At 66.7% G+C, this 56,893-nt stretch carries 47 protein-coding genes, 1 tRNA gene and 1 pseudogene; 17 read left to right on the top strand and 32 right to left on the bottom strand.

Annotation, left to right across the window (positions count from 1 at the left end; genetic code table 11):
• Positions 1–120 precede the first annotated feature (120 nt).
• The 4 genes from ACP7AB_RS14035 to hemC all read right to left on the bottom strand — a co-directional run bounded on the left by ACP7AB_RS14035 (position 121) and on the right by hemC (position 2,846).
• Entirely contained in the window at positions 121–630 is a 510-nt protein-coding gene (locus tag ACP7AB_RS14035; RefSeq protein ID WP_425992375.1) for a hypothetical protein, read from the bottom strand.
• 478 nt (positions 631–1,108) lie between these two features.
• Positions 1,109–1,184, bottom strand: a tRNA-Thr gene (locus tag ACP7AB_RS14030).
• Positions 1,185–1,224: 40 nt separating this feature from the next.
• Positions 1,225–1,908: a uroporphyrinogen-III synthase gene (locus tag ACP7AB_RS14025; protein ID WP_425992377.1), complete on the bottom strand. Its 684-nt coding sequence runs from the start codon at positions 1,906–1,908 to the stop codon at positions 1,225–1,227.
• Positions 1,905–2,846: a hydroxymethylbilane synthase gene (gene hemC / locus ACP7AB_RS14020; RefSeq protein WP_425992379.1), complete on the bottom strand. Its 942-nt coding sequence runs from the start codon at positions 2,844–2,846 to the stop codon at positions 1,905–1,907. Before hemC ends, ACP7AB_RS14025 begins: the two co-directional genes overlap by 4 nt.
• Positions 2,847–2,891: 45 nt before the next feature.
• Between hemC and tsaD the strand changes: the two genes are divergently transcribed.
• From tsaD to ACP7AB_RS14005, 3 genes are all read left to right on the top strand, one after another.
• Complete coding sequence (gene tsaD, locus ACP7AB_RS14015) at positions 2,892–4,025, top strand: tRNA (adenosine(37)-N6)-threonylcarbamoyltransferase complex transferase subunit TsaD (RefSeq protein ID WP_425992381.1); 1,134 nt, start codon at positions 2,892–2,894, stop codon at positions 4,023–4,025.
• 67 nt (positions 4,026–4,092) lie between these two features.
• A complete protein-coding gene (locus ACP7AB_RS14010; protein WP_425992383.1) occupies positions 4,093–5,091 on the top strand; it encodes an NAD(P)H-dependent glycerol-3-phosphate dehydrogenase in 999 nt (332 codons plus the stop codon).
• Positions 5,088–5,474: a Rieske (2Fe-2S) protein gene (locus ACP7AB_RS14005; RefSeq protein WP_425992385.1), complete on the top strand. Its 387-nt coding sequence runs from the start codon at positions 5,088–5,090 to the stop codon at positions 5,472–5,474. The genes ACP7AB_RS14010 and ACP7AB_RS14005 overlap by 4 nt, the downstream gene beginning before the upstream one ends.
• A 4-nt stretch (positions 5,475–5,478) precedes the next feature.
• On the opposite strand, the gene ACP7AB_RS14000 is transcribed toward ACP7AB_RS14005, so the two are convergent.
• The 6 genes from ACP7AB_RS14000 to ACP7AB_RS13975 form a co-directional block, all read right to left on the bottom strand.
• Positions 5,479–5,631 carry a hypothetical protein gene (locus ACP7AB_RS14000; protein WP_425992387.1) on the bottom strand — a complete coding sequence of 51 codons (153 nt, stop codon included), beginning with the start codon at positions 5,629–5,631 and terminating at the stop codon, positions 5,479–5,481.
• A gap of 124 nt (positions 5,632–5,755) precedes the next feature.
• Positions 5,756–6,259, bottom strand: coding sequence for a phasin family protein (locus ACP7AB_RS13995; protein WP_425992389.1), 504 nt, complete (start codon positions 6,257–6,259; stop codon positions 5,756–5,758).
• Between the two features lie 23 nt (positions 6,260–6,282).
• Positions 6,283–7,038, bottom strand: a complete 756-nt coding sequence (locus ACP7AB_RS13990; RefSeq protein WP_425992391.1) for a creatininase family protein — start codon at positions 7,036–7,038, stop codon at positions 6,283–6,285.
• A 101-nt stretch (positions 7,039–7,139) separates the two neighbouring features.
• Entirely contained in the window at positions 7,140–7,733 is a 594-nt protein-coding gene (locus ACP7AB_RS13985) for a TetR/AcrR family transcriptional regulator (RefSeq protein WP_425992393.1), read from the bottom strand.
• Complete coding sequence (locus ACP7AB_RS13980) at positions 7,733–9,322, bottom strand: DHA2 family efflux MFS transporter permease subunit (RefSeq protein ID WP_425992395.1); 1,590 nt, start codon at positions 9,320–9,322, stop codon at positions 7,733–7,735. The genes ACP7AB_RS13985 and ACP7AB_RS13980 overlap by 1 nt, the downstream gene beginning before the upstream one ends.
• Entirely contained in the window at positions 9,319–10,431 is a 1,113-nt protein-coding gene (locus ACP7AB_RS13975) for an HlyD family secretion protein (RefSeq protein WP_425992397.1), read from the bottom strand. Before ACP7AB_RS13975 ends, ACP7AB_RS13980 begins: the two co-directional genes overlap by 4 nt.
• Positions 10,432–10,530: 99 nt before the next feature.
• Here ACP7AB_RS13975 and ACP7AB_RS13970 point away from each other — a divergent pair, with 99 nt between their 5' ends.
• The 4 genes from ACP7AB_RS13970 to ACP7AB_RS13955 all read left to right on the top strand — a co-directional run bounded on the left by ACP7AB_RS13970 (position 10,531) and on the right by ACP7AB_RS13955 (position 15,269).
• Positions 10,531–11,850 carry a flavin monoamine oxidase family protein gene (locus ACP7AB_RS13970; protein WP_425992398.1) on the top strand — a complete coding sequence of 440 codons (1,320 nt, stop codon included), beginning with the start codon at positions 10,531–10,533 and terminating at the stop codon, positions 11,848–11,850.
• Positions 11,847–12,611 carry an endonuclease III gene (gene nth, locus ACP7AB_RS13965; protein ID WP_425992460.1) on the top strand — a complete coding sequence of 255 codons (765 nt, stop codon included), beginning with the start codon at positions 11,847–11,849 and terminating at the stop codon, positions 12,609–12,611. The genes ACP7AB_RS13970 and nth overlap by 4 nt, the downstream gene beginning before the upstream one ends.
• Positions 12,612–12,785: 174 nt before the next feature.
• Positions 12,786–13,448, top strand: a complete 663-nt coding sequence (gene rpe / locus ACP7AB_RS13960; RefSeq protein WP_425992400.1) for a ribulose-phosphate 3-epimerase — start codon at positions 12,786–12,788, stop codon at positions 13,446–13,448.
• A complete protein-coding gene (locus ACP7AB_RS13955; protein WP_425992402.1) occupies positions 13,449–15,269 on the top strand; it encodes a heparinase II/III family protein in 1,821 nt (606 codons plus the stop codon). It begins immediately after the preceding gene.
• A gap of 49 nt (positions 15,270–15,318) precedes the next feature.
• On the opposite strand, the gene ACP7AB_RS13950 is transcribed toward ACP7AB_RS13955, so the two are convergent.
• The 3 genes from ACP7AB_RS13950 to ftsY all read right to left on the bottom strand — a co-directional run bounded on the left by ACP7AB_RS13950 (position 15,319) and on the right by ftsY (position 17,686).
• Positions 15,319–15,927 carry a MarR family winged helix-turn-helix transcriptional regulator gene (locus tag ACP7AB_RS13950; protein WP_425992404.1) on the bottom strand — a complete coding sequence of 203 codons (609 nt, stop codon included), beginning with the start codon at positions 15,925–15,927 and terminating at the stop codon, positions 15,319–15,321.
• Positions 15,928–16,045: 118 nt separating this feature from the next.
• A complete protein-coding gene (locus ACP7AB_RS13945) occupies positions 16,046–16,729 on the bottom strand; it encodes an inner membrane-spanning protein YciB (protein ID WP_425992406.1) in 684 nt (227 codons plus the stop codon).
• Between the two features lie 3 nt (positions 16,730–16,732).
• On the bottom strand, positions 16,733–17,686 hold the full coding sequence (ftsY, locus tag ACP7AB_RS13940; RefSeq protein WP_425992408.1) for a signal recognition particle-docking protein FtsY: 954 nt from the start codon (positions 17,684–17,686) through the stop codon (positions 16,733–16,735).
• 182 nt (positions 17,687–17,868) lie between these two features.
• Here ftsY and ACP7AB_RS13935 point away from each other — a divergent pair, with 182 nt between their 5' ends.
• Positions 17,869–19,914: an NAD(+) synthase gene (locus tag ACP7AB_RS13935; RefSeq protein WP_425992410.1), complete on the top strand. Its 2,046-nt coding sequence runs from the start codon at positions 17,869–17,871 to the stop codon at positions 19,912–19,914.
• A 9-nt stretch (positions 19,915–19,923) separates the two neighbouring features.
• Complete coding sequence (locus ACP7AB_RS13930; RefSeq protein ID WP_425992412.1) at positions 19,924–20,148, top strand: alkylphosphonate utilization protein; 225 nt, start codon at positions 19,924–19,926, stop codon at positions 20,146–20,148.
• A gap of 156 nt (positions 20,149–20,304) precedes the next feature.
• On the opposite strand, the gene ACP7AB_RS13925 is transcribed toward ACP7AB_RS13930, so the two are convergent.
• Both ACP7AB_RS13925 and ACP7AB_RS13920 read right to left on the bottom strand, forming a co-directional pair.
• Positions 20,305–21,186, bottom strand: a complete 882-nt coding sequence (locus tag ACP7AB_RS13925; protein WP_425992413.1) for an alpha/beta fold hydrolase — start codon at positions 21,184–21,186, stop codon at positions 20,305–20,307.
• Between the two features lie 83 nt (positions 21,187–21,269).
• The gene (locus ACP7AB_RS13920) at positions 21,270–21,821 is read right to left on the bottom strand and encodes a D-glycero-alpha-D-manno-heptose-1,7-bisphosphate 7-phosphatase (protein ID WP_425992415.1); all 552 of its coding nucleotides are present in this window, start codon (positions 21,819–21,821) and stop codon (positions 21,270–21,272) included.
• A gap of 146 nt (positions 21,822–21,967) precedes the next feature.
• Between ACP7AB_RS13920 and ACP7AB_RS13915 the strand changes: the two genes are divergently transcribed.
• From ACP7AB_RS13915 to ACP7AB_RS13905, 3 genes are read left to right on the top strand one after another with little or no spacing between them, the layout of a single operon-like run.
• Entirely contained in the window at positions 21,968–23,128 is a 1,161-nt protein-coding gene (locus ACP7AB_RS13915; protein ID WP_425992417.1) for a DegT/DnrJ/EryC1/StrS family aminotransferase, read from the top strand.
• A 4-nt stretch (positions 23,129–23,132) separates the two neighbouring features.
• Positions 23,133–24,071, top strand: a complete 939-nt coding sequence (locus ACP7AB_RS13910; protein WP_425992419.1) for a Gfo/Idh/MocA family protein — start codon at positions 23,133–23,135, stop codon at positions 24,069–24,071.
• Complete coding sequence (locus tag ACP7AB_RS13905) at positions 24,068–24,673, top strand: GNAT family N-acetyltransferase (RefSeq protein WP_425992421.1); 606 nt, start codon at positions 24,068–24,070, stop codon at positions 24,671–24,673. Before ACP7AB_RS13910 ends, ACP7AB_RS13905 begins: the two co-directional genes overlap by 4 nt.
• On the opposite strand, the gene ACP7AB_RS13900 is transcribed toward ACP7AB_RS13905, so the two are convergent.
• From ACP7AB_RS13900 to ACP7AB_RS13890, 3 genes are all read right to left on the bottom strand, one after another.
• Positions 24,670–25,356, bottom strand: coding sequence for a DUF4145 domain-containing protein (locus ACP7AB_RS13900; RefSeq protein ID WP_426046166.1), 687 nt, complete (start codon positions 25,354–25,356; stop codon positions 24,670–24,672). The two genes, ACP7AB_RS13905 and ACP7AB_RS13900, sit on opposite strands and share 4 nt — an antisense overlap.
• A 94-nt stretch (positions 25,357–25,450) precedes the next feature.
• On the bottom strand, positions 25,451–25,903 hold the full coding sequence (locus tag ACP7AB_RS13895; protein WP_425992425.1) for a MaoC family dehydratase: 453 nt from the start codon (positions 25,901–25,903) through the stop codon (positions 25,451–25,453).
• Entirely contained in the window at positions 25,900–26,907 is a 1,008-nt protein-coding gene (locus ACP7AB_RS13890; protein WP_426046165.1) for a threonine ammonia-lyase, read from the bottom strand. Before ACP7AB_RS13890 ends, ACP7AB_RS13895 begins: the two co-directional genes overlap by 4 nt.
• A 67-nt stretch (positions 26,908–26,974) precedes the next feature.
• Here ACP7AB_RS13890 and glpK point away from each other — a divergent pair, with 67 nt between their 5' ends.
• Both glpK and ACP7AB_RS13880 read left to right on the top strand, forming a co-directional pair.
• Entirely contained in the window at positions 26,975–28,468 is a 1,494-nt protein-coding gene (gene glpK, locus ACP7AB_RS13885) for a glycerol kinase GlpK (protein ID WP_425992428.1), read from the top strand.
• Positions 28,465–29,541, top strand: a complete 1,077-nt coding sequence (locus tag ACP7AB_RS13880; protein ID WP_425992430.1) for a phosphotransferase family protein — start codon at positions 28,465–28,467, stop codon at positions 29,539–29,541. The genes glpK and ACP7AB_RS13880 overlap by 4 nt, the downstream gene beginning before the upstream one ends.
• Before the next feature lie 182 nt (positions 29,542–29,723).
• Here ACP7AB_RS13880 and ACP7AB_RS13875 read toward each other — a convergent pair whose 3' ends face one another.
• The 6 genes from ACP7AB_RS13875 to ACP7AB_RS13850 form a co-directional block, all read right to left on the bottom strand.
• A complete protein-coding gene (locus ACP7AB_RS13875; RefSeq protein WP_425992432.1) occupies positions 29,724–30,416 on the bottom strand; it encodes a hypothetical protein in 693 nt (230 codons plus the stop codon).
• A gap of 128 nt (positions 30,417–30,544) precedes the next feature.
• On the bottom strand, positions 30,545–31,291 hold the full coding sequence (locus ACP7AB_RS13870; RefSeq protein ID WP_425992433.1) for a DUF1223 domain-containing protein: 747 nt from the start codon (positions 31,289–31,291) through the stop codon (positions 30,545–30,547).
• A 217-nt stretch (positions 31,292–31,508) separates the two neighbouring features.
• Positions 31,509–33,689, bottom strand: coding sequence for a prolyl oligopeptidase family serine peptidase (locus ACP7AB_RS13865; RefSeq protein ID WP_425992435.1), 2,181 nt, complete (start codon positions 33,687–33,689; stop codon positions 31,509–31,511).
• 66 nt (positions 33,690–33,755) lie between these two features.
• Positions 33,756–35,933 carry a prolyl oligopeptidase family serine peptidase gene (locus tag ACP7AB_RS13860; RefSeq protein ID WP_425992437.1) on the bottom strand — a complete coding sequence of 726 codons (2,178 nt, stop codon included), beginning with the start codon at positions 35,931–35,933 and terminating at the stop codon, positions 33,756–33,758.
• Positions 35,934–36,036: 103 nt separating this feature from the next.
• Positions 36,037–36,837, bottom strand: a complete 801-nt coding sequence (locus tag ACP7AB_RS13855) for a potassium channel family protein (RefSeq protein ID WP_425992439.1) — start codon at positions 36,835–36,837, stop codon at positions 36,037–36,039.
• A 72-nt stretch (positions 36,838–36,909) separates the two neighbouring features.
• A complete protein-coding gene (locus ACP7AB_RS13850) occupies positions 36,910–37,308 on the bottom strand; it encodes a host attachment family protein (RefSeq protein ID WP_425992440.1) in 399 nt (132 codons plus the stop codon).
• 108 nt (positions 37,309–37,416) lie between these two features.
• Between ACP7AB_RS13850 and dapF the strand changes: the two genes are divergently transcribed.
• The gene (gene dapF / locus ACP7AB_RS13845) at positions 37,417–38,271 is read left to right on the top strand and encodes a diaminopimelate epimerase (protein WP_425992442.1); all 855 of its coding nucleotides are present in this window, start codon (positions 37,417–37,419) and stop codon (positions 38,269–38,271) included.
• 82 nt (positions 38,272–38,353) lie between these two features.
• Positions 38,354–40,717, top strand: coding sequence for an NADP-dependent malic enzyme (locus ACP7AB_RS13840; RefSeq protein ID WP_425992444.1), 2,364 nt, complete (start codon positions 38,354–38,356; stop codon positions 40,715–40,717).
• Here the strand turns inward: ACP7AB_RS13840 and ACP7AB_RS13835 are convergent, their stop codons facing one another.
• From ACP7AB_RS13835 to ACP7AB_RS13820, 4 genes and pseudogenes are all read right to left on the bottom strand, one after another.
• Positions 40,718–42,409, bottom strand: coding sequence for an AmpG family muropeptide MFS transporter (locus tag ACP7AB_RS13835; protein WP_425992446.1), 1,692 nt, complete (start codon positions 42,407–42,409; stop codon positions 40,718–40,720).
• A gap of 50 nt (positions 42,410–42,459) precedes the next feature.
• The gene (locus ACP7AB_RS13830) at positions 42,460–44,016 is read right to left on the bottom strand and encodes a response regulator (protein WP_425992447.1); all 1,557 of its coding nucleotides are present in this window, start codon (positions 44,014–44,016) and stop codon (positions 42,460–42,462) included.
• Between the two features lie 68 nt (positions 44,017–44,084).
• Positions 44,085–44,753, bottom strand: a pseudogene (locus tag ACP7AB_RS13825) (ATP-binding protein); the annotation flags it as partial.
• A 564-nt stretch (positions 44,754–45,317) separates the two neighbouring features.
• A complete protein-coding gene (locus tag ACP7AB_RS13820; RefSeq protein WP_426046164.1) occupies positions 45,318–47,048 on the bottom strand; it encodes an IS1595 family transposase in 1,731 nt (576 codons plus the stop codon).
• 201 nt (positions 47,049–47,249) lie between these two features.
• Between ACP7AB_RS13820 and ACP7AB_RS13815 the strand changes: the two genes are divergently transcribed.
• Entirely contained in the window at positions 47,250–47,522 is a 273-nt protein-coding gene (locus tag ACP7AB_RS13815) for a DUF6471 domain-containing protein (RefSeq protein ID WP_425992450.1), read from the top strand.
• A 408-nt stretch (positions 47,523–47,930) separates the two neighbouring features.
• Here the strand turns inward: ACP7AB_RS13815 and ACP7AB_RS13810 are convergent, their stop codons facing one another.
• The 4 genes from ACP7AB_RS13810 to ACP7AB_RS13795 all read right to left on the bottom strand — a co-directional run bounded on the left by ACP7AB_RS13810 (position 47,931) and on the right by ACP7AB_RS13795 (position 56,763).
• Positions 47,931–49,106: a DUF3644 domain-containing protein gene (locus ACP7AB_RS13810; RefSeq protein WP_425992452.1), complete on the bottom strand. Its 1,176-nt coding sequence runs from the start codon at positions 49,104–49,106 to the stop codon at positions 47,931–47,933.
• Positions 49,107–49,249: 143 nt separating this feature from the next.
• Complete coding sequence (locus tag ACP7AB_RS13805) at positions 49,250–53,230, bottom strand: Eco57I restriction-modification methylase domain-containing protein (RefSeq protein ID WP_425992454.1); 3,981 nt, start codon at positions 53,228–53,230, stop codon at positions 49,250–49,252.
• Positions 53,231–54,198: 968 nt separating this feature from the next.
• The gene (locus ACP7AB_RS13800; RefSeq protein WP_425992456.1) at positions 54,199–55,290 is read right to left on the bottom strand and encodes a CBASS cGAMP-activated phospholipase; all 1,092 of its coding nucleotides are present in this window, start codon (positions 55,288–55,290) and stop codon (positions 54,199–54,201) included.
• 429 nt (positions 55,291–55,719) lie between these two features.
• On the bottom strand, positions 55,720–56,763 hold the full coding sequence (locus ACP7AB_RS13795) for a nucleotidyltransferase domain-containing protein (RefSeq protein ID WP_425992458.1): 1,044 nt from the start codon (positions 56,761–56,763) through the stop codon (positions 55,720–55,722).
• Positions 56,764–56,893 lie beyond the last annotated feature (130 nt).

The following is a 56,893-nucleotide window of genomic DNA, read 5'->3' as shown; positions in this document are numbered from 1 at the left end:
GAGTGCCTTAAGGCGGCGGGCCTGAACGCAGCCTGACCTTTGCCTTACCGCTGGTCAGCGGCTGATCTGCCTGGCCTCGTTGGCCATGGGATCCAGGGGCAGCGGAGGTGTGCGAGTCGTCTAGTATCGGCCGCCGGTATAGGCGCGATGTTCTTCGCGCTCAGACGCCGTCGCCGGTCGAACGGAAGCGGCAAACGCCCGACACGCGCTGATGTCGCCGCCGTCGCAGGCGACCAGTACACGGTGAGGGAGTTCAGCGCGCGGACCGGGGTTGCCGCGCCGGGCCACGGGATTTTCCCAGTCGTCCATCGCGCTGATTCCGCCATCCACAAACGACCAGGCACCTCCGGTTGAAAGGCCTGCTTCGATGGTCCGGCACGCGGGCGCGTGGCCGCTGCTGCAGGCCGTCTGATTGGAGGGCATGGCTCTGCCGGCGACTGCCCCCCCGGTGATCGCGCTAACCTGCCCGGTACCCAACACGCTGGCCTGAGGTTGAGCCGGAGCCGCCTGGCCTTCGCGCGGACCGGAGCGCGCCGACTGTTGACCCGCGTTCGCGCTGCCGACAATCGCGATCAGCGCGGCCGAGCCCGCCACACTCGCCCACGCTCGCTTTGAAATAGATCTTTTCATGTCGTCCTCCCAAAAGCTCCCGGAAAAGGGAGCGCCCAAAAGGCCGGGTTGTCGAGGTTTCTGTTGAGCGTTGCTATTCCAGCATTTGCAGCCAGGGCCACACGGTCAGGGCGACCGTGACCGCGAAGGCCAGAATCACTAGGCCGATCCAGAACCTAGCTGGCCTCGGCTGACCTCGACAGCGAGGCCGCGCTCGATCGCCACGACATCGCGATCGAGGCGTGGGGCGAGGATGAGTCGAGGTCGGTCATAAGCCCGATGCCCGATAGCGGACTTTCGGCCGATGCGCCGTAACCGGACATCGTGCAGGTCTGTTTAGGGTCGACAAGCGTCATTGGCCCCCGGCCAACTTTCGGACCTTGGAGGAGTCGCAGTTCGAGCCAGTCCTTCCGGAAGGCCTTCCCACGTGGGACCCACCACCGCGCCCAGCCGGAAGGCACTTCCGCCTCAGGCCGGGTCCATGTCCTACGGGAAGAGGTGGTGCCGCTTAGGTGACTCGAACACCTGACCCCCGCATTACGAATGCGATGCTCTACCAGCTGAGCTAAAGCGGCCTGTCGGCTGAGGCTGAGCCTCGGCGACGGAAGCGGCTCTTTATACGCTGACCCCCGGCTTGCCAAGCGCTGCGAGCAGGGCGTCTTCGGTGGGCGCGGCGGCGACGCGGACCTCGGCGAAAGGCAGGCGCTCCAGCGGAGCGGCGGCGGCGGGCGAGATGGCGACGGCGACACGCCCCTCGGCCGCCTTCGGCGACAGGCTCCCAGCCAGGGCGCGGCCGGCGCGGGAGGAATGGATCAGGACGGCGTCCCAGGCCCCGGGCGCGGCCACGCCGGTTTCGCGCGCCTCATAGACAGGCAGGGTTCGGATTGCGGCGGCATCGCCGACGGCGGCGCGCAGGTCTCCGGCGGGCTCGGCAGCGCAGGCGTGCACGATCGTCAGGCCTCGCGCCTCGGCGCAGATCATGGCCGCGAGGTCGGCGAGGTCGCCGTCGGCGGAGCTGATGATCGCGAAACCGGCCTCTCTCGCCGCGCGGGCGGTGGCCTCGCCGACGGCCAGGACCGGCAGTGTCCGCGTTTCAGACAGGGCGGCGAAGGCGGCGACGCCGTTGACGCTGGTGAAGGCCAGGGCCTGAACGCTGCTCAGGTCAAGCGCCGCGGGCAAGGTGTGGATCTGGAGAAGCGGCGCGACCAGTGGCTCAAATCCCGCCGCGGACAGTCGCCTGGCGGTGCGATCGGCGCCAGGGCGCGCGCGGGTGACCCAGACGCGGGCGATCGCGCTCAAGCTTCGACCGGCAGGCTCTGATCGCCGGCGGCCCTATGGACCTGATGCCCCAGGTGTTCGCCCATGGCCTGGGCCGCGACGGTCAGGTCGCCCTCTGTCACAGCCATCCCGCCCGCCCGGCGCCAGCGGGCTGTGCCGTCGGGGGCCAGCATCTCGGTGGTCAGGGTCAGATGGCCGTCAGCGATGACCGCGTGGGCCCCGACGGCCGTGCGGCAGGAGCCCTCCAGCGCCACCATGGCTCCGCGCTCGGCGGCAATGCAGAGAGCGGTGGGCCGGTGGTTCAGGTCGGAGACCCAGGCGTGGTCCGTGTCGTGCTCGCGGGTTTGCAGGGCGAGGGCGCCCTGGCCGGGAGCGGGCAGGAAGGCGTCGACGGACAGATATCCGCGTACGGCGTCCGACCGGCCCAGCCGGTTCAGCCCGGCGGCGGCCAGAAGGATGGCGTCGAACTCGCCCTCGGCGGCGCGACGCAGGCGGGTGTCGATGTTTCCGCGCAGCATCTCGATCCGGAGGTCGGGGCGCAGGGCCAGGGCCTGGGCCTGACGCCGAAGGGAGGCGGTGCCGAGACGGGCTCCATGGGGCAGGGCGTCGAAACCGTCGAAGTCGCGGCTGATGAAGGCGTCGCGGGCGTCTTCGCGTTCGGGAATGGCGGCCAGGGCCAGGCCGGGCGGCTGTTCGGCGGGGACATCCTTCATCGAATGGACGGCGATGTCGACGCGGCCGTCGAGCAGGGCCTCCTCGATCTCCTTGGTGAACAGGGCCTTGCCCCCGACCTCCATCAGGCGCCGGTCCTGGATGCGATCGCCGGTGGTGACGATCTCGACCAGCACGACCTCGGTCAGCGGCAGGTCCATGGCGGCAGCGATGGCGCGCTGCACCATGCCGGACTGGGCCAGGGCCAGGGCGGAGCGACGGGTGCCGATGCGGATCAGGGGGGCCATTGAGTTGCGCGGGTCCGGCGGGGTCGCTACCTCGACCCGATGAGTATGGGCGCGGACTATAGCAGCGAGACCGGGGCGACAACCAATCCGGCGAAGGGCGGCGACCTGACGGTGCTGGGTATCGAGACCAGCTGCGACGAGACGGCGGCCTCGGTCGTGCGACTGACGCCGGACGGGACCGCGACAGTGCTCTCCTCGGTGGTCCACTCCCAGATCGACGATCATGCGGCCTTCGGCGGCGTGGTGCCCGAGATCGCGGCCCGCAGCCATGTGGAGATGATCGACGGCGTCGTGCGTCGCGCTATGGCCGATGCGGGTCTGGGTTATGGCGAGCTGGACGGGGTGGCGGCGACGGCGGGGCCGGGTCTGGTCGGCGGGGTCATGGTGGGGCTGGGGTTCGGCAAGGCCGTGGCGCTGGCGCGCGGCCTGCCGCTGGTGGCGGTCAATCACCTGGAGGGGCATGCGGTGTCGGCGAGGCTGGGGGCCAGGGTGGCCTATCCCTTCCTGCTGCTGCTGGTCTCAGGCGGTCATTGCCAGCTTCTGGAGGTGCGTGGCATCGGCGACATGAGCCGGCTGGGCACCACCATCGACGACGCGGCCGGCGAGGCCTTCGACAAGATCGCCAAGGCCATGGGGCTGGGTTACCCGGGCGGCCCGGCGCTCGAGAAGATGGCGGAGGGCGGCGACGGCGCGCGCTTCGACCTGCCCAGAGCGCTGCTGGGTCGCAAGGACTGTGATTTCTCCTTCTCGGGTCTGAAGACGGCCGCATCGAGACTGGCCCAGACCTGCGCGACGGATCAGGACCGGGCCGATCTGTCCGATGCCGTCCAGAACGCCATTGCGCGCCAGCTGTCGGAACGGTCCGATCGGGCGATGGCCGACTATGCCGACAAACACGATCACCGGCTGTTCGTCGTCGCGGGCGGGGTGGCGGCCAACCGGACGGTGCGACGGGTGCTGGAGGCGACAGCGGCGAAACGGGGTTTCGGCTTCCTCGCCCCGCCCATGGCCTATTGCACCGACAATGCCGCCATGATCGCCCTGGCCGGTGCGGAACGGCTGCAACTCGGTCTGGTCTCGGACATTGACGCGCCGGCCCGGCCGCGATGGCCGCTGGACGAAGCGCGCGCCCTGGCCGATCCTGTGCATCCGACCGGGCGCAAGGGCGCGAAGGCTTAGGCTGGTACGCCAGAACGGCCTCAAGTCGCCGAGCGCCGCGAGCGAGGCGTTAGGCCAAGGAGAATGTATGCAGTTTCGCACCGCAGGGGTTCTCGGCGCAGGGGCCTGGGGCACGGCCCTGGCCCTGGTCTGCGCCCGCGGCGGTCTGGACGTCATCCTGCAGGCGCGCGAGCCCGAGGTGGTCGAGAGCATCACCAACCGCCGGGTCAACGAGGCCTTCCTGCCGGGCGTGGTGCTGGACGACCGGATCTCGGTCACCTCGGAACTGGCAGCCCTGGGCGCCTGCGACCTGGTGCTGGCGGTGCCGCCCGCCCAATTCATGCGCTCGACGCTGGACGCCTATGCGCCCCACCACCGCGACCGCGCGCCCATCATTCTGTGCTCCAAGGGGATCGAGCGCGGGTCGCTGAAACTGATGACCGAGGTGCTGGCGGAGACGATCCCCGGTGCGCCCGCCGCCGTCCTGTCGGGACCGAGTTTTGCGGCCGATGTGTCGAAGGGGCTGCCGACTGCGGTGACCCTGGCCTGCGCGGACGTCGTGCTGGGTGAGGCGCTGATGGAGACCCTGTCGGGGCCCGCCTTCCGGCCCTATCTGGCGACCGACCTGATCGGGGCCGAGGTCGGCGGGGCGATCAAGAATGTCCTCGCCATCGCCTGCGGCTTGTCGGAAGGGCGTCGGCTCGGCAAGTCGGCGCACGCGGCCCTGATCACGCGCGGCTTCGCGGAGATGACGAGGCTGGGCGTGGCCCTGGGCGGAGAGCCGGAGACGGTGGCGGGCCTGTGCGGGCTCGGCGACCTTGTCCTGACCTGCTCCAGTCCGCAGTCGCGCAACATGAGCCTGGGTCTGGCGCTCGGCGAGGGCCAGACCCTCGTGCAGGCGCTGGCCGGCAAGCGATCGGTGGCCGAGGGCTACGAGAGCGCGCCAGCCGTGCGCGAACTGGCGCACAAGATGGGCGTGGAAATGCCGATCTGCGAGGCGACGGCGGCTCTGCTGGCCGGTGAGACCACGGTCGATGCAATGATCGAGGGACTGCTTTCACGACCGCTCAAGGCCGAGCGGGAATGACCGACACGGCTCCAGCCGAGCGCAAACGGGTCTGGACCACACCGCCGAACGTGGCCCTGTGTGCGCTCGAGGACATCAGGGAGCCCGGCTCGCGCGGCTTCGTGCTGCAGATCGGCGAGGCCTTCTTCCACGGTTTCGTGGTGAGGAAGGAGGGCGAGATCGCGGGCTGGGTCGATCGCTGCCCGCATCAGGGGTTTCCGATCGCCATCGAGATGGACCGCTATCTGACCCCGGACGGGTCGCTGATCCTGTGCGGCTGGCACGGGGCGGTGTTCGAGCCTCTGTCGGGCGCCTGCGTCGGCGGTCCATGCGCGGGCGGCAGGCTGACGCCGTGGCCGGTCAAGGCCGAGGGCGGGATCATACGGACCGCCGCCCCCGACTGAGAGTTCAGCCCTTTTCGTCGCCGCCGAAGGCTTGATCGACCTCGTCTTCCTTGATCCGTTTGGACGGATCGCCGGGCTGGTTGAGGTTCTGTTCCTCGGTGCCGTCGCCCAGCATGCCGGGGTGTTTTTCGTTTTCCTGGGTCTTGGGGTCGGCCATGGTGATGGCTCCTGTTTCAGACCCCCGACCAACGTGCGGCCGACGTCGTCGTTCCTAGAGCTCAAAGGAGAGCGGACCTGGAGGTCCGCTCTCCAAGGGCGCCGCAACCCACCCGTCGAACGTTCTAGCGCTTCAGCCGTTTCGCATTGGCCACGGCCACCGAATGGATCGGCTTCAGCGCATCGGCCTGGGCCTTCAGAAGTTCGGTGTTCAGGGTCAGCATCTGGCCCGCAGCCCGGCTCCACCAGGCGACCGCATAGTTGTAGTGGGCGGTCGCGGCGGCCTGGGGCGAACCGGCCCCGGCGATCGCGGAGGCGGCGCGTTGGGCGTGACCGACCTCGTCCATGGCGGACTTCGATACGCGGGCAGCGAGGTCGCCCAGATTGCCGGCGATGGCGGCGGCCGAGGCGCTCATGGCCTCGACCTTTTCCGAGCTCATCAGATGCATTTCGGCCATGTCGGCCTTCATCGGATTGGCCAGGCCTTCGGCCATGATGTTCAGCCGGGCGGCGATGACGTCGGACGCTGCCCGCATCATCTCCCCGCCGTCGGCGGCGGTGCTCGCGGCCGAATGGGCGTTCTTTACCGCGCGCTTGCCGTCGCGGATCGTCTTGTCGAGCATGGTCATGCGACGGGCTTGGGCCGGTTTCTTCAGCCGGGCAAGACTTCATCGGCGAAGGCGGCCACGTCGCGGATCAGGGCGGGCACGGCGGCGTCGATGATGCGCTGGCCTTTCTCCGGGCTGGCCTGGCCTGGATCGGAACCGATGCGGCCGTCGGGGAAGCGCGCGCGGTAGTCCAGGGCGTCGCGGATCGGGCCGTTCGGCGCGATCTTTGGCGAGTATTCCGCCGTCTTGATCCGGTCGGGATACGCCGCCTGGGTCACCGCGATCTCGGACGGTGTGGCGTGCATGCCGTGGCCGGTCGGGAAGATCTGGTTGCACAGGCTGTGGACGCCCGGCAGGTCCCACCAGTTCTTCAGCTTCAGGACATAGGGGCAGGGTTCCTCCAGGAACGACCATTCGGCGTAGAGTTCGGAGAAGGTCGCCTCAATGGTGGCGAGATTGCCGCCGTGGCCGTTGAGGAAATAGATCCGCTCGAACCCGTGGCGGCTCAGCGATGAGACCCAGTCGGTGATCGCGGCCATGAAGGTCGAGGGGCGCAGGCTGATCGTGCCCGGGAAGGCCAGATGGTGCTGGGCCATGCCGATGTTGAAGGTCGGGGCGATCACCAGGCCGTCGTCGGCCTTCTCCGCCGCGTGGGCGATGATCTCGGGACACATCCAGTCGGTGCCCAGAAGGCCGGTCGGGCCATGCTGTTCGTTCGAGCCGATGGGCACGATGACGGTGCGTGCGCCGCTCTTCAGGCGCGCGTCGATCTCGGGCCAGGAGGAACAGGCGATCAGCATGGCGGCACTCTCTGTTTTGGCGCTACGCTTGCGACACGGTCGGTCGCGACTTGAGCGCGGCAAGCGGAAGCGGGAACTGCCCCGTCCTTACGCCCGGTCGGTCAGGGCGCGAAAGCCCGGACGAAGCGCTCGGCGGTCTCGCGGGCGCGGCGGCTCTGGTCGATGTCGGGCTCGTCGACGCCGAGGATGCCGCGCAGATAGCCGTGGCCCATGGTCATGCCGGTGAACATCTCCGCCGCCGCCGTCGGATCGGGGACCCGGAGGGCGCCTTTGGCGTCCTGTTCGGCCAGCCACGTCGACAGCCGACGCAGGCTCTCGCCCGGCCCGGCGTGATAGACGGCCTGGGCCAGGTCCGGCGCCTGGGGCGAGATCAGGGCGACCCCTCGCATTGCCGAACGCCCTTCGGCCGTACACAGTTTGTCGAGCATGGCCTGGCCCAGGGCAGTCAGAACCTCGACCGGCTCCCCACCGGACCGGAGTGGGGCGGTGATCGCCTCGGAGCGGCGCTCGGCCATGGCCCGGCCGATCTCCACCTTGGAGGCGTAGCGGTTGTAGAGAGTCTGTTTCGACACCCCGGCCCGGCGCGCGATCTGCGCCATTGAGGCCGCGCCGCCCTTCTCGGCGAACAGGGCCATGGCGGCCTCCAGGATGGCCTCCGACTTCCTTTCGTCGATCTGGCCCATGACCCGGGGCATCAGTGCGCGTCCATGGGTGGCGGCGTTCCAGTGCCCTGTTTCACCGGCCGGGCCAGTAGTGTCAGGAAGGCGCAGGCCGCGCAGCCCAGGGCGAGCATGGCGAAGGCGTCGCCGAATGCGAGCGTGGTCGCCTGTCGCTGCAGCATCCCATAGACCGCCTTCATCGCCGCGCCTTCGGGATCGATGGAGCCTGACATCATTGTGGCCATGCCGGTCAGCATGTCCTGCATCTGGATCGAGGTCTGCGGAATGGCCTGGGTCAGTTCGCTCATGTGCAGGGCGGTGTTGGTGGTCAGGGAAGTGTTCAGGAAGGCGAGCCCGAAGGCGCCGCCGACATTGCGGAACAGGTTCACCAGGCCGGAGGCGTTCTTGACCATGTGCGGCGGCAAGGTCGACATCGTGACCTGCTGGGCCGCGATCATGGCCAGCATGACGCCGACGCCACGCAGGGCCTGGACTCCCGCGAACTCCCAGAAACCCCATTCGGTGGTCACCGCGTGGGCCTCCCACATGCCCCAGGCGCACAGCATGAAGCCGCCGAACATCAGGATCCGCAGGTCGAGAATCCGCACCAGCCGCCCTGCGAACGGACCCGTCAGGAACATGGCGAGGCCCGAGACGACCATCGTCGTGCCCACCTCGGCCGGCGAATAGTCGCGCACCCGCGCCAGGAACAGCGGCAACAGGAAGGTGCCGCCGAACAGGGCTGCGCCGACCGTGAAGGTCATGATCACCCCCACCAGGAAGTTGCGATTGTTGAAGGCTCGCAGTTCGACGACCGGATTCCAGTAGACCAGCGAGCGCCAGATGAAGGCGGGGCCGCACAGGCCGGCGATCACCGACAGCAGCAGGATCTGGTCATCGGCGAACCAGTCGTTCTTCGACCCTTCCTCCAGCACGAACTGCATGCTCATCAGGAAGGTGGCCATCAAGCCTAGCCCCAGCCAGTCGAAACCCTTGGACAGCGAGGGGTCGCCCTTGTCGAAATTGGCGTAGCGCCAGACCAGGAAGAAGGACAGCAGGCCGAACGGCACATTGATGAAGAACAGCCAGCGCCAGCTCAGCATCTCGGTCAGGTGACCGCCCAGCGTCGGACCGACGGTCGGGGCCAGAGTGACGATCAGGCCGATGAAGACCGAGGCGGTGACGCGTTTGGACGGTGGGAAGGCGGTGAAGGCCACGGCGAAGACGGTCGGGATCATGGCCCCGCCGACGAAGCCCTGGATGGCGCGGAAGAAGATCATCACCTCGACCGAGGAGGACAGGCCCACGGCGATGCTCATCAGGACGAAGCCGCCGCAGCTGAACAGGAAGACCTTCTGGGTGCCCCATAGCCGCGACAGATATCCCGACAGGGGGATCATCACGACCTCGGGGATAAGATAGGCGGTCTGGATCCAGCTGATCTCGTCGGCCGAGGCGCCGACGCCCGACTGGATCTGGGGCAGGGAGGCGGCGACGATCTGGATGTCCAGGATGGCCATGAACTGGCCGATGACCATCCCGGCGAAGCCGAGGATCAGGAAGGTCCAGTTGATCTTCGGCTCGGCGGCCGTCGGAGCCGCGCCGTCGATGACGGCCGCGGTCATTGCGCGCTCGTGGTTCCGGCGTCGGCGAGGCGCGTCTGGCCCGTAGCGGCTTCGGCGAAGGAGGCGCCGCCTTCGCTCTTCAGGTCGACCCTGACCTCGACCGAAAGCCCGGGCCGCAGGGCCGCGCCGCCTTCGGCACGATTGACCAGGATGCGCACGGGCACCCGCTGGGTGATCTTGGTGAAGTTGCCGGTGGCGTTCTCGATCGGGATCAGGGCGAACTCTGAGCCTGTCGCGGGGGCGAAACTGTCGATCCGGCCGGTCAGGTCCACACCGGGGAAGGCGTCGGCCTCGATGTGCACGGTCTGGCCCAGACGCAGGCGACCCAGTTGGGTCTCCTTGAAGTTGGCGACGATATAGGTGTCGCCCAGGGGCACGAGCGACAGCAACTGGCCCCCGGGGCGGACATACTGACCGGCCCGGACGCCGCGCGCACCGACGACGCCGGCGGCGGGGGCGCGGATCACGGTGCGGTCCAGGTTGATGCGGGCCTGCTCGACGGCCGAGCGGGCCTGATCGACGGCGGCCAGGCTCTGCTGGCGGGTCGAGCCGAGGACGCCGGCGGTACGCTGTTCGGCGACCAGGGCCGCCTGGGCCTGGGCGACGGAGGCGGCGGCGGTCTGGGCTCCGGCCGTTTCGGTTTCGATACGTTGCTCGGAGACCCAGCCCTGACGTTGAAGGGCGGTGTAGCGATTGACCTGGGCCTGGGCGAGATCGGCCTGGGCGCGGGCCTGGGCGACCCCGGCGGCGCGCGAGGCGATCATCGCCTGCTCCTGGGCCGCGCGGGCGTCGACATTGTCCACGGCGGCCAGCAGGGCCGCGAGATTCGCCTCGGCCGCCGCGAGCTCGGCCCTGGCGTCGGCGTCATCGAGACGGACCAGGACCTGTCCCGCCTGGACCCGCTGGTTGTCGGTCACCAGCACCTCGGCGACATAGCCCTCAATCTGGGGACTGACCAGGGTGACGTCGGCCTGGACGAAGGCGTTGTCGGTGGTTTCCCACCGCTGCTTGTTCTGCCACCAGACGGCGCCGCCGATGATCAGGCCGATGGCGACGACGCCTCCGACGATGAGCGGGAGGCGTTTCTTCAATGCGGGAGCGAGGGCCATACGGTCGAGTCTCTAAGGATGGAGCGTCAGGGAGGACGGCTGTAAAATGGACCCAATCGTCCATAAATCAATCCCCTTGCGACGCGACGGGAACACGTCATGTTTCGCCCTGTTCCCCATGCCCCTTTGAGCCTGCCGATTTCCCTCCCCTCCTCCATCGATGTCGCCGTGATCGGCGCCGGGTCCGCCGGACTTTCGGCCGCGCGTCGTCTTGCGAGGTCGGGTGTCGCTGTCGTGGTCCTGGAGGCCCGCGACCGGATCGGCGGGCGGGCGTTTACGGCGACCCACGAGGGGATGCCGGTCGACCTCGGCTGCGGCTGGCTGCACTCGGCCGACGTCAATGTGCTGGAAAAGATCGGGCGCGAGGTCGGGTTCACCATCGACGAGACCCCGCCGCCGTGGCGTCAGCAGGCCTTCAACCTGGGCCTGACGCCGGCCGAGCAGGCCGAGTTCGCCGAGGCCTTCAACGCCTTCGACGAGCGCGTGGCCAAGGCGGCCAAGGCGGGCGACGACCGCGCGGCCTCGACTCTGTTCGTTCCGGGCGAGCGCTGGAACGAGCGAATGGACGCCATATCCGGAGCCCTGAACGGGGCGAAATTCGCCGAGGTCTCGACCCTGGATTACGACGCCTATGAGGACACCGGCGTCAATTATCGGGTGGTCGAGGGCTACGGGTCCTTGATCGTTGCGCTGGGCGAAGACGTGCCGGTGGTGCTGAACTGCCCGGTCGAGCGGATCGACCGGTCGGGAGCCCGGCTGACGATCGAGACGGCGCGCGGGGTGATTGAGGCCAGGTCCGTGATCCTGACCCTGCCGACCTCGGTGCTGGCGTCAGAGGCCGTGCGGTTCGATCCGCCCCTGCCGGACCTGATCGAGGCGGCGGCCGGCGCGCCCCTGGGCCTGGCGTCCAAACTGCATCTGGCGGTCGATGGAGCGGAGGAGTTCCCCGAGGACAGCCAACTGTGGGGCCGCACCGACACGGCCCAGACCGGCGGCTATCATCTGCGTCCGTTCGGGCGGCCGCTCATCGAGGGCTATTTCGGCGGCGATCTCGCCTGGGGACTGGAGGCCGAAGGCGAGGGCGCCTTCTTCGATTTCGCCGAGAGCGAACTCTCGAACCTGCTGGGCTCAAGTTTCCGCAAACGCATCCGCCCTCTGTCGACCTCGATGTGGGGCGCCGAGCCCTGGTCGATGGGCGCCTATTCCCACGTCCTGCCGGGGCTGGGCGACCGCGAGACCGGCGCGCGGGCGCGTCTGGCGCGGCCGATCGAGGACCGTATCTTCATCGCCGGCGAGGCGACGTCGCACGGCTTCTACGGCACGGCCCACGGCGCCTGGATGGAGGGTGAGCGCGCGGCCATCGAGGCGATCACGGCCTTGGGGCTGGACCCGCGCCTGTCCGATCCCGAGGCGCGCTGAGATTGGCGAAGCGGACAAAGGTCACCGGCAAGCCGACCGGTCTCGCCCGCAAGCCCGGCAGCGTCATGACCGGCGCGCCGATCCCGATCTTCGCCTTTCCACCCGACGGGGACCGCGTCGAGGACATCTTCACCCGCCTGGCTCGCGTCATGCCGGAGCCGAAGACCGAGCTGAACTTCACCGACCCCTTCACCCTGGTCGTCGCGGTCGCCCTGTCGGCCCAGGCGACCGACGTCGCGGTCAACAAGGCCACCGATAAACTGTTCGCCTTCGCCGACTCCCCGGGGAAGATGCTGGAACTGGGCGAGGCGGGGCTGGTCTCCTTCATCGCCTCCATCGGCCTGTACCGGAACAAGGCGAAGAACGTCATCGCCCTGAGCCGCATCGTGCTGGAGCAGCATGGCGGCGAGGTGCCGCTGAACCGCACCGACCTCCAGGCCCTGCCGGGGGTCGGGCGAAAGACCGCCAGCGTCGTGCTGAACGAACTCGGGATCGAACCGGCCATCGCCGTCGACACCCATGTCTTCCGCGTCTCGCACCGGCTGGGCCTCGCCAATGCCGCGACGCCGGACAAGGTCGAGGACCAGCTCCACCGCATCGTCCCCGAGGCCTTCCTGTCCAAGGCCCACCACTGGCTGATCCTGCACGGCCGCTACACCTGTACGGCGCGAAAGCCCAGGTGCGAGGCGTGTGTAGTCAGCGACCTGTGTCCCTCGCGCGGGCTGATGGCGGGGCTCCAGGTTCTGTTGACCGTTACCTGAGCCATCTGATGCCGACGAGAGGTTGGTCGCCGTGGTCTATCTGCTGGCGCGCCATAGCAGACGTCGTGAGGCACCAACCACAATGGCGACCTCCAGGAGAATGTCGGGGTCGTGGGAAGGGCCTTTTGGCCCGCGCGCCTTGCCCGTGACGTCATCCCGCCTTATCCCCGGATCATGCCCAAGACGCCCCTGATCTGCCCGTCCATCCTGGCCTCGGACTTCGCCAAATTGGGCGAGGAAGTCAGAGCGCTGGAGGCCGCCGGCGCCGACTGGATCCATGTCGACGTGATGGACGGCCATTTCGTGCCCAACATCACCCTCGGCCCGGATGTGGTGAAGGCGTTGAGGCCCCACACCGCCCTGCCGTTCGACGTGCACCTGATGGTCGCCCCGGTCGATCCGTGGCTGGAGGCCTACCGCGAGGCGGGCGCCGACATCCTGACCGTCCATCCCGAGAGCGGGCCCCACCTGCACCGGACCCTGGGGCGGATCCGGCAGCTGGGCGCCAGGGCCGGCGTGGTGCTGAACCCCGGCACGCCGTTGTCGGTGCTGGAGGATGTGATCGATCTGGTCGATCTGGTGCTGCTGATGTCGGTCAATCCGGGCTTCGGCGGACAGTCCTTCATTCCGTCGACGCTGAAGAAGATCAAACGGACCCGGGCCATGCTCGATGCGGCGGGCTCGAAAGCCCACCTGCAGATCGACGGAGGGGTGACGGCCGCCAACGCGGGGGCCTGCATCGCCGCCGGGGCGGATGCCCTCGTGGCCGGGACTGCCGTGTTCAAGGGCGGGCCGGACGCCTATGCGGCCAATATCGCCGCCCTCAAGGCAGCCTAGGTGAACCTGATCGGGCCCTTCGCCGACCGTAGTCCGTCCACGCCGAACGTCGGCGAGGGCGCCATTCCGGGCCTGCGCGGGGCGCCGGTCAGGACGCCGGTACGGTCCAGCGGGGTGACCACCGGCCCGGCCCTGTGGCCCGCCGTCGCCGGACGGGTGCTGACCCGCCAGATGTGGATCGAGCTGTATGGCCTGCCCGGCTATACGATGACTCTGTCGGCGGGCAAGGCCACGGCCTTCGCCGCCACGGCGCGCGATTTCCGACCCGCCGACATCAACCTGGGCAAGGCCGTGATGGGCGGGCGTTTCCCCCTGGCCGGATCGAATCTTGAGGCCGAGGCGCCCGCCGATCCGTGGAACCGGCCGAGCCCGTCGAAGGCCTTCGCCATCGACCTGCACGCCTTCGCCTGGATGCCCGGGCTGATGCTGCAGGGCGAACGCGGCGCGCGCGAGGCGCTGCGGCTGACCCTGGCCTGGGCCGACACCTTTTCGCGCTGGTCGCCCTTCGCCTGGGAGCCGCGGATCCTGGCGCGCCGGGTCTACAACCTGGCCTGCGCCGCCCGGAAGATGGGCGCCGTGGCGTCCGAGGCCGACAGGCTGAGGCTGGCCGATACCCTGGGGCGTCAGGCGCGGCAGTTGCTGCGGCCGCCGGGCGGACTGGCGGGCAAGGCCGAACGGCTGGTCGCGGCGGCCGTGGCCGGATGCGTGCTGGCGGGGCAGGCGGGATCGCGGTTGAGGAAGGCGGCGCTGGGACGCCTGCCCGGGGCGCTGAGGGTCACGGTTGCGGGAGACGGCGGCCACGCCTCACGTTCGCCCGAGGCCGGAATGGAGCTGTTGCTCGATCTTCTGACCCTGGACGACGCCCTGTCGCAGCTGTCGGAAGCGGCGCCGGAGGCCATGGGCGGTGCGATCATCCGCCTGACCACGGCGATGCGGCTGCAGGTGCTGCCGGACGGCCGGCTGGCGGGCTTCCAGGGCGGCGGGCCGTCGATCCCGGCCCGGGTCGCGGCCGCGCGAGCCCATGACGAACATGCCGAGGCGACCGCGTCCGCTGTGGGCTCGGTCGGCGGGTTGACACGGATTCGCTCGCCGCTGCTGACCATCGTCACCGACGCCGGTTCGCCGGGCAAAGGCGCCTGGTCCGAGGCGGCCTGCGCTCAGCCGCTGGCGCTGGAGATCGTCTGCGGCAAGGACCGGATCGTCACCGGGTGCGGCTGGACCCCTCGTGCGGCCGACCGCCCGGGCCTGAGGCTGACGCCCGGTCATTCGACGCTGACCCTGGGCGAACAGTCGTTCGCCGAACCGCTGGGCGGCTGGAAGGGCGAGCTGCTGGGACCGCGCCTGTATGGGCGGCCCCATCACACGACGTCGGAACGCCGGGACGGCGACGGGGCGGTGTGGCTGGAGGTCGAGCACGACGCCTGGGCCCAGCCGTTCGGCCTGATGCACCAGCGCCGGCTGTATCTGGACCAGAGGCTGGACGAATTGCGGGCCGAGGAGCGGCTGCACCCCGCGGCCGGAAATCGCGACGTGGTCCGGATCATCGCCGCCCCCTATGCCGTGCGCTTCCATCTGGAGCCGGGGGTGCAGGCGTCGCTGGCGCGCGATCGCCGGTCGATCCTGCTGCGCGGACATTCCGGGCGGGGCTGGTGGTTCCGCACAGACGGACCGGATGTCGCCATCGAACCGTCCGTGCACGTGGAGGAGGGGCTGACGCGACGCTCGTTGCAGGTCGTGGTTCGGGGCTCGGCGCGCACGGATGCTGAGACCAAGATCCGCTGGAAACTGAGCCCGGCGGGCGCGGCAGGCGACCCGAGCTAGAGCCTGGTCGTTTGAGACTGACGCGTGAATCCTGCTCCAGGTCCGCCCGTCAGGCGACCGGTGCGGCGGCCTTGGGCTTCTTCAGTTTCGGCGTCTTGGGGGCTTTCTTAGGTTTGGCCGCCTTCTCCGCCGCCTTCTCGGCCTTGCGGGCCTCCTTGGTGGCCTTCTTCAGGGCCTTGGCCTCGGCCTTCTCTGCATCGGGCGCGGCGTCGGCGGCGGCGGCGATCTCGGCCAGCATGTCGAGGAAACCGTCGCGCTTGGCCTTGGGCAAGAGGCCCATGATCCGCTTGTCTGCGGCCTCGACGCGAGGCCGGGCCTGATTCAGCAGGGCCTGACCTTCTTCCGACAGGCGTACGGCCTTGGCGCGGGCGTCGATCGCCGAGCGCTCTCGCGACAGCAGCCCCCTGGTGGTCATGCGGGCGACGAGGTCGGCCAGGGTCGAGCGGTCTATGCCGGTGGCGCGGACCAGGTCGGTCTGGGTCAGGCCTTCCTTGACGGAGACGGCCTCCATGACGGCGAATTGACGCTGGGTCGGGCCGCCATCGCCGGCTTCTTCGGAATAGATATCGAGCGCGAGCTGGAGCGCTCGATGCATCAGATGACTCGGGGAATCGGCGAGCGTTCCGGACCGCCGCGCCTGTTTGCCGGATTTCACCATGGCCGTATCCCTCTGCCGTATGCGGAGGGTTATCAGCGAGCCTTTACGATTTAACGACAGTGATGCGTCAACGGGCCGGCATGCCCGACCTCTCACCGTGCACCCCGGCGAAAAAAGTTCAGGGCGCCGTGTCGGGCCGTGCGGGCGCGGACGTATCGACGGGGTCGTCCGAGACCAGGTTCTTCATGATCAGCGGCACCTGGCTGAGACCGAAGACGGATGAGGCGATCCACAGGACGCCGCGGAAACTGACCCAGACGTCGGCCGGGTCGATGGTCATGTGACCGAGGCGGGCCGCGGCCCAGGCGACCAGGGCCTCGGACCGGACCCCTTCGTTGACGATGGCGACGGCCGCGAAATACAGGCCGTAGCGGAACGTCAGGGTGCGCCAGGCCGCGTCGTTGACCGGGATGACCGAGCCGAGGAGGGTCTTCAGCGGTTGTTTGCCGAGGTAGAGGCCGCCCAGCAGCGCGACGGCCAGCGAGGCGTTGAGCACCGTCACCTTCAGCTTCACGAACAGGTCGTCGTTGAAGACCAGGGTGAGGACGCCGAAGACCAGGGCGAACCCGCCGACCAGAAGCGGCATGAGGGCCAGACGTTTCTCGACCAGCAGGCCGACGGCCACGGCGACGCCCGAACCGGCCACCAGGCCCCAGGTGGCGTGGACAAGGGCCTCGTCGCCCGGCAGGCCGCGCACGCGGAAGAAGATGAAGGTCGCGGCGAAGGCGGCGAGGGCGCCGAAATCGACGACCTGACGGATCCAGGTCGGCGGACCCCGCTTGGGCTCGGGCAGGTCAGTCATGGTCTAGTCCTCGAGGCCGACGAGCGAGCGGGAGAAGGCGCGGGCGTCGAAGGGTTGCAGGTCGTCGATCCCCTCGCCCACGCCGATCAGCTTGATGGGGGCGTCGGAGGCCTGGGCGACGGGGACCAGAACGCCGCCGCGCGCCGTGCCGTCCAGCTTCGTCATGACGAGGCCGGAGACGAAGGCGGTGCGGCCGAAGATCTGTTCCTGGGCCAGGGCGTTCCTGCCCACGGTGGCGTCCAGCACCAGCAGGGTCTCGTGCGGGGCGTCCGGATCGATCTTCTTCAGAACGCGCACGATCTTGAGCAGTTCGTCCATCAGGGCGGACTTGTTCTGCAGCCGGCCGGCGGTGTCGATCAGGACGACGTCGTAGTCCTCTGCCCGGGCCCGGGTATAGGCGTCGAAGGCGAGACCGGCGGGGTCGGCGCCGTCGCGGCGGCTCTCGAAATGGGCCCCTGCGCGCTCGGCCCAGACCTTCAGCTGTTCGCGGGCGGCGGCGCGGAAGGTGTCACCGGCGACGATCATCACCTTTGCGCCCTTGCTCGTAAGGTCGGCGGCGATCTTGCCGAGGGTGGTGGTCTTGCCTGATCCGTTCACGCCGACGAACAGGACGACGAACGGCTTGATCCCGCCGGCCACGCCGTCGAGGCCGAGCGGATCGAAGGTCGCCTGACGCGGCAGGAGTTCGGCGGCGACGGCCTCGGCCAGGGCCTCCTTGACCTCGCGCTCGGAAGAGGCTCCGCCGAAGCGCAGGTCGCGGAACCGGGCGACGATCCGGTCGGTGGCGGCGGGGCCGAGGTCGCTTTCCAGCAGATGTTCCTCGAGGCCTTCGAGAGCGGCCTCCGACAGGGGCTCCTTCACGAAGGCGGAGACGACCTGTTCGGTCATCTGCTGGCTGGAGCGGGCCAGTCCCTGGCTGAGGCGCTGGAACCACCCCTTCTTGGGCGTGTCGGTCATGTCGCCCGATTAGCCGACCCTTCACGCCACGTCACGCCCACATAAATCCGTGCATCCCCGCGAAGGCGGGGACCCAGACCTTTGGGTGATGGATTCGACGGCGAGGTAAAATGGCAATCCCAGGCGCCGTACCTTACAAAAGCACTGGGTCCCCGCCTTCGCGGGGATGCACGGAATAGATGATGGCCAAGACTCACCCCTTCCATTCGCCCCGCACGCACGGCTTCGTCCGTGTCGCGGCGGCGACGCCGGTGGTCCACATCGCCGACCCTAAAGCGAATGCGGAGGAGCACCTGGCCCTGATCCGGCAGGCGGGCGAGCAGGGCGTGGACCTGATCGTCTTCCCCGAACTGTCGCTGAGCGGATACGCCATCGACGACCTGCACATGCAGGCGGCGCTGCTGGATGAGGTGGAGCGGCAGGTCGACGTCATCGCAGAAGCCGCCGATGAGGCCGGGCTGGTCGCCGTGGTCGGGGCGCCGATCCGCAACGGGGACGCCCTGTTCAACTGCGCGGTGGTGCTGGGCGGCGGGGCGGTGCTGGGGGTCGTGCCCAAGACCTATCTGCCGAACTACCGCGAATATTACGAGAAGCGCTGGTTCGCGCCGGCGGCGTCGCGGAGCGAGGATGCGGTCATCCTGGGCGGCGAGAGCGTGGATTTCGCGCCGGGCCTGATCTTCGAGGCGACCAACCGGCCGGGCTTCGTGTTCGCGGTCGAGATCTGCGAGGACTTCTGGGCGCCCTTGCCGCCGTCGACGCGGGCGGCGCTGGCGGGCGCACGGATCCTGCTGAACCTGTCGGCCTCCAACATCGTCATCGGCAAGGCCGACGAGCGGGCCCTGTTGTGCGCCAGCCAGTCGACCCGGACGCTGTCGGCCTATGCGTTCGCGGCCTCGGGATGGGGCGAAAGCACCACCGACCTGGCCTGGGACGGACAGGCGACGATCCACGAACTGGGCGCGAAATTGGCCGAAGGGCAGCGGTTCGTGATGACGGCTCACCTGACCGTGGCGGATGTCGACGTCGACCGGATCGGCATGGACCGGCTGCGGAACGGGACCTTCGCCGACTGTGCGCGGATCGAGGGCGAGGCGGCGACGGTGATTCCGTTCGAGGCGGCGGAGGAGCGGGAGACGGGCAGGCTGATACGCCCCCTCGACCGCTTCCCTTTCGTGCCGGACGATCCCCGGCGGCTCGACCAGGACTGCTACGAGGCCTTCAACATCCAGGTGCAGGGGCTGATGCGGCGGATGACGGCGACCGGCGCCGAGCGGCTGTGCATCGGCGTGTCGGGCGGGCTCGATTCGACCCAGGCCCTGCTGGTCGCCTGTGGCGCGTTCGACCGGCTGAAGCTGCCGAGGACCAACATCCTGGGCTTCACCATGCCCGGGTTCGCGACCTCGGACGGGACCAGGTCCAACGCCTGGGCGCTGATGACGGCCCTGGGGGTCACGGGCGAGGAGATCGACATCCGCCCGGCGGCAGAGCGGATGCTGGCCGATATCAAGCATCCGTATGCGGACGGCCAGCCGGTGCATGATATCACCTTCGAGAACGTGCAGGCAGGCTTGCGGACCGACTACCTGTTCCGGCTGGCGAACCAGAATCGGGCCTTCGTCCTGGGCACCGGCGACCTGTCGGAACTGGCCCTGGGCTGGGCGACCTATGGCGTCGGCGACCATATGAGCCACTACAACGTCAACGGCGGGGTGGCGAAGACCCTGATCCGGCACCTGATCCGCTGGGTCGCGGGGCGGGACGACATTGCCGCGGCGGCAGCCGTGCTGAACGCCATTCTGGACACGGAGATTTCGCCAGAGCTGGTGCCGGCGGGGACGGACGGGAAGCTCCAGTCGACGGAGGGGACGGTCGGTCCCTATGCGCTGAACGACTTCTTCCTGTTCCACATCACCCGCTTCGGCATGAGCCCGTCGAAAGTCGCCTACCTGTGCCATCAGGCCTGGGGCGACGTCTCGCGCGGCGAGTGGCCGGCGCATCATCCGCAGGCGGATCGGGTCGAATACGATCTGGCGACGATCAAGGTCTGGCTGCGGAAATTCCTTGTGCGCTTCTTCCAGACCAGCCAGTTCAAGCGATCGGCCCTGCCAAACGGGCCCAAGGTGGTGACGGGCGGGTCGCTGTCGCCGCGCGGCGACTGGCGGGCGCCGTCGGACGGGAATGCGCGGGTCTGGCTGGATGAGTTGGACGCGAACGTCCCGGACGCCTAGAGGACCGGGATGACCGAAGCCCCCACCAAAGATTCCAACGGCAACATCCTGTCGGACGGCGACAGCGTGACCCTGATCAAGGATCTGAAGGTCAAGGGATCGGGCGGGGTGACGCTGAAGCGCGGCGCCCTTGTCAAGAACATCCGCCTGACCGACGACACGGACGAGATCGAGGCCAATGTCGACAAGGTGCGCGGCCTGGTGCTGCGGACAGAGTTCGTGCGGAAGGCCTGATCTGTCTCCTCCCCGTCGCGTAGCGATGGGGAGGTGGCTCGGAGCGAAGCGAAGAGACGGAGGGGTTCTTCCAGCCGTTCAGAACCCCTCCGTCAACTCGCCAAGGGCTCGCCGCCACCTCCCCATTCGCAAAGAGGCGAACAGAGAGGAGACGTTCTACTGAACGTCCCGCAGGAATTCGAAGATCGCGGCCTTTGACTGCGGCTCGTCGAGCATGGGGGCGTGGCCGATGTCGGGAATCTCGGCGTAGCGCATCTCGGGGGCGGCCTTCTGCATCTTCGCGGCGATATCGGCGCCCAGCAGGTCCGAGGTCCCGCCCCGGATCAGCAGGGTCGGGCGCTTCTTCGCCAGCCGACGGAAGAAGGGCCACAGGTTGGGGACGAGGGCCTTGGCCCCGGCCGCGCGGATCGGGACGGCGATGTCCGGGTCGTAGTCGAGGACGGGCGAACCCTCCGTGCCGTCGCGGAAGGTGCGCCGTGCAAAGGCATCCCAGTCGGCGTCTGTGTAGTGCGGCAGGGCGATCTCATTGATGCGTTTCACATAGGCGGCGGCGGCGGCCCAGCTCGGGGTGTCGACCGGCTGGCCGGAATAGGCGGCGATGCGGGTCAGGCCCTCGGGCGACACCTGGGGGCCGATATCGTTGAGGATGGCGGCGGCGACGACGCGGCTCTTCAGAGCCGTGATCGCCATGGTGATCAGCCCGCCCATTGAGGTGCCGAGGAAGACGGCCCGCTCGATGCCGGCGGCCTCGAGCAGACCCAGAACGTCCTTGGCATAGACCGGCGGCTGGTAGGTCATCGGGTCGGTGGCGCGATCGGACTGGCCGCGCCCGCGCACGTCGAGCGCCAGGACCCGGCGGCCGCCACGCGCGATCAAGGGGGCGATGGCGTCAAAGTCGGCGGAGTTGCGCGTCAAGCCGTGAATGGCGATGACCGGCAGTTTCGCCGGACCGTCCGCCCCCGGATAGTCGCGGGCGAACAGGCTGAGCCCGTCGGACGAGGTCCAGCGACGCTCGGAATACAGGGTCGATTCGGCCATTGCGGCGCACTCCCAAGCCAGGACGCCCCCCGCGTCGACCGGAGCTTATTTCATCCCCCGGTGAACAGGCCAGTGAATTGCGATCACCCGCCGAGCAGGTCGCGGACGAAATGATCGAGATTGCCGCCCTCGAAGAGGAAGCCGGGCAGGCCGGCGCGGCGGGCGGCGTCCAGATCGCTCTGACGGTCGCCGATCAGGAAGGAGCGGGCCGGGTCGATGTCATGGTCGGCCATGGCGCGCAGGATCATGCCGGGGTTGGGCTTGCGGTCCGGATGGTCGGGGTGGAGCCACCTGGGATCCTCCGCCTCATTATGGAACGGGCAGGCATAGACGGCGCCGATGCGGGCGCCCTTGCCGGCCAGGCGACGGACGAGCAGGGCATTGAACCCCTCCATCTGTTCGAAGCTGAACAGGCCCCGCGCCACGCCGGACTGGTTGGTGACGATGACGACCAGATAGCCGAGGGCGTTCAGGCGGCGGACAGCGTCGGCCGCGCCGGGGATCAGGACCAGATGCTCTTCGAGGTGCGGATAGCCGCTGTCGGTGATCAGGACACCGTCGCGGTCGAGGAAGACGGCGGGATGGGTCGTGGGGGCAGTGTTCAAGGCGGCGGGCTCCGGATTCGGACGGTGCATGGAATAGGCAGGACCGTTGCAAGGCGCAACGCGAAGTGACCCCCTTGTGTTTGGCGTTGCGGCGCCCGGCGGGTTAGACGGCCCCACCTTCGAAGGTCGACCCCTGATCCGGGTTCAGCGCCGCCCCGTTTCGAGAGAGGTTCCCCATGAGCATCGCCTTCATCGACCTGCAGGCCCAGCGCCGCCGTCTGGGCGGCAAGATCGAGGCCGCCATGATGGCTGTTGTCGAGAGCGGGGCCTATGTCATGGGTCCGCCGGTGCGCGAGTTCGAGACGGCCCTGGCCGCGTTCGGCGGCGCGAAACATGCGCTGGGCTGCGCCAACGGGACCGAGGCCCTGGCCCTGCCGCTGATGGCCTGGGGCCTTCGGCCGGGAGACGCGGTCTTCGTGCCCAGCTTCACCTTCTGCGCCACGGCCGAGGTCGTGCCGTGGCTGGGCGCGACGCCCGTCTTTATCGACATCGACCCCCGCACCTACAACATCGACCCCGGCCACCTGGAGGCGGCCATCGAGGCGACGATCGCCGAGGGCAGGCTGAGGCCCCGCGTGGTGATCGCCGTCGACCTGTTCGGCCAGCCCGCCGACTATCCGGCCATAAAGGCGATCTGCGACCGGTACGGGCTGAAGCTGATCGCGGATTCGGCCCAGGGGTTCGGCTGCACCATCGACGGCGACCATCCCCTGAAATGGGCCGACGTGACGACGACCAGCTTCTTCCCGGCCAAGCCGCTGGGTTGTTACGGCGACGGCGGGGCGGTTCTGACCGACGACGATGATCTGGCCCAGGAGATCGACAGCTACCGCGTGCACGGCAAGGCGGTGGCCAAGGATCTGGTCGGCCGGACCTTTGAGCACGACACCAAATATCTGAACATGCGGGTCGGGATGAACTCGCGTCTGGACACGGTGCAGGCCGCCGTCCTGATCGAGAAGCTGAAGGTCTTCCCCCAGGAGATCGAATGGCGCACGCGGATCGCCGCTCGCTACAACGAACTGCTGGCGCCGCACGTCGCGGCCGTGCCGTATCTACCCGCCGGCAATGTCTCCAACTGGGCCCAGTACACGATCGAGCATCCGGACCGTGACGGTCTGGCGGCCCACCTGCGCGACCAGGGCGTGCCGTCGGCGGTCTACTATCCGATCCCGCTGCATCTGCAGCCGGCCTATGACATGCACCCGCGCGGCCCTCAGGGATTGCCGGTGACCGAGGCCTTGATGAAGGTAGTCATCAGCCTGCCGATGCACGCGGATCTGGACGAGGCGACCCAGGACCGGATCGTCGCCGCTGTCGCCAGCTACAAGGGCTAAGCACATGAACCCGACCCATCTGCACGCGCCGATCCGCACCGGCGTCGCCGGCGCCGGTGTCATGGGGCGCAACCACGCCCGCGTCCTGTCCGAGATGCGCGAGATCGACCTGGCCCTCGTCTTCGATCCCGACGCCGTGGTCGCCGAGGGCGTCGCCTCGGCCTATGGCGCGCATGCCGTCACCACCGCGGCAGAGTTCGTCGCGGGCGGGCTGGAAGCCGCCGTCATCGCCACGCCGAACCGCCATCATGCCGACCTCGGCGTCGCCCTGCTGGAAGCCGGGGTCCATGTGCTGGTCGAAAAGCCGATCGCCGCGACCGTGGCCGACGCCCAGCGGATGATCGACGCCGCCAAGGCCAATGACCGTGTGCTGATGGTCGGTCAGGTCGAGCGCTTCAACCCGGCGGTGGAGGCGGTCAAGCGCGCCATCGAGGGCGAGGACGTCATCTCCATCCAGATCACCCGCGTCGGCCCCTTCCCTCCCCGGATGGGCGAGGTCGGGGTGGTCATCGACCTCGCCGTGCACGACATCGACATCATCCGCCATCTGACCGGCTCGGAAATCGCCGAGGTCCAGCCACAGCTGTCCCGCACCCGCGCCGACCGCGAGGATACGGCCCTGCTTCAGTTCCGGCTGGAGAATGGCGTGATCGCCCACATCACCACCAACTGGGTCACCCCCTACAAGACCCGGACCCTGCAGGTCGCGACGCAGAGCAAGTTCGTCGTGGCCGACCTGATGACGCGTCAGGTCACCGAATATTTCGGCCAGCAGCCGGACGGCAGTTACTCCACGCGCGGCGTGATGAGCTGGCCCAACGAGCCGCTGAAGAAGGAGCTGGAAGCCTTCGCCCACGCGATCCGTACCGGCGAGACGCCCGCGGTCACGGGCGAGGACGGGATGCGGAACCTCGAGGTCGCCCTGAGGTGTCTGGGGGAATGAAGCTTCAGGCGGCCGTTCTCGAAAACGACTTCATCCGGCTGGAGCCGTTCGAGGACCGGCACAAGGAACCGCTGAGGCTGGCGTGCGACGCCGATCCGGAGCTGTGGCCCAATTTCTACTACACCTCGCTGGGCGGCGACCAATTCGACAGCGGTTGGCAGGCGATGCGGGTGCAGCAGGAGAAGGAGAGGCGGGTTCCGTTCGCCGTGATTCGCGAGGGCGAGGTCGTCGGCCTGTCGACCTTCATCAACATCGATCCGGCCAATCGCACGGTCGAGATCGGCACGACCTACTACCAGCCGTCGTCGCGTGGCGGTGTGGTGAACCCGGCGGCGAAGCGGCTGTTGCTGGAGCACGCCTTCGCCTGCGGGGCGGCTCGCGTCTCCTTCCAGGTCGATGCGATCAACCTGCGCAGCCAGGCGGCAATGGCGAAACTGGGCGCCGTGCGCGAAGGCGTCATGCGCAACGACAAGATCACCTGGACCGGCCGGGTAAGAAGCTCGGTGATCTTCTCCATCCTGGCGGAGGAATGGCCGGCGGTGCGCACAGCCCTGGACGCGCGGCTGGCGTCTTTTGGGAAAGCGGCTGACAGTCTAAATTAAGCTGCAGTCTCTGATCTTCGAGCCTGACGCCGAGCCTTGTTTACCTCAACCTGCCCCGGCAACGTGAAGACCGACTCCAAGAGCACGACAGTGAAATCTTCGAGGTCCCGAGCTTCGGCCTCTGACAGGCCGATGCTGGCATGGGCAGCATCATTTCCATCCTCACGAACGCAATCTGCAAGTTCCAGCAGGTTTTTCGGCAGCTTGTCGTTTTCGAACAGCCACTCAAGCCTCAACGCCAAGTCCTTCCGGCGCTTCCACGCTACAAAATTAGGGTGATCTTTGCTCTCATCCGCTGGTTGAGGAGGCAGCAATGACCGCGTCGCAGCATCCAAAACCTTCCTGAACATAGCGCCACTCGCATCGAAGCAGCCCATAGCCATACAGGTTGTCGCCTCCCTGAATATCGCTGCAATTTCTACAGGAGTATATTCTGGGACTGGGGCAGCATCTGGGATTGCGATGACCACGGATCTCTTTGTAAACACACTCTGAATATAAAGCCCGACCATCGTCATAGGCGACGTATCGGAGCGCGTATTGTAGAGCGCAAAAATACTAGTCAGGCAGCAGTTCCGGCACCTTACAAATGTTTCGAAAACGTCGCCGGGCAGCTTGTTCGCCGCGAGGATGTCTAGGGTCACATTTCTATTTGAGCAGCGAGGGCAGTCGCTGATCATCATGGGTCGTTCTGGTTGGGCCATGCGCTATTCCGATCTGCCCTCGAGGATCACGCAGCGCATCGATTCTTACAACACGCCTCTCTTGGTTGCGTTGTCAGCCGACCATCTGCATGCTGAGCCATTCGGCGATCAGGGCGGGCTTTTCCGCGCCTTCGATCTCGACGGTAAGTTCGTGCTTCAACAGCCAACGGCCGCCGCCCTTGTCCTCGGCGGACAGCAGTTTGAACCGGCCGCGGACGTTGGAGCCGGCGGGGACCGGGGCGAGGAAGCGCAGTTTGTCGAAGCCGTAGTTGACGCCCATCACCACGCCTTCCAGCTTTTCCACAGCGTCATAGGACATGGCCGAGGCGAGGCTGAGGGTCAGGAAACCGTGGGCGATGGTGCCGCCGAACGGGGTCTGTTTGGCCGCCACCGGATCGATGTGGATGAACTGGCGGTCCTCGGTGATCTCGGCGAAGGCGTCGATCCGGGCCTGATCGACCAGTATCCATTTCGAGATGCCGATCTCGGTCCCGATGAGCGACTGGAGGTCTGAGGTGCTGGTCATGCGGCGGCTCCTGTTTGGGTCGCCGGGACGAACCGGCCTTCGATGATGGCGGCGAACAGGCCGGGGTCGATATTGCCCCCGGACAGGATGACGGCGGTGGTGCGCCCCTTCGTCTCGATCTTGCCGGCAAGGACGGCGGCCAAGGCCGCGGCCCCGCCGGGCTCGACCACCAGTTTCAGGGTGCGGAAGGCGTAGGCGACGGCCTCGGCCGCCTCCAGATCACTGATCGCGAGAGCGCCCGAGAGGACGCGCTGGTTGATCGGGAAGGTCAGGACGCCGGGGATCGGGGTCTGGAGCGAGTCGCAGATCGAGGGCGGGCCCTGCGGGTGGCTCATCCGTTCGCCGGCAGCCAGAGAGCGGGCGGTGTCGTCATAGGCCTCCGGCTCGACGGCCCAGGTCTTCGTCTGCGGACTGCGGGCCTCCATGACCAGATTGATGCCGGCCATCAGGCCGCCGCCGGAGCAGCAGCACAGCAGCTGGTCGATCGGGCCGTCGGCCTGATCCAGAAGCTCCAGAGCCGTCGTGCCCTGACCTTCGATCACATAGGGATCATCGAACGGAGGGACGAGGACGGAGCCGCGCTCCTTCGCCACCTGGGCGCCGATCTCCTCGCGGCTTTCCTTCCAGCGGTCATAGAGGCGGACCTCACCGCCGAACGCCTTCACACCGGCGATCTTGATGGCCGGGCTATCGGCCGGCATCACGATGACCGCTCGGGTCCCCATGAGCCTGGCCGCCGCCGCCACGCCCTGGGCATGGTTGCCGGACGAGAAGGCGACGACGCCGGCGGCCAGTTCATCGGCGGTGAAGCGGCTGATCCGGTTATAGGCACCCCGGAACTTGAAGGCGCCGGCGACCTGCATCGTCTCGGCCTTCAGGAGGACGCGGCCGCCCATCTGTTCGTTGAGGGCCGGGCTCTCGATCAGGGGGGTGCGGACCGCCTCCCGGGCGATCTGGCGGGCGGCGTCGAGGACGCCTTCGTAGGAAGCGGTGCGGTCGGACATGAGAGGCACTTAACCCGATCCGGTTCGTCCGCGTAAGGTGGCGAAAACGAGGGAAACGCTTCGAGCCATGACGACCTGCATCCTCGCCATCGACCAGGGCACGACCTCGACCCGCGCCATCGCCTTCGAACTGCGCGAGGACAAGGGGCTGCATCCGGTTGCCGTCAGCCAGATCGAGCTGGAACAGCATTTCCCCCGTTCGGGCTGGGTCGAGCATGACGCGGCCGAGGTCTGGGCCGCGACGCTGCAGACCTGTCGCGAGGTGATCAGGAAGGCCGGCGGCGTCGGCCGGTTCGCGGCCATCGGCATCACCAACCAGAGGGAGACCTCGGTGCTGTGGGACGCCGCAACCGGCGAGCCGCTGCACAGGGCCATCGTCTGGCAGGACCGACGGACGGCGGACGTCTCGGCGCGCATGGCGGCGGAGGGGCATGAGGCCATGGTCCAGGCGGCGACCGGCCTGATCCTCGATCCCTATTTCTCGGCGACCAAGTTCGCCTGGCTGCTGGACGCCGTGCCGGGGGCGCGGGAGCGGGCCGCGCAGGGCGAGGTCAAGCTGGGGACGATCGACAGCTGGCTGGTCTGGAAGCTGACCAACGGGGCGAGCCACGTCACCGATGCGACCAACGCCAGCCGTACCTCCCTGATGGACCTCAGGACGCGCGAGTGGCGCGACGACCTGTGCGAACTGTTCAAGGTTCCGAAAGTCGCCCTGCCCCGGATCGTCGGCTGCGCGGACCGGGTAGGAGAGAGTGATGCGGCGCTGTTCGGGCACGCCCTGCCGATCACGGGCTCGGCGGGCGATCAGCAGGCGGCCCTCGTCGGGCACGGGGCGCTGAAGCCCGGCGACGCCAAGATCACCTATGGTACCGGGGCCTTCCTGGTGGCCAATGTCGGGGCCGAACCGGTGGCGTCGTCGAGCCGGTTGCTGGGCACGCTTGGCTATCAGGTCGGGGAGACGGTCGCCTGGGCGCTTGAGGGGTCGATCTTCTCGGCCGGGTCGGCGATCCAGTGGCTCAGGGACGGGGTCGGGATGATCTCCGACAGCCGCCAGTCCGAGGCGGTGGCGCAGGGACTGAAGGACAATGGCGGGGTCTATCTGGTTCCCGGATTCACCGGCCTGGGGGCGCCGTGGTGGGAGCCGGATGCGCGTGGCGCGGTGATCGGCCTGACGCGCGATGCGAAGCCGGCGCATTTCGTCCGGGCGGCGCTGGAGGCCCTGGCCTATCAGACGCGCGACCTGCTGGACGCACTGGCGAAGGACGGTGCGCCGAGATTCAGCGTGCTGAAGGTCGACGGCGGCGTTACGGCCAACGCCTTCGCCATGCAGTTCGTGGCCGACATCTGCGAAGTCACCGTCGAGCGCCCGGCGTTTCAGGAGATGACGGCGTTGGGAGCTGCAAGACTGGCGGCGCTGGGCGTCGGGCTGATCGACGACCTGGAGCCCCGCAACGAGGAGGCGGCGGCCGTGTGGAAACCGCGGATGTCCGCAGAACAGCGTGAAGCGCTGCTGGGGGGCTGGCATCGCGCGGTCAAGGCCGCCATTGTCGCAGCACAATGACCGACAGCTCCACTGATCCGCAGGCCGCCTTTTCCGGAACACGGGAGGTCGACCCTCGCTACCGACTCGACGAGGCCGCGCTGGACTCCTGGATGGTCGCCAACGTCGAGGGCTATGGCGGGCCGCTGACCCTCCGCCAGTTCAAGGGCGGACAGTCGAACCCCACTTATGAAGTGTCCACGCCGGGCGCGGCCTATGTGCTGCGCCGGAAACCGCCGGGCGTGCTGCTGCCCTCGGCCCATGCCGTGGACCGGGAATTCGCGGTGACCTCGGCTCTGTACAAACAAGGCTATCCGGTCGCTCGGCCCTATGCTCTGTGCACGGATGATGCCGTGATCGGATCGATGTTCTACGTCATGGGCAAGGTCGAGGGCCGGGTCCTGTGGGACCTTAAACTGCCCGGGATGGAGCCGGCCGAACGTCGCGCCATCTTCGAGGCCCAGACCGACGCCCTGGCCGACCTGCACAAATTCGATCCCGCCGCGATCGGGCTGGCCGACTACGGCAAGCCGGGAAACTATTTCGCGCGTCAGGTCGGGCGCTGGACCAAACAGTATCGCGCCTCCGAGATCGATCCGATCCCGGAGATGGACCGGCTGATCGACTGGTTGCCGCTCGGTCTGCCGCCCGAGGGACCGGCGCGGATCGTCCACGGCGACTTCCGCCTCGACAATCTGATGATGGCGTCCGACGCCGCCGAAGTTCGGGCGGTGCTGGACTGGGAACTGTCGACGCTCGGCGATCCGATGGCGGATCTCTCCTATTTGCTGATCGGTTGGGTTTTGCCGCCGACGGTGCGGAACGGTCTGGGCGGACTGGACCTGCCTTCGCTCGGCATTCCGACGATCCAGGAGACGGTCGAACGCTATGTGGCGCGGAGCGGTCTGGGCGCGCCGGAGAACCTCGACTGGCTGATGGCCTACAACCTGTTCCGTCTGGCGGCGATCTGTCAGGGCATCGCCGGACGGGTGCGCGACGGCACGGCGGCCTCGGCCCATGCCATCGAGACGGCGAAACAGGTGGTCCCGCTGGCCAGGGCGGCGTGGGGCTTTGCGGTGAAGGCGGGGGCCTGATCTCTCCTCCCCGTCCGCAGGATGGGGAGGTGGCGCGGCGCTTCTTCAGCGCCGTGACGGAGGGGGCGAGGTCATGTTTCAGGTGAGGGCCAACCGGTAGGACCGTGTCGCCCCCTCCGTCAGCTCGCGAAGAGCTCGCTGCCACCTCCCCGTCGCTGCGCGACAGGGAGGAGAACGCTTCCTCAGTTCGTCAAAATCTGCACCCGCGACCAGACCTCGCCGCGGTTGACGATCTCGATGCGGATCGGGCCAGCCTGGGGGCGGGCGACGGTGCAGACCGGGTAGTGGTCGAGCGAGCCGTCGGAGCAGACGACGGCGCCGTTCTGGTCCCGCAGCGCGAGGTCGATATTGGTGTCGCCGTCGCCGATGGCGGCCACGCGCAGCACTTCGTTGCGACGCGCCTCAATGGTGAAACTATAGGTCTCGCGCGCGCGCAGGCGGCGCACCACCACGATCGGACCGGCGCCGAAAGGCGAGGCGCGCACACCCTTGTCCGGCGACCGTTCGCGCGAAATCTGGTTCAGCAGGACGCGGTCGCCCCCGGCGAAGGTCTCGGCTTCGTCCAGCAGGGCAGCATGGGTCAGGAAGGGTTCGTCGCCGTTCTCGCGTCGGGTCGGGATGTCGCCCAGCATGCGGGCCGCAACGATCATGGCCGGGGCGTCGCGACGTTCACGGGCCCAGTCGGCGACCTCGGCGGCAGTGACCATCCGAGTGATGGCGCGGGCCTCGAGATCGTGGTTGGGAGCTGGCGCCGGACGGCTTTGCGACCCGGCCGGCGCCGCCGTCAGGGCCAGGGCCGCAACGGCTGTGACGATGGCGAGCGTGGCGGCGATAGGGGTGCGTCCCCCGACGACCCGACCCGCGCGCTCAATCATCTTCGCTCCCCCAGAGCGCCGCCATCGGATGGCGACGGATCGTCAATAGCGACGATCGTTTCACGGCGGACAGTGACCGAAACTGATAGGGGCGCCAAGGGTTTGACTGTCGCGGACAACGGAAGGCGTCAACGCGCGGCGGCGCCGAGAATCCGCCGATCGGCGCGCGACTGGACCATCACGACAACCTTGTCCTGGGGATCGGCGACCTCGGGCAGGTCGAGCAGGATCGGACGACCGGTCCAGTCGCCGAGCCGGGTCAGGCTCTGGACGACATTGATGTGGCGGACATCGCGGCCCCGGTTGTCGCCCCCGGCCACGGTCACGGTCTGAAGTCCCGGACGATAGACAACGGCCCAGACGTCGGCGCCGCCGGAGGGCGCGCGGCCCGAGCCGACCCCGACTGCGTCGCCGCTCTCGCGGAACTGGACCTGCGGCGGGAAGTTGCGCCGGGCGGCCTCTTCGTTGACGGCGACCTGGATCGCCCCCCCTTGCGCGCCCGAGACCTGTCGACGCCCGTCGATCACGATCTGGGGTGTATAGACGTTCCGCAGACGCATGGCGGCCTGATAGGCGCGCTGGCGCCGGGCGAACTCGGGCTTGGCGAAGGTGTCAGGCCAGCCGAGGTAGTCCCAGTAGTCGACGGCGTAGGTCAGGGCGATGACACCCGGCTCCTCGGCCAGACCCTCGACCACCTGGTTGGCGGCGGGACAGCCGGAACAGCCCTGGGCGGTGAACAGCTCCACCACCACCGGCTCGGCGGTCGTCTCCGACAGGCGAACGGGGCGCGCGCCCGCCGACTGGGCGGTCGAACCAACCGCGCCGAGCAGACCCAGGGCGGCGACGCCCGCGACGATGATGCCCCTCGCATTCATGGGCTGGAGTCCTAGCCGGAGCGGTGCGCGCGCGCGCCTCATATTCGCGTGAAGGGAGGTCTCCTCCCTGTGCGCGCTTGCGCATGGGGAGGTGGATGCGAGCTCTTCGCGAGCAGACGGAGGGGTTCCTGGTGCGCGCGGAAAGAACCCCTCCGTCTCTTCGCTTCGCTACGAGCCACCTCCCCGCGCCTTTGGCGCAGGGAGGAGACAGCGTGTGTCAGTCCATCAGCTGCTGACTCAGATAGACATAGTGGCGCGCCCACCGCCTCGCGTTGGCGACCGGGTCGGCGTCGTTGGAGTGACCGCCCGAGGTCTCCTCGTAATAGAGGTGGTCGTGGCCCTGGTCGCCCAGGCGGGCGGCGAATTTGCGCGCATGGCCGGGGTGGACGCGGTCGTCGCGGGTGTTGGTGGTGATGTAGAGGCGCGGATACTCCGCCTCCGGACGCAGCTGCTGATAGGCCGAGTACCGGCTGATGAAGGCGGCGTCGCCGGGAATGCGCGGGTCGCCGTATTCGCCGATCCACGAGGCGCCGGCCGGCAGGTCCTGATAGCGCAGCATGTCGATCAGGGGGCTCTCGATCACGGCGGCGTTGTAGAGTTCCGGGTGCTGGGTGATCGAGACCGAGGTCAGGACCCCGCCGTTCGAGCGGCCGTAGATGCCCAGGCGGCGGGCGGAGGCGACACCTCGCGTCGCGAGATCCCGGGCCACGGCGGCGAAGTCGTCGAAGGCGCGCTGGCGGTTCTCGCGCAGGGCCGCCTGATGCCAGGCCGGACCGAACTCGCCGCCGCCGCGGATATTGGCCACCACATAGGCGCCGCCGTTCTCAAGCCACAGCTTGCCCAGCTCCGGCTTGTAGGCGGGCGGGAAGGAGACCTGGAAGCCGCCGTAGCCGAACAGGATGGTCGGGGTGGAGCCGTCCATCGGCGCGTTTGTTGGCCGGACGAGGAAGTAGGGGATCTTCGTCCCGTCCGTAGATGTCGCCTCGAACTGCTCGACCTCATGCGTGGAGGCGTCGAACATGGCCGGGCCGGACTTGAGCGTCGTCAGTTTGTCGGCATTCGCCGCCAGCAGGCTGAGGGTCGGCGGCGTCAGGAAACCCTGGGTCGAGACGAACATCCGGCCCGAACCGCGCGACACGTCGCCGATCCCGACGGCGCTGTTTGCGGGGGCCTCGACCGGGGTCAAGCTCCAGGCCGCGCGGCCGCCCTGACCGAAGGCGAACCGGCTCAGCGTGCCCACGACGTTGTCGGAGACGCCAACCACCAGACCGTCGTCCAGCACGGCGACATCCTGCACCGACTGGCGGGCGGTCGGCTTGAAGATGGTCTCGGGATCGCTGTCGGGCGACGGCGGCGGCATGGTCGGTTGGGCCAGGTCGTCGAGCGACAAGGACAGCAACGTTCCCTCGGCGACGGGGAAGCCGTCGCGATCCCATGCCTCGTCGAGTCCGACGATCAGTCGGCCGTTCTGGACCCCGTGAATGGCGACGCGTTCCGGCAAATTCAGGCGGATGGCGACGCCGCCGTTCAGCCGCCAGGTCTCTGCGCGATAGGTGTCGAGCGGGCGGGAGATGATGGTGGCCAGAACCTCGCCCGCGCCGTTCCGGTAGACCGAGGGACTGACGCCATAGCCGCCGTCGGATATATCGCCGCGATAGATCTCGATGCCCTCAGCCAGGGTCTGGCCGCGCTTCAGGCGCTTGACGATGAAGGGATAGCCGCTCTCGGTCAGGGTGGGCTGGCCGTTCTGGGGGCCGAAGTCGGTGGCGACTAGAAGGGTATCGATATCGAACCATTCGAGCCGGTGTTTGCCCTCCGGCAGGATGAAGCCGTCCTCGATGGAGGCCTTGGTCATGGTGTCGAACTCGCGGACGACGACGGCGTCCTTGCCGCCTTCGGACAGGGAGACCAGGCAACGGGTCTCGTCCGGGGCCAGGCAGCGAGCGCCCTTCCACACCCAGTCCCTGCCCTCGGCGCGGGACAGGGCATCGACGTCGATCAGGGTCTCCCACTCAGGCGCGTCCGTGCGGTAGCTGTCCAGCGTCGTGCGCCGCCACAGGCCCTTGGGATTGGTCGCGTCCTGCCAGAAATTGCCGATGCCGTCGCCGAGGAAGCTCGGCCCCGGGATGCGGGCGGTCGAGGACAGGATGTCGAAGGCCTCGGCGCGGAAGGTCTCGTAGCGCCGGTCACCGGTCAGGGCGGCCAGGGACCGCTCGTTCTCGGCCCGGACGAAGGCCATGGCCTCGGTCCCCTCGACCTCCTCCAGCGCCAGATGATCGTCGGCGGCGCGCACGCCGGCCGGCGACAGGTCGGCGGGGAAGTGCGGCGGTGGCGTCTGGGCCAGGGCGGGGGCCGAGATGGCGATGGCGGCGACGCCGAACAGGAGAGAACGCAACATGGGAACGACCTTAATTCGCGAAAGGACGGGGTCCCCGCTTTCGCGGGGATGAGCGGATACCGAAACCTATTCCTGCGTCGGCGCGTCCATCAGGCGGCGCGACAGGTAGGTGTATTCCAGCGCGATGCGGCGGGCCGTTTCGCGCAGGTTGGCGCCGGCCGCATGCCCGCCGTCGGTGTTCTCGTAGAACAGGACCGGATAGCCCAGTTCCTCCAGACGCGCCGCCGCCTTGCGGGCGTGGCCCGGGTGGACGCGGTCGTCCTTGGTCGAGGTGTGGATGAAGACTTCCGGGTAAGGCTGGTCGGCCCGAAGGTTTTGGTAGGGCGAGTATTCGCCGATCCAGGCGCGTTGTTCCGGGATGTCCGGATCGCCGTATTCCGCCCGCCACGAGGCGCCCGCGAGCAGGCGGTGGAAGCGGAACATGTCGAACAGGGGCACCTGGATGACCGCCGCGTTGATCAGGTCCGGACGCTGGGTCAGCATAGCCCCCATGAACAGCCCGCCCTGCGATCCGCCCATGATGCCGAGGCGGGGCTGGGAGGTGATGTTGCGGGCCTCGAGGTCCAGGGCCACGGCCTGGAAGTCCTCGTGGGCGCGCTGGCGGTTCTGCTGCAGGGCCGCCGCGTGCCAGTTGGGGCCGAACTCGCCGCCGCCGCGGACATTGGCGACGACATAGACGCCGCCCCGCTCCAGCCACAGCTTGCCGACCGTCGGCGAATAGCCGGGCAGTTGCGACACCTGGAAGCCGCCGTAGCCATACAGCAGCGTCGGGTTGGAGCCGTCGAGCGGCATGTCGGTCTTATGCACCACGAAATAGGGGATCATCGTGCCGTCGGCCGAGCGCGCCTCGAACTGTTCCACAGTCATGCCCGAGGCGTCGAACTTGGCCGGGATCGACTTGACCTGGGCCATCTCGCCGGTGGCCGCGTCGACCAGCGACAGGGTCGAGGGGCTCAGATAGCCGGCGACGCTGACGAAGATGCGATCGTCCTGTTCCGAGGCCGAGCCCAGACCGACGGTCGAGTTGGCGGGCAGATCGAGACGGGTGCGCGACCATTCGCCGGACGGGTTCGGCGTATAGACATAGGCGGCGCCGCGCACGTTTTCGTACAGGGCGACGACCAGTTTGTTGCGGGTGGCGGTGACGGATTCGACCGACTCGCGCGCGCCCGGGCGGATGATCAGCTGGGCCGGCGCGGCCTGATCGGCCAGCCAGGCGTCGAGGTTCCAGGCGATGACGTCGCCGGTCCTGAACGCTTGCCCGGACGGCGCGGTCCAGTCTTCCTTGATGGCCACGACCAGCTGGCCCTGGACCAGGGCGTCGATGTCGGACTTGGCCGGCAGTTGCAGCCGGGTCGTCGTCCCGTCCGCGTTCAGCAGATGGGTTTCGCTCTCGTAGAAGCTGACGCCGCGGTTGATGATCACCGCCTGGATCACACCATCCGCGTCGCGCAGCGTGCCTGCGCCGACCGAAACATCCGAGGGCTGGCCGGTGAAGAGGGTTTCCGCCTGATCGATGGTCTGGCCGCGCTTCAGCCGTTTGACGATCATCGGATAGCCTGATGAGGTCATCGTGCCCGGGCCGAAGTCGCGGGCAATCAACAGGGTGTCGGCGTCGACCCAGGTCACGCCGCCCTTGGATTCCGGCAGTTCGAAGCCGCCGTCGACGAAGGTGCGGCTCTCGGAGTCGAACTCGCGCACCACGACCGCGTCCTTGCCGCCGTCGGACAGGGAAATCAGGCACAGACGCTCTTGCGGCGGCAGGCAGGACGAGCCCTTGTAGACCCAGTTCTTGCCCTCGGCCGCCGACAGGGCGTCAAGGTCGAGAATCGTCTCCCACTGCGGTGCGTCGGTGCGATAGCTGGCGATCGTCGTGCGCCGCCAGATGCCGCGCACATGCGTCGCGTCCTGCCAGAAATTGTCGATGTGGCCGTCATGGGTGAAACCCGGTGACGGGATGCGGTCGCGGGCCTGGACCAGGGCCAGGGCCTGTTCGTGCAGGCCTTCGTAACGTGGATCGCCCTGGAGCACGCCGAGCGAGCGGGTGTTGTGCTCCTCGACCCAGGCCATGGCGCGGGCGCCGTCGACCTCTTCCAGCCAGAGATAGGGATCGGTCGCATCGGTGGTGGCGAAGCCCCCCTCGACCAGCGGCGGGTTGGGCAGGGTGTGGGTCTGGGCCAGGGCGGGAGTTCCAAGAATGGAGGAGGCGAGGAGGGCGGCCGTGAGGCTCAGCGAACGACGCATGCAGGGGCGCTCCGAAATAAGGATGGCGCACCTTAGTCGCGAGGGGGCGGGCGGCAAGGCGGCGAACCTTACCGTTTTGTCACGTGGGGCCGGCCCTGGCGAATCAGACGGCGCCCTCGTCGGGTATGCACAGAAGATTGCCGCAGGCCTTGCAGTGGACGGCGTCGGGATCATGGACCTGAAGACCGCACTTCTCGCACGGATAGCGGACCTTGTGCGGCCGGAGCAGGGTCTGGCCCAGTCGCACGAACAGGGTGACGCCGACAAGCATGATGACGATCGACACGAGCCGCCCCCAGATGCCCGGCAGCAGGATATCGCCGTAGCCCGTGGTCGTCAGGCTGGTGACCGTGAAATACAGGGCGTCGACCCAGCCGCTGATGCCTTCATAGCGGCCCATGAAGCCGGTGTAGACGAAGCCCGTGGCGACGAAGACGAAGGTGACCAGGGCGACGACAGCCTTGGTGGTGTCCTCGACCCGGGTGTCATCGTATTTGCGGCCGACGGTGCGCCAGAAGAAGTCGGAGCTGACCAGGGTCCACAGCCGGATGACCCGCAGGAAGCCCAGGTTGAACAGCCACGCCGGGAACAGCAGGGTCGCGAGGATAAACAGATCCACCCAGACGATTGGTCGCTTGAGCCAGTCCCTGATGTTGGAATAGGCCAGCGCCCGCGCGGCGAGGTCAGCGGCCAGAAGCGCCGCCACCAGGTAGTCCACGATGTAGAAGGCCAGGCCGACATGCTTGAGCAACGGCGCGGCGATGAAGAAGGCGACGATGATCAGGTCGATCGCAAGGACGGCCAGTCTGAATCGGACCGCTGTCTGGGAGGCTCCGTGGTAGAGGGCGCGGAGGCGTGCCCGGATGCGGAGGCCGCCACGCGGGAGCCGGTCGGTGGCTGTCATGACCACTCCTCTAGCCACGCTGTCGTCCGAACGCCACGGTCCAGCCTGCAGGCCGGACCGTGGCGCAGGAGATCAGGCGCTCTCGATCGCAGCCGCGATCTGGTCGGTGGAGTGTCCGGTCAGATCCTTGGCGATCTCGCCGACGAGGCGCGAAGAGAGTTCCTTGTGCCAATGCTTGCGCAGCTCGCCCAGGGTCTTGGGCGCCGCGATCACCAGAAGCTTTTCGAACTTGCCGCCCAGGGCCCATTTGTTGAGCACCTCGGCCACGCCCATGGCGAAACCGTCCTCGGCCTGGGTGTCGTTGTCCGGATTGGCCTCGCTGGAGCCGCGACCGGCCGAGCCCGAGGCCCGCTCCTCGATCTCCGGGTTCGACAGGGCGGTCAGGGCGACGTTGTTGTGACCGGTGTTCTTGAACAGGACCAGCTTTTCGCCGTCCACCACGGCCACCATCGCGCCATTGGGAAGATTCATTGGTAAGGCCTCGTCGTCCGTTTCAGAGGACAGGCTAACGAGTCGCGGCCGGGGGCGTTGCGTGACTGCGACCTTGGGGCCTTCGTCCGACGTGTCTATATGGCGTCCATGAGCGGCGCGCCCTCCAGACCCTTCGTCAAGATGAACGGCGCCGGCAACGACTTCGTCGTCGTCAATGCACTGGACCGGCCCTTCACGCCGGGCCCCGACGCCGTGCGCGCGCTGGGCGATCGCAAGACCGGCGAGGGGTTCGACCAACTGATCGCGATCGAGCCCTCGGACACCGCCGACGCCTTCATGCGGGTGTGGAACGCCGACGGCGCCACGGTCGAGACCTGCGGCAACGCCCTGCGCTGCGTCGGCTGGATGCTGATGCAGGCCAACGGCTTGGATGAGGTCACCATCGACACCCTGGGCGGGAAGACCGTGGCGAAGCGCGCAGGCAAGGGCGCGGATGGAGACCGGATCACCGTCGACATGGGTCCGCCCCGGCTGGACTGGCGCGACATCCCCCTGGCCGAGGAAATGGACACCCGCGGCATCGAGCTGCAGGTCGGGCCTATCGACGATCCGGTTGTGCATACGCCCGGCGCCGTCTCCATGGGCAACCCGCATGTGGTCTTCTTCACCGATCGGCTCGACGATGACTTCGTTGTGGGCGCGGGCTCCTTGATCGAGCACCACCCCCTGTTCCCGGAGGGGGTCAATGTCGGGTTCGCCAGCGTCCTGGCGCCCGACCGCATCCGCCTGAGGGTGTTCGAGCGCGGCGCCGGCCTGACGAGGGCCTGCGGCACCGGCGCCTGCGCGGCCCTGGTCGCCTGCGCCCGGCGCGGATTGACGGGGAGGAAGGCGACGGTCGTCGTCGACGGCGGCGAACTGGTCATCGACTGGGATGAGACCACCGGCCATGTCTTCATGACCGGCCCGGTGGAGGTCGAGCGCACGGGCGCCCTGGACCTCTGATCCTCGCCCCCCCGGGCGTCGGCGGTTGTCCCGGGGGAAGGGCGCCGCTAGACCGGACGGGCCCAAACCGTCAGAGACCCAAATGCCCGATCAGACCGACAAGCAGACCTTCTCCGACGAAGAAGCGCTCGATTTCCACCGGCTGCCGCATCCGGGCAAGATCTCCATGGCGCCGACCAAGCCCATGGCGACCCAGCGCGACCTGTCCCTGGCCTATTCGCCCGGCGTCGCCGTGCCGGTACGCGCTATCGCCGACAATCCCGACGCGGCCTACGATTATACCTCCAAGGGCAATCTGGTCGCCGTCATCTCGAACGGCACGGCCATCCTGGGCATGGGAAACCTCGGCCACCTGGCGTCCAAGCCGGTGATGGAGGGCAAGGCCGTCTTGTTCAAACGCTTCGCCGACGTCGACAGCTTCGACGTCGAGGTCAAGACCACCGATCCCGACGAGTTCATCACCGTCGTCAAGAACATCGGCGACAGCTGGGGCGGCATCAACCTGGAGGACATCAAGTCCCCGGAATGTTTCGTCATCGAGAGCGAGCTGCAGGACCTGCTGGACATCCCCGTCTTCCATGACGACCAGCACGGCACGGCGATCATCTCGACCGCCGGCCTGATCAACGCCTGCCACATTACCGGTCGCAAGTTCGAGGACGTGAAGATGGTCCTGGTCGGCGCGGGCGCCGCCGGACTGTCGTCGCTGAGCCTGATGAAGTCGCTTGGCCTGAAGCCGGAGAACGCCACGGTCGTCGACCTGCACGGCGTCATCTATCGCGGCCGTACCGAGGGCATGGACCAGTGGAAGTCGGTCCACGCCATCGACACCGACAAACGCACCCTCGCCGAGGCCATGCAGGGGGCCGACGTGGTCCTCGGCCTGTCGGCCAAGGGCGCGATCACGCCCGAAATGGTCGCCACGATGGCGCCGCGCCCGATCATCTTCGCCATGGCCAACCCGGACCCCGAGATCGCGCCGGAACAGGTGCTGGCCGTGCGCAAAGACGCCATCATCGCCACCGGCCGCTCGGACTATGTGAACCAGGTCAACAACGTCCTGGCCTTCCCCTATCTGTTCCGCGGCGCCCTCGACGTGCGCGCCCGACGGATCAATCACGAGATGAAGATCGCCTGCGCCAACGCCCTGGCCCAGCTGGCGCGCGAGGACGTTCCGGACGAGGTCGCCGTGGCCTATCGCGGCCGCAAGCTGAAGTTCGGGCCGGACTACATCATTCCGTCGCCTTTCGATCCGCGCCTGATCTGGTACATCCCGCCCTTCGTGGCCCAGGCCGCGATGGACACCGGCGTCTCGCGCGTGCGCATTGACGACATGGACGACTACCGCGCCCGGCTGCGCGAACGGGTCGATCCGTCAGCCGCCCTGATGCAGAAGATCTCGTCGGCCGTGCGCGCCGCGCCGAACAAGCGGGTGGTGTTCGCCGAGGGCGAGGAATCGACCGTGATCCGCGCCGCCTGGGCCTTCAAACAGGCCGAGCTGGGCACGCCGATCCTGATCGGCCGCGAGGACCTGGTCCGCAAGAACGCCGCCGAGGCGGGACTCGACTTCGACGCCATGGGCATCGAGATCGTCAACGCCCGCGTGTCGGAGCGGAACCTCGAATACACCGACTTCCTGTACGACAAGCTGCAACGGCGCGGTTACCTGCGCCGCGACGTGCAGCGTATGATCAACCAGGACCGCAACTATTTCGCGGCCGCCATGCTGGCGCGCGGCCAGGCCGACGCCATGGTCACGGGCACAACCCGCAACTTCAACATGGTGCTGAAGGAGGTCCTGCGCGTGCTGGACGTCGAGGGCGACAGCCTGATCGGCCTGTCGATCGTCCTGGCCAAGGGCCGCACCATCTTCGTCGCCGACACCTCGATCCATGAACTGCCGTCGGCCGAGGAACTGGCCGATATCGCCATCCAGGCCGCCGCGACGGTGAAGAAACTGGGTCGCACGCCGCGCGTGGCCTTCCTCAGCTATTCCACCTTCGGCAACCCGCCCGGAGAGCGTGGCGAGAAGGTGCGCGAGGCCATCCGCATCCTCGACCACAAGGGCGTCGACTTCGAATACGAGGGCGAGATGCCGCCGGAACTGGCGCTCGATCCGGCCCTGCGGACCAACTATCCGTTCATGCGGCTGAGCCGCGAGGCCAATGTGCTGGTCATGCCGGCCCTGCATTCGGCCGCGATCTCGACCCAGCTGGTCCAGGCCCTCGGCGGGGCGACCGTGATCGGCCCCCTGCTGGTCGGTCTGGAGAAGTCGGTTCAGATCGTGTCTCTGGGGGCCCAGGTCTCGGAGATCATCACCGCCGCCACCTTCGCCGCCTACGAGGAGGGCGTCAGCGTCGAGTTCGAGCCCGAGGACGAGGAGGCCACGCCGCACCCGAGCGCGGCCGCAGAACGGTCGATGACGGCGGTGCCGCCGACGGCTTGATCAGACCGTCGAGGCTCCGGTCCGGGCCAGCTTGCGGGCCTCGAACCCCAGCCGGACCCATTCGATCAGGACGAAGACGATGGCGATCACCCCCATCCAGGCGGCGATGACGAACATCGGCGCATAGCCCTGGGCATCGATGAGCTCACCGAGCGCGCCGCGCCCGAGCGTGCCGATGAGCAGGGCCAGAGAGATGAAGACGGCGAATTGGACCGCGCCGAAGGTCTTGTTCGACAAGGCCGACAGATAGGCCACGAAGGCTGCGCCCGCGAAGCCGCCGGCGATGTTCTCGCCCGCGATGGCCAGCATCAGACGTGACAGGGGCTCGCCCACGCCGATCGATCCGAACACGGAATAGAGACCGGTCGCCGACATGAAGGGTCCGATGCTGGGGGCGCCGAGCGCCAGGTCCATCATCAGGAGGTTGGTGGCCGCCGACAGGATGGCGCCGAGCAGCAGGCTCCACATCCGGCCTATGACCAGCAACGCCCAGCCGCCGAGCCCGATGCCGACGATGGTCATGATGACTCCGAAGGTCTTGGACGCCAGGGCGACCTCGGCGGCCGTGTGACCCAGCGCCCCGCCCGTGTCCCCCATGTAGAAGGGGAAGGCGAACGGACCCCAGACGCCGTCGGTGATGCGGTAGGTCAGGATCAGTCCCAGTACGATCACCGCGCCCCAGCCCAGACGGCCGATCAGCTCGACCAGCGGGGCCAGGATGGCGTCATAGAGAGTGTCGGCCAGCTTCGGCGCCGCCGAGGCCTCGGCGGCGGTCGCGGCGCGGCCCTTCCACACGATCAAGCCGGCGAGGGCGGCCGGTAGAACGACGGTGGCCCCGACGATCCAGGGGCCCCAGGAGCCGGTGAAGGTCCCGGCGCTCGGCGCCGGCGAGGTCGTCAGGGCTATGACCATGAAACGAACCAGCATGAAGGCGGCCCAGCCCCAGGCGGCCAGGGTGGCGACCAGCACGATCAGCCGCAGACGCGGCGACCCGCGCCGCTCGCGCGCGACCGCCGTCCGCGACGACGGGACGGGCTCGGGCGCGATCAGGGTGCCGACGATGCCCAGGCCCATCAGTACGGCGGCGGTGATGAAGACGCCGGGCCAGCCGATGACCACGGACATCAGCAAAGACCCTGCGCCGCCGACGAGCGCGGCCGTGCGATAGCCCAGTTGATAGACGGTCGAGAGCAGGTCGATGGGCGTCTTCTCGTCTGCGATCTCGATCCGCCAGGCGTCGATGACGATATCCTGTGTGGCGAAGGCGAAGGCGCCGAGCGCGGCGCCCAGCGCCAGCGGTCCAAGCACGCCCGCGCTCGGATGCGACAGGGCGACCAGACCCAGGGCAATGGCGATGAGCACCTGAAGCACCAGCAGCCAGCTACGCCGGCGGCCGAGCCGCTTGCCGAGGCCGGGCGGCGTCCAGCTGACGGCCGGGGACCACAGGAAGCGGAAGGCGCCGAACAGGCCGATCCAGGAGAGGATGCCGATGGTGGCGACCGGGATCTTCTCCTCGGTCAGCCAGGCGTTCAGCGTGCCGATCAGCATGGCGAACGGCAGGCCGGCGGAGAAGCCCAGCAGCAGCATGGCCAGGGTGCGCCGTTCACGGAAGGCGACCTTCAGAACGGCCAGCCCCTTGGGTTTCAGGTCGATCTCTGTCGGCGCAGTGGGGGGCGCGGCGGGAGCGGTCATGGAACGGAGCCTCTGTCTCGAAGGGTCTCCGATCTGATCGCCGGTTCGCCCTATGCGGCGGAGACCTTGGCGCGGATGTCGCCGCTCGTCCAGCGGGCCAGGGCGGCGCGCAGGGCCTCCATCTCCAGCGGCTTGACGAGGTGGTCGTTCATGCCCGCCGCTAGGCAGGCCTGACGGTCCTCGGCGAAGGCGTTTGCGGTCAGGGCGACGATGGGGGTGCGGTCACCGCCGGCTCGGATGGCGCGCGTCGCGGCCGGGCCGTCCATGCCGGGCATGCGCATGTCCATGAAGACGAGGTCGTAGCGGGCCCGCTTCATGGCGGCGAGGGCCTCGTCCCCCGTTGCGGCGGTTTCAACCACGCAACCCTCGCGGCGCAGAAGGGTGCGGGCGAGGAGGGCGCCGACCGGATTGTCCTCGACCAGCAGGATGCGAGTGCCGGCGAAACGGACGGGAACAACCCGGTCGTCCTCGGGCGGGAGGCCGCGCGGGACGCCGACGGTTTCTCCAGCCGTGGCGGCGGCCAGCACCCGTTCGACGAGGGAAGCGCGGCGCAGGGGTTTGATCAGATAGCCGTGGAAACCGACCGACCGGTAGCGGGCGATCAACTCACGTTCCGACGGCTTCAGCAGAATCACGCCGCGTCCGCCCTCGGGCAAGGCTGCCAGCGACAGGCCCGATACGGCAGTTTCGGCGTGGTCGACGAGGGTGATGGGCGCCAGAGCGCCGGCGGGCCAGGCCGAGCCGCCCGACGCGGTAATCTGGGCCTCTGCGGCGGCGCGGACGAAGGCGTCGGGGGTGCGGACGGCGACTGCCCGATCGGTCAGGGGTCGGGCGCGGGGCGTGGCGTCCGGAGCGACGGCGAAGGCGGCCTCGAACACGAAGCGGGAGCCGTGAGCGGTCTTTCCGCCCGGCGCATCCTGGACCCGCACCACCCCGCCCATGGCCGTGGCCAGTTTTTGCACCACCGCGAGACCCAGACCGGCCCCACCGTGGCGGGTGGCGTCGGAGGCATCGACGTGGCCGAACTCCTCGAAGATGCGGGCGCGGGCCTCGACCGGCACGCCGGGGCCGGTATCGTCGATGATGAAGGCCAGCCGCGGCCGATGATCGGAACCCCCGGCGCGTTCAACCGAGATATGGACGCCGCCGGCGTCGGTGAACTTCACCGCATTGCCCGCGAGATTGAACAGGACCTGACGCAGGCGGCCCTGGTCTGCGAGGATATCGGGGGCGTCGGGCGAGACCGACCAGACAATCTCAAGCCCCTTGTCGTGGGCACGGGGGCTGAGCAGTTCGGCGACGCCGCGCACCAGACCCTCCAGCTCTACGGGCGCGGGATCGAATTCCAGTTTCCCGGCCTCGAGCCGGGCGTAGTCGAGCAGGTCGTTGACGAGGCCGAGCAGGTGTTCGGCGGATTCGCGCGCGGCCTCGGCATAGGCGCGCTGGGCTCCGTCCAGCCGGGTGCGGGTCAGGAGGCCGATCATGCCGATGACGCCGTTCAGGGGCGTGCGCATCTCGTGGCTCATGAGGCGGAGGAAGGGATCGGCGCCGCCCGCGCGGATCGCCTGCCCGGTTTCGCCCGCCTGCTCCGTCTTCCGTCGCGTCATGCCGCTCTCCGTTTCGGGAGGATCATGCAGGATCAGGCGTTAAGGCCGCTTCAACTGCTTGCTGGAGGCTACCAGGCCGGGAGACTGGCCCGGACGTCCTGCTGCCGTTCGAACTGGTCCTGGGCGCCGACGGTGGTGCGGCGATAGATCAGGGCCTCGGCGATGTGGCGGCGGAGGACCCCGGTCGACCCCTCCAGATCGGCGATGGTGCGGGCCAGACGGAGGGTCCGGGTCCAGCCGCGCGCCGTCAGTCCCCCGGCCTCCCCGGCCCGCATCAGCAGGGTGCGGCCCGCCTCATCCGGCGTGGCGAACCGTTCCAGCACATCGCCGGACGAACGGGCGTTCAGCGCCTGAAGCGGATCCAGCCCCGCCTCGCTCACCCGTTCTTCCTGCATGGCGCGGGCGACGGCGACACGGGCGGAGGCTTCGGCCGTGCCCTCGGCAGGACTGGGCAGGGCCATGTCGGCCGCGGTGACGGGCGGGGTCTCCACCGTCAGGTCGATGCGGTCGAACATCGGGCCCGAGATGCGGTTCTGGTAGTCGCGCTGGCAGCGCGGGGCCTTGCCGCACGCCCCCTTACCCGCCCCGCCGACGCCGCAGCGGCAGGGGTTCATCGCCGCGACCAACTGGAACCGCGCCGGATAGCGGACATGGGCGTTGGCCCGCGCCACCACGATTTCGCCCGTCTCCAGCGGGGCCCGCAGACTGTCGAGCGCCTGGGCCGAATATTCCGTCATTGGGTAGCAAACGCACCTTACCCGGCAGAACGATTTTTTTAGGAGTAGAACGCATCAGCTGTGACGTATGCGAGCACCCCACCTGCTATTCGGACTGAAACGGTTTCACCGGCAGCTTGCCGGTGAACGTGCATTTATTTCCCGACCTGTTACGCGGATCAGGACGGCGGCGGGCCGCGCGGCCTACACGGCTGAAGCGGCACACCGAGAAGCGCGCGTTGCCGAGATCGACGACGTCTTGCCCCACGTAGAATTTCTTTTGAAGCTGCTCGACCCATCTTGGGATGCCGATGGTGCGAAGCCTATTCGCCCGCCTAAGGTGATTTACCCTCAGCCCCCCTATGGATGGTGGGCTGCTGCTTTCGACGAACTAAGGAATGCCGATCGGCCGCTTACGGGAGCGGAGTTGGTTGAGGCTTCCGCGCAGCGATACGGGGTCGACATCTCCGAATATCCGGCACGGCAGAGAGCCAGCAATGCGGTATGGGCGAGCCTGGGGAAGAACAGAAATCTACTTGTTCGTCACGAAGGTCCGCCTCTTCGTTTCGAGCTGTTACGGTGACGTCAGCGTCGAGATGGTCGCCAGCCGGCTTCAGCTTTGGGCCAACCGTTGCCTATTTCGGTGTTGAACTCGGCCCGTAGCGCGCTGAGGAATTTGCCGAACTGGCATGGGTTGGGTCTCACCAAGTTCAGGGGGCTCGCGGCATGTAGCAAAATTGAAGTCTCCTCCGCTTTCACATAACCGCACCGTTTCACGCCGACGACCGCACGTTGGGACAGCCAGGCGGTCAGACTAGCTTCGGTTAGCGCCCGGTCTGCACCCACCAGCAGGTCCGGCAGGGTGCCAAACGAATGCTGTAGCGCCATGATTGTGCGCCGAGGCGTTGACCTATCAGCGTTACTCAAGAGGTGGTCCAGCACACGCGATCGTAAGTCGTAGGTCTCTCCGACATAGACCTGAACCCCGTGCTCCGTGCGCCAGAGCGGCAAGGAACTCGATTCCTTGAACCCCACTAGATTTAAGAGTTCCGCTCCGTCGGAGAGCCACAGAGTGTATACCCCCGCGCCATTGGGAATGCAGGATGGGTCAGCCGCAATCTGCTGAGCCTCAAAATAATCGAAGCCGTCAAACCAAGTGCGACGTCCAGGCGGCTTCCGAGCTGACCCTATTTCGTCCAGCCCCCCGCCGTCTGCGACCACTCGCTTCTCTAGACGCTCAGACCTCGACGGCGGACGCCACGCTTTCGTGGTCCCATCGCGCTGGCACAGCGAAAGTGATCGCTTCCGGCCCTGGAAATAGCCGGCTAACTCGGACCTCCCGCAGCGACTCATCGCGCTGACGGCGTCTGACCATCCTCCCTTGTCGGTCCACTTGTTCCGTTCGATACGCCAAGCTGCGTCGGCGGCGTAGAGGTCCAGGTATTGCCCTGAAATGTGCCGCTGGATTCGCTCCATAATCCTTAGGGCTCGGAAATAATTCTCAGCCTGATTAGTGCATGCCTCGGGAGAGTAATAAGCCTCCTTATGGTTTATCGTGAATAACTGATGTCGCGCACGTAACCAGGACCACCAGACGCCTTGATCGGCAAATAGAACCGCGTCGGGGGAGATTGCATCTCTAATGAACGAACGCGCATCACTCTCATGCTTGGCTACCCATGTCCGAACAGAGCCCCCACGTTCGCGAGCAGCAACAACGGTCAGTGCCCTTGAGTTACTGCGAAATGGCATCTTTCGGTGATCGTCTCGCTTCTTTTTGACGTTCTTTGGTCGGATGAATCCGCCATATTCGCTGCCGTCAATCTCGATCTCGCCCGACAGGATAAAGCCCTTCGCACGTTCGGCGAGTTCATTTCTAATTTTATGAAGCCAGACAAAAACTGTTTTGTATTGAACGCCAATATTCCTACAGAGTTCTCTAGTGCTTACGGCCTGCGCGTTAATACTAAATGCGGCTACTATCGTCATAAGCTTTCTAAACGAAAGTTTCCGATATGCCCACGGTGTGTTTGAAGTCGGCGAAAACTGTCGAAGGCACATTTTACATTTAAAAATGTGTCTGGATTTGTAAGTGTAAACGGCGGTGCAGTTGCAATCTTCGCATGCTGGCATTCCGCCCCATTTGGCGAACCGTAGGCGAATAAAATAGGCGCGCGCTGTTTCCTCCGTCTGTGCATAGACGTCGAAGGGCTTCACAGCATCCGCCGGGCCGATCAGATCGATCGTTTTGGACAAGCAGCACCAACGCGAGGATAGTCGCGTATGTGCGATACTCATCGCCACGAAGCGGGTCAACCAAAATGTCGCGTTTGTGCGACGTCGGGCGCGTTTACGCGTGTTCCATCGCTGTCATGTGGTCCTGTCGGGCCTTTTTTTCACACAGGCCTGTCACGCTGTCTTGCGAATGTTCCGCAAACCGCCGTAAGTGCGGATATGGCTGGCCCACCATCCGCTTCATCACCTCGTTCTGACCCGCAAGAGGATAAGTGGCGCGATGTGGCGAAGGGCATGTTGAAGGCGGAGCTAAAGCGCCAGCATCTTACCTATCACGATCTGGCGTCCCTCCTGGTCGATATGGGAATCGACGAAACAGAAACCAGCGTTCGAAATAAGATAAGCCGGGGCTCTTTTTCTTTCGTATTCGCGTTGCAGGCTATGGCTGCCATTGGCGTCCGTCTCCTGCCATTTCGCCCCGATCTAGATTACGATCTCCAACTTCCACCGGACCTGCTGAATCGTAGTCAGCTGAGGGTGAAAGCTAAAATCTAACCCGGCGAATCGGGCAACCGGGAACCCGCACAGCGCGAATGGTTCAAGTGGCGCAACCATGACATGTGCGCCATCCCCACCTTCTTGCTGACGTCCCCAACCCGAGGCAGCCAGTCTATAGATGTGGCGCTAAAGTAGCTCTCTCATCGGAGGGTCAGATGAAGTGGTATCTATTCAGCCTGTGCGCACGGGTCAGCGAGGAGGGAGTCGAGCGCGGGAGCGAATGGGTTGATGATGCATGGCTTGCGCGGGAGATCGCCGGAAATGCGAGCCTTGACCGCTGCGTGGAACTCCCTGAGGCGCCGGGACGGGGGCAGTGGGCGTTGAGTGGAAAGACGTTACCTTGGCCGGGGTCCGCAAAATGACTCCCGTCAGCGAGCTCAATCTCCTTAACCCGGCTCGCTGATCCTAGGGGAGAGCTTCCGCTGGCTGGTGGACAGGCGCTCTGTAACGCTCAGAATGATCTCGGCATTCTTCCAGGACCCGATTTACCCAAGGCTCATACCAACACCATTGCTTGCCGACGGCGATGGCCCCGTAACCCTTGGCAGGGTCTTTCGCGCCTAGGCGTTGCCACAACCGCGTGTGACTATCCATCGTGAAGCGGTCCCACCCTTCGGCCTGAACCTTCGCCACCACCTCGGCAGGCAGATACTTCCGCTTCTCAACCTCCTTCAGCGCCATGCTGAACTTCTCTTCGATGTCGGAGCCGGGCTGCACGAGTTCGACGGCCAGATCGGCTCCGGGGGCGCGGTTCGCAGTCTTGCGGATCATGAAGACGCGATAGGCGAAGCGGGGGTCATCCTGTTGCTCGGGCGTCAGCTTCTGCTCGAAGCCCTCCATCATCGTCTCGATATGGCGAGGTAGGTTGCCGGCCTTCTTGAGAAGGGCCCGCTGATCCGGGCTGAAGGTGACGAACTGGAGCGCAATCGGAAGGCGGCGCTCCAGAGCGTATTGGGCCCCGAACTGAGCCTTAATGACGTCGTTGAAGTTGATGCAGCAGGCTTGCAGCTTGGCGCTAACGGCATCGTCGATCCGGTTGGTCGATCGATGCTCGATCTCGTGGCGCAGTTCCAGGAGGTAGAGGAGGTTGTCGGCCGCCCCGCACTCGACCGGGCATCGCGCGTGCCTCAGGCATTGGGCCAGTTCCCAATATTTGTCGGCGCCGTTCGGCGTCTTGACGATGACCCGCCGGCCCCCTTCCGTCTTGGCGTGGCGGTAGTCGATGCCCTCGCGCTTCAACCAGGCGTGCAGCAGGTAGGTCCAGGCGATCACGGCCGTGACGATGAACAGTTCAGTGCGGAACGTCAGACCCGCGCCGTTAAAGATGTGGACCGCCGCGATCATGGCCTCGCGCGCCTTGATCAGCAGTTCGTCGCCCTGGAGGCTGAGGCCGGTCTCGGCGTCTACATCGGGCCAGGAAACCAGGAACGCGTCCAATTCCTCGGAGGACGCCGGTTTGACCGCCGTGTGCTTCTTCTTCTTTTTGATCTCCGCGATAACCCGATGGTTCACCGATCGGGTCGGGCGGGTGAAGTGGGCCAGGATGTCTTGGTCGTTCGGCCACCGCCCGTCGGCAATCATGGCCTTGATTAGGGCGATCTCCCACCGCTCCAGGGTGTTGCCCCGTCTGCGGACCGGCGATCGACTGGCCGGGGTGGGTGCGGCAGCTAGCGCTGGTTCAGGCCTGGGCACAGCGGGTGACACCCGTCCTGCGAACGGCGCCTTCATCCCGCGATCTCGGCGTCGGGTTGGCCCGCCATCAGGGCGTTTATCCAGGCCAGGGCCAGATCGCGGCTGCGGTAGGAGCCCCATCTGGCGATCTCTTCCCGCTGGACGATGGGGAAGGTCGAGTAGATGTAGCGGATGTCGTCGCGGCTCTGGGTAGGGTCGGTCGGATCGAAGACGCCGTAGAGAATGAAATAGAGCCCATCCAGCTTAGCCCTCAGCTTCAGGCGGCGCTCCTCGTCCCAGGCGAAAGGTGGCAGCACGTCGCCGGCGTCATCGACGTGCCCCAGGTCGCGCGCGAACGGGGCGAGATCGTGGGCGGTGTAGCTGAGTTCGAGGACGGCTTCGCGAACGATGTCGCGGGCGGCCTTTGCCCCGAAGGCGCGGTTGTAGGCGGCAGGCGGGACGACAGGAAGCTGCTCGACGATGAAGAGGTTCAGCGTTTGGCCCTGAACCTTCTGACGGGTCGAGAAGTCGAAGACGGTCGAGTTCAGGTTGGCAGCGAGCAGCCATTCCTTCCTCGATGGGGCTGTGGGAAGGAAGACAGGCACTTTGTTGCCGAACCCCACGGCAGGCAGGATCGTCGCAATCATCGTTCGGACGTTGGTCGGGGCGGTGATTTCCTTGAAGCCCAGAACCCAACCGGTGTCCGGATAGACGGTCCTATCGATCGAGACCCAGAACTGGGGATCTGGAGAGCATGTTGGGTCCGCGTGCTGTTCCACTGTGGTCGACAGTGGCTGTGCTGGGCGATTGAGGTTGGCGGCATTCACGACGACGCTCGCGGCGCGGTGATCGAAGGCCTGGATCATCTTGCCTTCGTAGAGCGGCACCCATTCACCTGATGCTGACTGGAACCGATTGCCCCCAGTCGCCCACGCCCCCTCGGCACCTTCCAGTTCGGCACGCGTCCGGAACAGGTGGCTGTCGTTGGTCATGTGGAACATGGTGGCGTAGCGCACCGGCCATGCCGCCACGGGCGTGCCGCTGGATCGATCCACCAGCACTGGCAGACGCGCATAGATCGCCGTGGTCAGGGCCATGTCACGACGCGACCTAAAGATCGGTGCCGTGCCGGTGTTGGGGTTCACCCCGGCGAAGTCAGCCGCCGTAATGGGGAAAGCCCGGTCGGGATCACGGGTCTCGTCGGCGGCCTGAAGGAAGAAGCCGCAGGTCGCGGCTTCGAACTTTCTTCCTGGGCTGGAGATAAGGGCACAGAACTTGAAGCGGCTGTCCACGTCGGGGAAGAACGGCTCCACACCGTAGCAAGGCCTGCGGTTCTCGAAGTCGTAGAGCGCCTTTAACCGGCCCTCGGTGGCGACCCCCCTGAAGAAGGCGCTGGCCGACAGGTCCGACGCGATCCCGCTGGGCGTCAGCAGACCCACCATCCCGCCGGGCTTCACCAGGCTCTGCGCACGCTCGACGAACAAGCTGTAGAGGTTGATGTCGCCCCGGCTGAGAAGGGGATAGTGCCCCGAATTCCGCGCCATGCGGATGGTGTCCGCCGCACGCGCGTCGGCCTTCTGGTAGTCTTCGAACAGCGGATCGCTGTCCGCCTTCAGCTTGGCGATCAGCTTAGCCCGGTCAGCGGCGCGGGCCGCCATCGCGATCTGCGGCCGCCGGGCCGCGAACCACTCGACCTGTTGCAGCTTGATCCGGTCCCACGGCGGGTTACCGACCACGGCGTCGAAGCCGCCGACTCGGTCCTTGCCGGCCCAATCATCCCAGACGCCGGGGAAGCTGATCTGCCAGTTCAGGAACCGCTCTTCGGCGATCAGATCGCGCGCGCGCCGCCAGATGTCCGTGAAGCCTTCGATCTCGTCTGCCTTGGTGCGGCCCTGCGTCGGCGTCGCCCTGCCGCGCGCGATCGGCAACGCCTCCCCAAACTGGCCGTCCAGCCAGAGGCGGACGAGGCGCTTCTGGTCCTTGTTCAGGTCCAGCCAGTCTAGAGCGTGCATGAAGCTGACGAAGCTGTCGAGCGGCCCGACCTGGAACTCGACATCGGTCCACATCTCGGCGGACCGGTGGGCTTCGGCGATCTCGGCGTCGGTCGCCATCTCGATCGTTTTCATGGCCAGGGCCTGACGTTGCGCGTTGGCCAGGGCCTCGTTCCACAACAGTTCGCCGCCCAGCCTGCCCGCCTTGTCGATGGCGTCACGCACCCACAGACCGAACAGGCTGTCGCCTGCGTGCAGGTGGTGATCGATGAAGGACAGGGGTGCGCCGACCGTGAAGGTGTGGAGCCACAGCGCCACCTTCGCCAGTTCGACGGCCATTGGGTTCTTGTCGACACCATAGACGCAGCGCTTCAGCACCATGCGCCGGACGATGTGCCGATCGTCCAGGTGCGATTCGTCGATCGTCCACTTCGCCGCCCGCGCGTTCCGCAGGATGGTGGCGCGGATTTTCTCGATCTCGCCCGCGAGAGACGAGGTGTAATCGATCTCGGCACCCAAGGCGGCCGCCTCGGCCATGGCCTCCAAGACATGGTCGGCCAGGGTGTCGACTAGGCTCACCAGGAAGTGACCGGACCCCATCGCCGGGTCGCAGACGCGCAAGGACAGGATGGCCTCGGCCGGGTCCACCTCGCGCAGCGCCCCCCGCTGCATCTCGGGCGTGTCGTTCGGGTCCAGCGCATCAAGCGCGGCGTGGAAGGCCGTGCGCCGTTCGGCGATCAGCGGCTCCATCGTCTCGTCCAGGATCAGCCCGACCAGTTCGTCCGGCGTGTAGTAGCTGCCGGAGTTCTTGCGGGCGAACACGTTGGGCCGGACGGTCAGGTGCCCGGCCTCTCCGTCGGCGCCCTCGCGCACGATCTCGAACTCCAGCAGGCGTTCGTAGATCGAGCCCAACTGCTGCACCGATAGGTCGCGGTAGTTGATGTAACGGCGCTGGCCCGACGACCGCTCGTAGGACATGGCATCCAGCGCCGGGGCCATGACGTCGTCGGCGATCCGGGCCGTGGACAGCAGGGGCGCGCCGGTGCCTGCGAATAGCCCGCCGTTGTAAGGCGGGATGCCCACGGAGGCGTCGCCCTTGTCGATGATGCGCGACAGGTCCGAAACGTGAGACCAGACCTTCGCCGCCGTGCCCGAGAAGGTGTCGCCGTTCGAGACGCGGTCACCGATCTCGATCCGCAGCGGCCGCAGGGCGTAGTCGTCGTAGCGGTCGTCGCTGACCGGGAGCAGGTCGCGGTCCTCGGCATAGAGCAGGAACAGCAGCCGGTAGAGCAGGATCAAGGCGGCGTCGCGGACGTCATCCAGCGGGGCCTGGGGCGCGGACGCGGCCAGCGCGCGGGCCAGGGCCGGGAAGACCTCGTCAAACACCAGCTTCGACAGGCTAGCGGCGACCCGCTCCTCGTAGAAGGCGGCTTCGGCCCGTGCCCGATCGTGGAAGGACTTCTGGTCGACGCCGGTGCGCAGGAAGGCATCGCGGCCGAACATGCAGGCGAAGACGCGCAGCCAGTGATCGCGGGTCTCGTCGTCGACGAACAGGTCGGGCGCGCCGTCCAGGGCCAGGACGCGTCCAAGGTCGATCTCCAGGAACTCCTCGGAGATGGATCGCGCCCCAGCCCAGTAAAGCCGCCAGCGCGTCCCATTGGTCAGGATGCCCCAACGCAGCTTGCCCTGAGTGGTGTCGTCGATGCGGCGGAGGTAGCGCAGCATCTGTGTGGATGGAGCCGTCGTTTCGTCCCGACCGGACGCGCGGTCCAAGGGGCGAGCCCAGCGCTTGCTTTCGACCACAGCCAAACCGTGAGCATACCGACGCCATTGTTCGTCCTGAGCGTTGGCAGCGGCTTTGGCCGCGATGTCGGCGAACAGCAAACCATCGGGGACGTCGTCCCTGCCCGTAACCGTCAGGTTCTGCTGGCGCAGCGACTCCGTCCAACCGAGCGCGGCCAACACCGGCCATATGAAGTCGTCCTCGGTTTGGCTCTCGTTGGTCTTGGCATTCTTGGGGAAGGCATCGGCGATCCTAGCCAACTCTGCGCGGACGCCAGACACGTCAACGGCACGGTAGGCTGCGGTCGCCCTGATGGCCTCACCGAGGTAATCCGTGCTGAATAGCGCGCCAACGCTGAACGTCGCTACTTCAGTCACCTAATGCCCTCCGCACCGAAAGCATTAGCTATGTCCAACTTGACTGGCAAAGGTCGCAACATCCGCGATTTCAACCGATTCACGTGATGGCTGCTCGATCCAGCCATCCTCACCCAGGAGCCGAATCGAATGCAACCGTCATCAGCTATTCCAGCACAAACGGACCGACGGCCCGTCTAATCGGCGGGCATCCGGATCACTCGCGCGAAACCAGAATGTGACCGATTGATGCACCGATTGGATTTCGGGCGCGTTGCGAGATGAACCTCTGTCGCAACCTTTGCACAAATCGTTGCGTCGGTTTCGCTTAAGCCGTTGTCAACTTCGATTGGCGTAGGTTAACCTCGTAATGCGGAAACGGCCCCGCAACGGTTTGGATACCGAAGCGGAGCCGCTGAAGACCTCAGACGAAACCTCGGCCGTTTGGACGGGCTCTGGCAGACACATCATCTAGTGGCGGGGTTGCAGCCCCGTCACAGATATAGAGCACAGATGGCTAACGACCCGTCAACGGGGTTGACGATCACTTTCGTTCCGAATCGCGCGAAAGACAGGGGACGACCCTGTGGGAAACTGTTTTCCAACAGTATTCGAAGTTTAGAACCTCACCGGAAGCAAGCTGACCAGCGGCACAGTGTGCTTGTAGTTGCCCTCGGTCGTCTCGTGCTTGCGGCACATATAAGGGTCGGCCGTCTGGCGTCTGTATAGACCATAGCTGTCTTCCACCGCTCACAGACATCGGTTTCAAGTTTGTGAGCCCGACACCTCGATCTCACAATCATTCGCCAAGAGCATCCCGCCCCGTCGCAGGCGGCCAGCTCCTCACGATGGAAGTAGATTGACATGCTCAGTCAGGCGAAGGGAAGGATCGGAGCATGACCCTGACGAGGTCCATTGAAAGCCGGGGCGGGAACAGCTTTCGCCGCGAAAAACGGTCGAACCGCTTCGAAATTGGAACGCGCTACCTCGGCGGCCAGAGCTGGAATAACGGACGATGCCGCCTTGAAGTCGTCCATCTCAATGGCGCTGACAGCCGGAGGCGGCTCGATCCGAACCAACTGGTCCCGACCGATCAGGAGTCCAGCTTGGCCCGTGGAATTCTGACTGGCGAGGTGCATCGCGGACTTGATGATTTCCCGCCAGTGCCAGAGACCGCCGGCCGTGCGCTGGCCCTTCGTAAAAGGTATGTCGAGGTCGCCGCAGCTGATCGAGAGAATCTGGACTTGCCTGCGGTCTAGGTCGTGGGTGCTGAGGGCGTCAACGAGACCAATCATGACAGGATTGTTCGCCCATACGCCGCCGTCGGCAAACACCTGCCGTCCCATCTTCAGCGTCTTGAAGAAGGTAGGTGCCGCAGCCGTGGCCATCGCCACGTCGACCATCCGCTGGGACCAGTCGAGCTTGAAGTCCGGATGGTGCGGTGTTTTGAAAACAAACACCTCGCCATAGGTGCCTTCAAAGGACGGGATGCACAGACGCCGTTGCGCATCCCCCAACGTCCTGTTGTCAAAGACGTCTTCCAGCGCCGCTTTAAGCGGATCGCGGTCGTATGAATACCGCCCCACCCGCCCGAACCCTCTGACCACCTTCGCCACTGGGCGGGGAAGCCTGCTCGGAGGGAAAATTGATGCCCCGTGCTCCATGTAGAGCTCAAGAATTACATTGGACGGCAGACCTAGGGAAAGGCCCAGGGCGATGATTCCGCCCGTGGAAGTCCCCGTGATCAAGTCGAAATACTCACCTGCCGAGTCACCAGCGCAAAATTCAGTCTCGAAAGCGCTCAAAACGGAAGCAGGGAAGATCCCTTTTATGCCACCCCCGTCGATCGACAGGATGCGGAACGGCCGCTCGGAAGGCCAGCTCAGAGGCTGTCGACGCCCACCGATCGTCCCAGCGGAGCGGCGCTCCGGTGGTCTTGGCGTATCTTGCTTTCGGACGCTCATGCGATCTGCCCTTCCCATACCACCTCTTCGTAGCGAGCCAGCCCTCGTAAGTGACCAGCCATCGCAGGGTCCAATAGACGAACGTTTTTGCAAGGAGATCATCACCTGACCACTCCAGCGCTGCGGGATCGTAGACGCAAAGTTCCGGCTGGGTGCCGACCAGTCCCTGGAAGAACACATGCGGGATCGGCCCAAGATGGTAGTCAGGGTGCCGCTCAAGCTCGGGATCAATCACGCGGACGCGAGGCTTGGGACTAAACCGACTATGGGCCAGAGGCGGTGGCGGGATGCTGTAGTCAAGCTGAGCGGTGTAAGCGGTGATGTAAGGCTTTAGGACACCTTCCCAACGGAGCGACCAAGGTCCCACTTCGATCAGGGCAAAACCCGGCCACTCCGACGCCATTGCGGCGATTTGCTCGTCAAAAGAGATCAGGCTTCCGGTCCACCAAAATCAGTGCTGGATCGGACACCGGCGCGCGAAGAGCTCGCTGCGATCGAGCCGGTCAGCAATGCACCGGTCATCCCGAATTTCTGCTGGCCCCGCTGCGCGTCGGCGGTGCGCTGTTCCATGTAGGCCCCGACGGCATAGTCGGCAGCGGTTTCACCGAACAGGTCTTTCAGGATAGCTTTGGCCGTTCCGGGCGAGAAGCTACCAGACGCGAGGTCTCTCAGCCCTTTCACCAAATGGTCAAGATCGCCGGCGAAGAGGCGTTGATCCCATACATTGGCGGGCCACCGGTCGCTGAACACATCCGGTTGGAAGGCAGGATTTCGCACGACGATGAGTTCACCGGCCTGGTCGGCTGCCACCAGTCGAAGCCGAATGTGCTCGGCCACAGAAATTAGTTCAGCCAAAACCGACGGCAGCGCTCCGGGTTTCTCCAACGCCAGCGCGGCGAGCACGACTGACGGGGGCTTCCGCAGGTTCTTACGGGCGTCGGCCCGGAAGCGAACGTCGCGAAACCGCTTTAGCAACTGAACGGCGACCGTCCGGGGTGACTTTTCCTCCAGCCGCACAGGTTGCTCCATCGGCTCCACCAGGGCCTTCTCTACGAGAACCACCCGGTCGCGGAACGACCTAGCGAACGTGGGGTCGAGCTTTACCGTGTCGTTGTAGTAAGTCTTGAAACCATAAGGATTTACCGGCTTTACGAAGCTCGTGCCGTCCTTGCTGTGAAACAGAACGCCAGTCTTCTCCACGCCGGATTGGTCTCGGACGATCGGCATGAGGTCAACTGATACGCCGTCCTCATAGTGGACTGTGACGCACCGGCTGTTCTGTCGAACCTTGGTATAATAAGCAGAGCCCGGGTCCCCCTTGATGGCCCGATGTAGCAGGTCAAGCACCACCGCCGGCGGCGTTTCGATGGGCAGGTCCAGTTCCAACACCACGTCCACGTCGTGTTGATCAGTCTTCACTCGGGACGCCACGACGGCACCAATCCCAAAACTGCCGCTCGGGTAACAGGTCACGACGCGGTTCTCTAAGAGTCTGACTCATAATGATTCTGATGGATATCAGGCTCTTGCCAGTCTGCGGGTGAGCAGGCGGATATGGGCGACGAAGACCCAGGCGGTGGCCGAGGCGATGGTGGCCTCGAAG

It is taken from the genome of Brevundimonas sp. TWP3-1-2b1 (assembly GCF_049896165.1).
Taxonomy (GTDB): Bacteria; Pseudomonadota; Alphaproteobacteria; order Caulobacterales; family Caulobacteraceae; genus Brevundimonas; species Brevundimonas subvibrioides_B.
Note: the sequence above shows the minus strand (reverse complement) of the source record. Positions and strands in the feature narration are given on the sequence as shown.

Coding starts and splice junctions, on each gene's coding strand:
- ACP7AB_RS13850 (WP_425992440.1), bottom strand. CDS start 37,308: ATGAATCTTCCCAATGGCGCGATGGTGGCCGTGGTGGACGGCGAAAAG.
- ACP7AB_RS13890 (WP_426046165.1), bottom strand. CDS start 26,907: ATGTCCGACCGCACCGCTTCCTACGAAGGCGTCCTCGACGCCGCCCGC.
- ACP7AB_RS13910 (WP_425992419.1), top strand. CDS start 23,133: ATGAACCCGACCCATCTGCACGCGCCGATCCGCACCGGCGTCGCCGGC.
- ACP7AB_RS13895 (WP_425992425.1), bottom strand. CDS start 25,903: ATGACCAGCACCTCAGACCTCCAGTCGCTCATCGGGACCGAGATCGGC.
- tsaD (WP_425992381.1), top strand. CDS start 2,892: ATGGGCGCGGACTATAGCAGCGAGACCGGGGCGACAACCAATCCGGCG.
- rpe (WP_425992400.1), top strand. CDS start 12,786: ATGCCCAAGACGCCCCTGATCTGCCCGTCCATCCTGGCCTCGGACTTC.
- ACP7AB_RS13970 (WP_425992398.1), top strand. CDS start 10,531: ATGTTTCGCCCTGTTCCCCATGCCCCTTTGAGCCTGCCGATTTCCCTC.
- ACP7AB_RS13880 (WP_425992430.1), top strand. CDS start 28,465: ATGACCGACAGCTCCACTGATCCGCAGGCCGCCTTTTCCGGAACACGG.
- ACP7AB_RS14000 (WP_425992387.1), bottom strand. CDS start 5,631: ATGGCCGACCCCAAGACCCAGGAAAACGAAAAACACCCCGGCATGCTG.
- ACP7AB_RS14035 (WP_425992375.1), bottom strand. CDS start 630: ATGAAAAGATCTATTTCAAAGCGAGCGTGGGCGAGTGTGGCGGGCTCG.
- ACP7AB_RS13875 (WP_425992432.1), bottom strand. CDS start 30,416: ATGATTGAGCGCGCGGGTCGGGTCGTCGGGGGACGCACCCCTATCGCC.
- ACP7AB_RS13930 (WP_425992412.1), top strand. CDS start 19,924: ATGACCGAAGCCCCCACCAAAGATTCCAACGGCAACATCCTGTCGGAC.
- ACP7AB_RS13855 (WP_425992439.1), bottom strand. CDS start 36,837: ATGACAGCCACCGACCGGCTCCCGCGTGGCGGCCTCCGCATCCGGGCA.
- ACP7AB_RS13980 (WP_425992395.1), bottom strand. CDS start 9,322: ATGACCGCGGCCGTCATCGACGGCGCGGCTCCGACGGCCGCCGAGCCG.
- ACP7AB_RS13995 (WP_425992389.1), bottom strand. CDS start 6,259: ATGACCATGCTCGACAAGACGATCCGCGACGGCAAGCGCGCGGTAAAG.
- ACP7AB_RS13925 (WP_425992413.1), bottom strand. CDS start 21,186: ATGGCCGAATCGACCCTGTATTCCGAGCGTCGCTGGACCTCGTCCGAC.
- ACP7AB_RS13865 (WP_425992435.1), bottom strand. CDS start 33,689: ATGTTGCGTTCTCTCCTGTTCGGCGTCGCCGCCATCGCCATCTCGGCC.
- ACP7AB_RS13860 (WP_425992437.1), bottom strand. CDS start 35,933: ATGCGTCGTTCGCTGAGCCTCACGGCCGCCCTCCTCGCCTCCTCCATT.
- ACP7AB_RS13800 (WP_425992456.1), bottom strand. CDS start 55,290: ATGAGCGTCCGAAAGCAAGATACGCCAAGACCACCGGAGCGCCGCTCC.
- ACP7AB_RS13920 (WP_425992415.1), bottom strand. CDS start 21,821: ATGCACCGTCCGAATCCGGAGCCCGCCGCCTTGAACACTGCCCCCACG.
- ACP7AB_RS13945 (WP_425992406.1), bottom strand. CDS start 16,729: ATGACTGACCTGCCCGAGCCCAAGCGGGGTCCGCCGACCTGGATCCGT.
- ACP7AB_RS14010 (WP_425992383.1), top strand. CDS start 4,093: ATGCAGTTTCGCACCGCAGGGGTTCTCGGCGCAGGGGCCTGGGGCACG.
- ftsY (WP_425992408.1), bottom strand. CDS start 17,686: ATGACCGACACGCCCAAGAAGGGGTGGTTCCAGCGCCTCAGCCAGGGA.
- ACP7AB_RS13950 (WP_425992404.1), bottom strand. CDS start 15,927: ATGGTGAAATCCGGCAAACAGGCGCGGCGGTCCGGAACGCTCGCCGAT.
- hemC (WP_425992379.1), bottom strand. CDS start 2,846: ATGGCCCCCCTGATCCGCATCGGCACCCGTCGCTCCGCCCTGGCCCTG.
- ACP7AB_RS13905 (WP_425992421.1), top strand. CDS start 24,068: ATGAAGCTTCAGGCGGCCGTTCTCGAAAACGACTTCATCCGGCTGGAG.
- ACP7AB_RS13915 (WP_425992417.1), top strand. CDS start 21,968: ATGAGCATCGCCTTCATCGACCTGCAGGCCCAGCGCCGCCGTCTGGGC.
- ACP7AB_RS14005 (WP_425992385.1), top strand. CDS start 5,088: ATGACCGACACGGCTCCAGCCGAGCGCAAACGGGTCTGGACCACACCG.
- ACP7AB_RS13985 (WP_425992393.1), bottom strand. CDS start 7,733: ATGCCCCGGGTCATGGGCCAGATCGACGAAAGGAAGTCGGAGGCCATC.
- ACP7AB_RS13990 (WP_425992391.1), bottom strand. CDS start 7,038: ATGCTGATCGCCTGTTCCTCCTGGCCCGAGATCGACGCGCGCCTGAAG.
- ACP7AB_RS13975 (WP_425992397.1), bottom strand. CDS start 10,431: ATGGCCCTCGCTCCCGCATTGAAGAAACGCCTCCCGCTCATCGTCGGA.
- ACP7AB_RS13835 (WP_425992446.1), bottom strand. CDS start 42,409: ATGACCGCTCCCGCCGCGCCCCCCACTGCGCCGACAGAGATCGACCTG.
- ACP7AB_RS13935 (WP_425992410.1), top strand. CDS start 17,869: ATGGCCAAGACTCACCCCTTCCATTCGCCCCGCACGCACGGCTTCGTC.
- dapF (WP_425992442.1), top strand. CDS start 37,417: ATGAGCGGCGCGCCCTCCAGACCCTTCGTCAAGATGAACGGCGCCGGC.
- ACP7AB_RS13840 (WP_425992444.1), top strand. CDS start 38,354: ATGCCCGATCAGACCGACAAGCAGACCTTCTCCGACGAAGAAGCGCTC.
- ACP7AB_RS13810 (WP_425992452.1), bottom strand. CDS start 49,106: ATGATTGCCGACGGGCGGTGGCCGAACGACCAAGACATCCTGGCCCAC.
- glpK (WP_425992428.1), top strand. CDS start 26,975: ATGACGACCTGCATCCTCGCCATCGACCAGGGCACGACCTCGACCCGC.
- ACP7AB_RS13870 (WP_425992433.1), bottom strand. CDS start 31,291: ATGAATGCGAGGGGCATCATCGTCGCGGGCGTCGCCGCCCTGGGTCTG.
- ACP7AB_RS13900 (WP_426046166.1), bottom strand. CDS start 25,356: ATGATGATCAGCGACTGCCCTCGCTGCTCAAATAGAAATGTGACCCTA.
- ACP7AB_RS13830 (WP_425992447.1), bottom strand. CDS start 44,016: ATGACGCGACGGAAGACGGAGCAGGCGGGCGAAACCGGGCAGGCGATC.